Raw genomic sequence first — 42,534 nt, 5'->3', positions numbered from 1 at the left:
CCCGAACTCAGAAGTGAAACCTCTTAGCGCTGATGGTAGTGTGGGGTTACCCATGTGAGAGTAAGTCATCGCCAGCTCATTATTCGAAACACCCCCTGATATCTCAGGGGGTGTTTTTTTATGCGTGGAAAAAAGATAAAAGGGGGCGAAAATAAAGCGTTGGAAATCCAACGCTATAAATCGACCTAAAACGATAAAATTATTTTAACTGACGTCGTGCATGCTTTAATGCAGTTCTTAACCCTTCTTCTAAAGTTGGATGATAAAAGGGTTTATTTAAAATTTCATGAATGGTTCGTTCTTCTGAAATCATCCAAGCTAACATAAGCCAATGACTGCATAATTTGAATTGTGGGCGGGTATCCAACGAATATCATGGTCCATTCTGACCAAGGCTCACAGCACTGTAGTCGTGATTTTAGAGCGCTATTATTGATGAACAACTGCATCCAAAGCATGTCTAGACGAGGCCTTGCGCAGTATATTGCTCATGGGATAATGCAGTAACAGAAAGCTTCTTTCACACATTTAAAGGTCATGTGGTACATGGCAGTGTATTTTTGACCCGAAAAGAAGCCAATGTTGTCTTGTTTGACTATATTGAGATTTACTACAATCGAGTGAGAAGGCACTCTGCAAATGGTTGGTTAAGCCCAGAAGCCTTTGAGCAGAAATATTTTAAGAATTTAGAGGGATAGGTTGTCCACGATACTGCCTGGGATCATTATTTGGCTACCTTTATCGGGTAAATTTTATATTTAAAATATCAATATCCTAAATATTCGATTAAAAAAAACCTGCTTAAAAAGCAGGTCATAGATTTAGAGAAATGAAGTCAATTAAGCAAAAATATTACATGCTGCAGATGCCAAAATCCATAGAATCACCACTGCAACTACTGGCTCTACAATTTTTGACCAAGTCGGTACTTGTACTTCAGTTGTTACGTCTTCTTGTGTATGTTGTTGATTAACCATTTGATTGAACTCCTTCATTGATGCTTCTAATGATATCTCTTCTTGCAGATTTGGTTTAGAACCAAGGAGCTCTGTTAGGTTGTTTGTTGACCAAACCCAATCATCCGCTTGACCAGAAAGGTGTTCAATTTGGCCGTTGAGTAATTCTTGAATGCTTTGTGGTGAGTGTGAGCCGGTATCATGAAGTTGCTTTAATTCATTTAATTGTAAATGAAAAATTTCAGTTGTTAGGTGTTCAAGTTCAGAGCGCTCTAATATTGATGCATTCGATGGATTGGTGGTCAGATGGCGTGAAACTTCTTGAATATAGAGTTCATCAGGATGAGTAATTTCTTGATAAACCTTTTGAGCATTATTGCGGAGCTGATGAATCAATTCACCTAAGGTTAAAGCATTAATTTCACGTAAATGTTGTCGTTTTTCTTCACGATTTAAATGACTTAAAAGCGTAGGCTTTTGAGATTCTATTTGTTCGACAAAATATTGTACTAAATCAAAAGCCATTATTCGCTTCCTTATTCTTTAATCGAGCAACCTTAAACCCGGTTTTTTCTTCGGTTGCTCTTGTTGTTCTTGGTCGTTTGATTTTAAAGCATTTTGATCATTCTGAATACCTTCATATTCTTGAGGATCGAAGAACATTCCTTGACCATTTTCACGTGCATAGATGCCTAGAACAGCAGAAAAGGGGATATAGAGGTTTTGCGAAACGCCACCAAAGCGTGCAGAGAAAGTAATCGTCTCATTACTCATGTGTAGCGCATGCGTTGCATGAGGTGCGATATTCAGGACAATTTGGCCATCTTGAATATATTGAACTGGCACCATCGTACCATTCTGTGTCGCATCGACAAGTAGGTAGGGGGTAAGTTGGTTTTCACAAATCCATTCATAAAGTGCCCGTGTTAAGTATGGACGTGTTGGAGTGAATTGTAGTTCCTGTTCAGACATAATGCTTACTCGAATATTTATGGGAAATTAATTTTTTGCTAAAAGCTCGCTATAGCGATTTTTTTCCTGCAATGTCATCGATTTGATAAATGCAGGACGGCTAAAGATGCGTTGGCAATAGAGAAATATAGGGCGGCATTGCTGTTTGGGAAGCTCAATCCCCATGGCTTTTAGGCGCAGAAATACAGGTGCGAGCATACAGTCTAACATGCTAAATTGTTCAGACATAAAATAAGGATAATGCTGAAACAAGGGGGTTAGTGAAATGAGTGTATCACGTAATTGTTTTTGTGCTTTTTGTTTGGCTTTTTCATCGAGGGTATCGGGATGGCGAAGCATAATATCGGCAAGTCTTAACCAATCTTGTTCGAAGCGCCATACATATTGACGTTGCTCTGCACGAGGCATGGGTGCATCTGCATACAGTTTATTTTGACGATATCGGTCATCCAGATATTCGGCAATAATACTGCTTTTATAGAGTTTTAGGCCATTTTCAATCATCATCGGAAGTTGATTGTAGGGATTTAAACTTGCAAGATCTTCGTCTTCATCATCAGCAATAATTAAATTATGTTTGATTTGCTTCTCTGCAAGTACATAGCGTATCCAGTGTGAGCGAAAGTCATCCGCATGACTGTAAAGCGTAATCCCTTGAAGAGGTGCATTTTCGACTGACATAATCCGAGACGATGAGAAATGAATAAGATAGGATACTAAAATTAGACAGTAAAATCACGGGGACTTTAGCAATATCAATGCAGCTACAGTGAAAATTACAGTTTTGTTTTATTTGATTTTATCTGATAGCTTTTCATGTCATTCATTTACCTGATCGTCACCGCATGATGACCATTGCACTTGTACAAAAATTATTATTTTTAGCTGCTGTTATTTTTATGGGCATTGGCTTTTATACGGCACTCGCTGGAGGTTATGCCTCTGATTATGGAGCAGAGGATGATAGCCTAGAACAAAAAAGCAAAATGACCATCTGTACAATTACACTAACACTGTCGGTTATATGCTTAATTGCGAGTTTGAGTCTTTTTGTTTATCGGATCGTTATTCTATTTGCATCATCTTCATAAAAATTAAGACATAAAAAAACCTTGGCATAAGCCAAGGTTTTTTGTCCGATTCGGTAAACGAATTAACGTTTAGAGAATTGAGGACGTTTACGAGCTTTACGTAAACCAAGTTTCTTACGTTCAACTTCACGAGCATCACGAGTAACGAAACCAGCTTGACGAAGAGCAGGTTTAAGAGTTTCGTCAGAAGCAATCAATGCACGAGTAATACCGTGACGGATAGCGCCTGCTTGACCACCGATACCACCACCAGCAACAGTGATGTAAAGGTCATATTTCTCAGTAGCTTCTAAAAGCTCAAGTGGTTGGTTAACAACCATACGAGCAGTTTCACGACCGAAATATTGTTCTAAAGAACGGTTGTTGATTACGAGTTTACCAGTACCAGCTGATAGGAAAACACGTGCAGTTGCGGTCTTACGGCGACCTGTACCATAGTTAGTAGCCATGTGCTGTATCCCTTAGATGTCCAAAACTTGTGGCTGTTGAGCAGTATGTGGATGCTCAGTACCAGCGTACACTTTCATTTTCTTGATCATTGCATAACCAAGAGGACCTTTTGGCAACATGCCTTTTACAGCACGTTCGAAGATTTCTTCTGGTTTGTGAGCAACTAATTTTTCGAAATTAGTTTCACGAATACCACCAGGGAAACCAGTGTGGCGATAATATTTCTTATCAAGTGATTTTTTACCAGTCACTTGAACTTGCTCAGCATTGATAACAACGATGTAGTCACCAGTGTCAACGTGAGGAGTATAAGAAGTTTTGTGCTTACCGCGTAAACGACGAGCGATTTCAGTCGCAAGGCGACCTAAAGTTTTGCCAGAAGCATCAACAACGTACCAGTCGTGTTGAACTTCAGCTGGCTTAGCGCTGAGAGTTTTCATTAAACCACTACCTATTATAGTTGGTTTGGACTATGGAAGCTGTCCAAACAAAAGGAGACGCGATTCTATACGAATACGTGAAGAATCACAAATGAAAATATAAAATTTCAAGCGCTGTATTGTAGTATATTTCTTCAGCAATAAACAGCAGATAATCCAGAAATTATAAAAAAAGCGGGTGAATGTAAATCATGTCGAATTCTAATCTGTTAAAAACCACACCTGACCCCTTATTTTGGCGACATTGGTGGTATTTAATGGGCTTATGTAGCACCTTGATTTTAAGCCCAACTTTTTTGTATTTGGTGTCTTTGCATGGGGCGGATGGCGCAATCATCGTTTTGTTGATGATGCTCACTTTATTTTTCCTTAGTTATTTATTGGTTTATCTGTTGATTGGATTATTGCTTGTGGGTGGTATGTGTTTTTGGTTGATAACGAACTACCCGCAGCATGTACCGACCGTTCAGCGCGGCATTGTAATTCTTATTGCATTGATTTGGATCATTGGCATTTCAGGTTTTACTTTCGGTTTCATTCCATACAATGTCGCACAACGCGCTTATTTTTGAGTTTTAGTCCGATATTTTTAGTCAATAAAATTAGGTCTGTCATGTGCATCACACAGTATAATAATGCTATTGCACACACAGGATAAACCCATGCTGCCTTTATATATCACGAGCGGTGAACCCGCAGGTATAGGACCTGATATTTGTTTGAGCTTAGCCAATCGAATAGATGAAAGGCCAATTGTGGTTCTTATTGATAAAGATTTGCTGATCAAGCGTGCTCAACAGTTAAAGCTCGAAGTTGAACTGATTGACTATGTTGGGCAGGAGGTGTCGGCAGCTCAAGGTCAGCTTTATGTGGAACATGTACCTGTGACTAAACCAGTTATTGCAGGTCAGTTAGATGTGAATAATGCAGCCTATGTGTTGGAGCAATTACGGCGTTCTGCAGATTATGCGATGTCTGGCAAAAGTGTCGGTGTTGCCACAGCGCCTGTGCAAAAGTCGATTATTAATGATGCCGGTATCCATTTCAGCGGACATACGGAGTTTTATCAAGAATTTGCAGGCGTTGAGCGTGTCGTGATGATGCTTGCGACCAAAACGCTCCGTGTCGCATTGGCAACAACACATTTACCGCTTCGTGATGTTGCGGATGCCATTACTCAAGAACGTTTGCATCAAGTCATTGATATTTTAATTCATGATTTAAAAACCAAATTTAAAAAAGATCATCCGCATATTTTAGTCTGCGGTCTAAACCCACATGCGGGTGAAGATGGCTATTTGGGCATGGAGGAGATTGAAGTGATCAATCCGGTGCTAGAGCGTTATCGCGCTCAAGGGGTGAATATGAGCCTGAGCTTACCTGCTGATACCTTATTTACCCCTGAAAATTTAAAAGATGCCGATGCGGTTTTGGCGATGTATCACGATCAGGGCTTGCCTGTGTTAAAGTCGCAGGGCTTTGGCGAAGCCATCAATATCACTTTGGGCTTACCGTTTATTCGGACTTCAGTGGATCACGGCACAGCACTGTCACTGGCTGGAACTGGTCTTGCTAAAAGTTCGAGTTTACAGGTGGCGGTCGATTTAGCTTTAGAATTAGCACGTGCGAAAAATAACGAAACTTAATAATAAAGGTTTGAATTTTATATGAATAATAGTAAAAAATTATCAAGAATAAAACAGGAAAATAACAAGATGCTTAGGGCGAAATCGATCATTCGCCCATTTTTTGGGATTGCGTTAGCGTTGATGCTGTCAGCATGTTCAACGCTCGCTACAGATCATCATTCTTGTGACTTAAAAGTATTATCGCTGCAAATTCCAAAACAGACGGAAGGATTTATACGTTTTGCATCACCGGCTGCCGTGGATGGCTTTAAACATAATCAGCAAAAATTTAATCAAGCGCTGACCGCGATGCATAAAAAATATGCGAATCGTGGCGGTGCTGATAAAATGCTTCAAGATGGGCAGGCAATCAATGCTAATATTGATCTGCTTGTACAGCATCAAAATAGCCTGAATGCGCTATATGAATATCAAATTCTTGTAAGTGAAACCATTCCAGGTATTCAAGCTGAATATAACCTTCTGGCTGATATGATGGCTAGAGCAAACAATTCAGCAATGCAAGCGATTATTGCTAAAAATCAAGTCTTTATTTCGGGACGGCTGTTGGATTCTTTGCTGAATTTAACTGATGTGAATTCTATTCATCCAGACGATTTAGATGACTTTTTAGCAGATTTTGAAACTTTCAATATTTATTTGAAGGCTCAACTGAATGGTAATCCTGAACTGGGTGTAGAGCGCGTAAACAATGCTGAAATGCGCGAAAGTTTGCTCTCCATTCAGGCTGAAACTGAAGAAATGATGAAATCTGAAACAATGGCTTTGTTGAAACAAAAAGAGCCATTGCTCAGTGTAATTAAAGCGGCTCGGGATAATGTGACCAAGTCCGAAGAAATTTTTGCTCGCTTGAGTGAATTTGAATCAAGTCAGTAATCGTTGTAATAAACCTATGCGGAGAATTTTATGTATCAAATTAATGCCCTAAACCCAAAAGATGAAGGGCATCACACGCGTAAGCGGTTTGGACAGAATTTCTTACATGATCAACGTGTTATTGCCAAAATTGTACGTTCGGTAAATCCGCGTACTGGTGACAATATTGTCGAAATTGGTCCCGGTCTTGCTGCGCTTACATCGCCGTTAATTGGTGAATGTGATGCTCTAACTGTGGTTGAGCTGGATCGTGACTTAGCCGCAGGTTTGCCGGGCCGTGTGCCGCATCCTGAGCGCTTGACCATTGTTGAAACTGACGCGCTGAAATATGACTTTACCGAGCTGTTTGCCGAAGGCCGTCCACTGCGTGTGGTTGGTAACTTGCCGTATAACATCTCGACACCGTTGTTATTCCATCTCTTGGAATTCGGGGACAAAGTCAAAGACATGCACTTCATGTTGCAAAAAGAAGTTGTGGACCGTATTACCGCTTCACCGAATACTAAAGAATACGGCCGTTTATCGGTGATGATCCAATACTTCTGCAAACCGACATTTTTATTTGAAGTACCGCCGGGCTCATTTAATCCGCCGCCAAAAGTCACCTCTGCGGTATTCCGTTTAGAGCCTTATGCTGTTAAACCGATTGTGGCGAAAGATGAAAAAGCGCTAGCGCGTTTGGTTTCACATGTCTTTACTCAGCGCCGTAAGACCTTGCGTAATAGCTTAAAAGGCATGCTGGTTGAAGATGGTTTTGAAAATGCTGGGGTTGATCCAATGGCGCGTCCAGAAACCCTAACACTTGCAGAATTTGTCGCATTAGCAGATCAAATGGTGGCTTAAATAATTATGACTCGCACTATTCGCTATAACTATGTCATTGGTGATGTTCAAGGTTGTTTTGAAGCATTAAAAGCTTTACTGAAAGAGATCGAGTTTGATGCAGACCAAGATTTTATATGGTTTGCCGGTGATCTCGTCGCACGGGGTGAAAACTCGGTAGGCGCTTTGCGGTTCATCAAAAAATTAGTGGATAGTGAAGTTGCGGCGACGGTACTGGGCAATCATGATCTGACTTTGCTGGCATGCGCTCGCGGTATTAAGGATATCAATCCTAAAGACAATATCGATGATGTGATTCACGCTTTAGAAAGTGATGATTTGATTGATTGGTTACGCAAGCAGCCGCTGTGTCTATTTCCGAATGAGCAAACCATTTTGACTCATGCGGGTATTCCTTTGAATTGGACTGCGCAGCAAACCACAGACTTGGCAAAGGAAGTGGAAGCGGTGATTGGTCATGACGACTTTGATGTGGCCGATGCGTTTCTTCAAGTGATGTACGGTAAAGAGCCGAACCTATGGTCGGATGATTTGTCTGGTCATGCGCGCTTACGCTGTATTACCAACTATTTGACCCGCATGCGCTTAACCGATGCAGAAGGTCGATTAGAGTTCAGTTTTAAAGATTCACTCGATGACCCTATGCCGAAGGGTTTTCAACCATGGTTTGAGTTTGAGTCACAAGCAGCTCAGACCCATCAAATTCTGTTTGGTCATTGGGCGGCTTTGCAAGGAAAAAGCATTTCAGCAAAAATCCAAAATGTGGATGGCGGATGTGTTTGGGGCAATCAGTTGATGGCCTATCGTTTAGAAGATCAGCGCATGTTTGCGGTCGATAATCCTGTAATGTAAGTATTTAAAAATAAAAAAGCCGCATTCGTGCGGCTTTTTTATTGGTGTGTGGATTAGTCTAAACGAATCCAAGTTTGGTTACGACCCAAGACTGAAACGCCAATACTTGCACGGATCGAAATACGTTTTCCTGTGCTGTTTAAGCGGACTTTAGCATCATAAACTTTGCCAGAAAGAGGGTCGATAATACGACCTTTTTCATAATTATTCGTATTATTAATTTGCTTTAAACCTTTAACAATTTCCATGCCGAGAATCGGTTGGTTGGTATAAGGCGCAGGGCACTTATTACAGTTTTTTTGCGGTGTATAGCCCGGACGTGGTGTAATTTTAATAATTTTACCGGTATAGGTATTATTTGATTCTTTGTGAATCGAAATAATTGCTTTTGCAGCTCCTGTTTTATCGTCAATTTGTTGCCATGTGCCAGCAATGTCATTTGCAAATGCAACATTCATCATACCCAATGTACATAGGCTGAATAATATTTTTTTAAACATGATCGCTTGTCCCCGAGAAGCATGATTTATGAGCACGTATGTTAGAAAGTTTATGAGAATAGTCAACTTTAATTTAAAAATAATTTGAAGATATTCGGAATAAGAAAAACCGCCATGTCGGCGGTTTTTTTACTTATTTGAGGTTACTCTTGGCGAATCCAAGTTTGGCTACGACCAAGTGCAGAAACACCCATATAACCCCGTAAAGTTAGGCGTTTCCCACTGGCATTTAAACGGATTTTTGTGTCGTAAACTTTGCCTGAAAGAGGGTCAATAATACGGCCTTTGTCGTAGTTATTAGTGCCTTCAATATGTTTTAAACCTGTTAAGATATCAAGGCCTAAGATTGGCTTGTTTTTGTAGGGTGCAGGGCAGTTTACGCAGGTGTCGCGTGGTGTATAGCCCGGACGCGGCGTCACTTTGATGATTTTACCCACGAATGTGCCATTACTTTCTTTACGGATTTCAATAATGGCTTTTTGTGAACCTGTTTTATCATCAATTTGTTGCCAAGTTCCTGAAAGGTCTTGAGCAAAAGCTGAACCACTCATTACAGCAGCTAAGAATAAGAGGCTCACTTTTAATTTTTTCATCAGATATTCCCTGTAGGTGGTTCACCTATATCAAATCAATTAACTGAATAAATTCAAAATTTATTCAGCGCGAATCCATGTCTGTGTACGACCAATCGCGGAAATCCCCAGATATCCACGTAAATGTAAGCGCTTACCATTGGCAGAAATTTTGCCTTTTAAGCTGTAAATTTTGCCTGCTAAAGGATCAATAATTTTTCCTTGAGAGTAGGTATTTTCACTTTCAAGTTTCAGCCCCTTAAATACATCCATCCCTAAAATAGGCTGGTTGGTATAAGGTGCAGGGCAATTCACACATTTTTCCTTTGGTGTATAACCCGGACGTGGCGTCACTTTTACAATTTTGCCGGTATAGGTGTCTTTGGCATCTTTTCGAATTTCGATCAGTGCTTTAGGCGAACCAGTTTTATCGTCAATTTGTTGCCAAGTCCCTGTAAGATCTTGAGCATAGAGTGCGGAGCTTGTAACTACAGCACCGAATAATGCAGCCCATTTCAAACTTTTTTCGATCATATTAATAATCCTTTATCAATACACTTTGTGAGGGTTTATTGATCATACTAGGTAATATTTAAACTTAGAGCAACTACTCTAAGCATAAATATTTACATTTTATTCGGGAAAGTTGACATGTTGCACAAAAGTGCCTTTACCAAAAATGTAACATCCACAGCACATCGTTCAATGTGTTGTGGTGTACCCTAGAATTTATATTAAGTTTATTTTTTATACAAAACAATCATTTAAAAGTGATTGCTCAGTCACATATTTTGTAGATAGAGTATGAAAGTTGGCAACCAGATTGCTGTGAATACTGCATTTACCGCCATGCCAAATGCCGCATAGCGCCCAGCAATGCTGCCGCGTTGCCAAGCTTGAGCTGTGCCAATCGCATGTGCAGCAAGTCCTAAGGCGAGTCCTGATGCACGTTCATCATGAATATTTTTGAGTATGATGGGTGAAAATGCTGCGCCAATCACCCCTGATAAAATCACAATCAAAATTACCAAAGGAATCGGGGAATGCAGCAGCGTCGCAATGTTGATGGCAATTGGGGTGGTCACTGCCCGTGTAGCAAAAGCCATAATGGTTGGATCTGACAAATGCAGCAAATAAGCCAGCCCCATAGGGAGGGCAACGGCACTGATACTGGCAAAGACTAAAATCCCGCCCACGGCTTTTAAAGGTAAATCATCGTAGCGCATCGCTGCTAAAGGAATGGCCAAGGCCACTGTGACATAGCCGAGTAAGTTATTGAACAGTGGATTCACCTGTGCCATATAACTTTCATAGGAAATGCCAAAAAGATAGAGCATACCAATGACGAAAAACATCCCAATCACAATCACGGGGATTTGCGGTAATTTTTTATTAATAGGTTTTGCGACAAGATAGGCGATCAAGGTAATGATGAATCCAGAGATGATTGAAAGCATGTTGATTCTCCTATAGCCATTTCTTAGACATTTTTGCGTAGACCCACAGCGGTATGAGGGTGCTGACAAAGAGAACAATCAAAAACATCGGAATTTCATCGCCTAAATGCATCATCATTAGCAATGAGCCCGCACTAATAGGTAGGAAGGCAAAGGCACTTTCTTTCATAATTTTATTATTGGTATCGACCAAACTGGCTGGAATTTTGTTGAATTTTCTCCAAAATGAAAGCACGATCAAGAGGCCAATCAAACCGACCAGATTGCCTAATTCTGGGTGATTGAATTGCTTCATGACCCAGACCGCGCCTTCACGGAAAATAATAATTAATGCAATAGTGCCTATCCAGGCTTTCCAGTCGATGCGCTTGATCCAGTCCATTTTTGTCTTTCGTTAAAATTATACTAATCAAGTTTTAACCGATTTAGTCTTTAATTTCAAATTCTTCAAGTGGACGTTGAAATTGTTGCGCACGCGTTCCCAAGATTTCTTCGATGGGTAAATGTGCCTGTTTAATCAGTTGTTCTAACTTATGTGGGGCAATGATGACGTGCAGAATCAAGTTGCCTTGTTCATCATAACTTTCATTTTGGATCACATTGAGCGCATACAGTTGTGTTCTTAATTTGCCATAAGCCGGTTTTAGACGAACTTCAAAGCTTTGAATCTGTCCCATTAAGCATTCTTGAACCGCTTGGCGTAATAAGGGTAGACCTTTACCACTATGTGCTGAGACATAAACACGTTCCGGCTGATGTGGCTTGCCATAGATGATTTTAGGATCTTCGCCACTGACATCAATTTTGTTATAAACGCGCAGAATCGGAACATCGACACCAATTTCTTTCAGTACTTTTTCGACAGCCTCGATTTGTTCCATCATGTCCGGACTGCTGGAGTCAATGACATGTAACAATAAGGTCGCCTCCAACGTTTCTTCTAAGGTGGCTTTAAACGACTCGACCAGTGAGTGCGATAAATTACGCACAAAACCTACAGTATCTGCGAGAACTAAGTTGCCGATGCCATCCCAATGTAGACGGCGTAAAGTTGGGTCAAGTGTCGCAAACAGTTGGTCTGCTGCATAGACATCACTTTTTGCTAAATTATTAAATAAGGTCGATTTACCAGCATTGGTATAACCCACCAATGACACGGTTGGAACAGCAGCTTTTTGACGTGCCACACGACCTTGCATACGTGTTTGGCGGACTTTCTCAAGTTTCGCTTTGAGTTGTCCCATACGGAGCTTGAGTAGCCGACGGTCAGTTTCCAGCAGCGTTTCACCCGGTCCACGTAGGCCGATCCCACCTTTTTGGCTATCGAGATCGCCACGACTACGAATCAGTCGTGAAGCCATATGTTGTAATTGGGCCAATTCAACTTGCAACTTACCTTCATAGGTACGTGCGCGTTGGGCAAAAATATCTAAAATTAATTCTGTACGATCGACCACACGACAACGCATGATGCGTTCAAGATTACGTGCTTGGGCAGGGGTGAGGGCATGGTCAAAGATGACCAATTCGGCTTCATGCTCTGCAACCACTTCGGCAATTTCTTCAGCTTTCCCTGAGCCAATAAATAATTTGGCATCAGGCTTGATACGCTGTGCATGCACATGTTGCAGAATATTGGCACCTGCAGATTGAGCAAGTAAGTGGAATTCTTCGGCATCAAGGTCTGCAAGCATTTGTACTGCCACACTGACTAAAATTACGCGTTCACCGCTCGCTTGATGTTGATTTAAATTTTCCACTCAGCACACACTCCTGTTTAAAGATTCATTTTAGGCGAAAATGCAGTGCGAGGGTTAATCTAAGTGAGGAATTAATGGCTAAGTTCTGTATGTCGTGCTATTCAATTAGAGAGAGCTTCGAAAGCTCAGCGCCAATAAGAAAAGCACACTCACATATATCAATGAAAAACAAGCAATGGCTTTAAACGCTTGCCATGAAGAAATAGGGGGATGGTCCGAATGTGAGTGATTCATAATTTATAACCTTTAAAACCGATATAAAAATCATATTTGATTTTTAAAAACGATTAAAATGGGAAAATATTATCTTCGACTTCGGTTTTTATGATCAATGCAAAAAAACTGTCTTCGGTATATGATGATGAAAATTTACGCCAAATTGTGGCACCGTGTCCTTTTAGTGAACCGTTTATGAATCAACCTCAAATCGTCAATACACCGCAAATTAATGTGTTTTCAAAATTTTATTTGTATTGTAAAAAAGTCGGTGCAGCAGCTGTTGCCGTGACGCAGGGTTTTTATTTGGTTTATCGTCATCAATTGTATAAAGACCCGAATAACCCGCAAAATACCCGCTATGTGCAGTATTTTTGTCGCAAGTTATGCAAAGTATTTAATCTTGAAGTCAAAGTGCATGGCGAAATTCCACGTCAACCAGCCCTTTGGGTAAGTAATCATATTTCATGGTTAGATGTGGCAGTTTTGGGTTCTGGCGCACGTGTTTTCTTTTTGGCGAAAGCTGAAATTGAAAAATGGCCGGTACTGGGTAATTTGGCGAAAGGCGGTGGCACCTTATTTATTAAGCGTGGTTCTGGCGACTCAATTAAAATTAAAGAACAAATTACGGGCTTCTTAAAACAAGATACGCCGGTACTCTTTTTCCCAGAAGCCACCACTTCAGATGGCAGCAAAATTAAAAAAATTCATGGTCGTATTTTAGGTGCGGCAATTGAAGCCGAACGTCCAGTCCAAATTTGCTTAATTTGCTATGTGAATCAGGACGGTGAACTCGATAATATTGCGCCCTATGTCGGAGACATTAGCTTTGATCGACATGTCAAAAATGTCTTAGAAATGCCGAAAGTCACAGCGCATCTGATGACATTGCCCGCAATTGATTCGGCAGGTCATACTGTTGACAGTCTGACACAAGAAGTGCAGCAAAAAATGAATCAGGGATTGGCAGAACTTCAAGCCAAAGTCCTTAAAGCGCCAGTTCCAGTTGATGCATAATGAATTAATGATACATGCTGCAAAGGGGATACCTTTGCAGCACAATCCTTACATAAAGCCTTCGAGCGGCAACCAAGAGATAAATTTCACCCCTGCTTTTTGCCACCACTTGATTTTCGGTTCACGTGGATAAATACGCGTTTGACCATTTGACAACTTAATTTTCCAATTGATCTGTTGGTCTGCATTGAGTACTAACTTATAGGCATATTTACTCAAATTTTCATCCATGGTGTAGTGGACTGCTTTGGCTAAGCGTGGGCTATTCAGTAATACCCCAATTTCAGTATTTAAATATGCTGAGCGAGGGTCAAAGTTAAATGAACCAATAAAAACTTGTTTTTCATCAATTGCCATCAGTTTGGCATGTAGGCTCGAACGGCTTAAGCCCTTCAGACTGACTTTAGCTTTTTCAGCGAGCTCTTTGGTATTGGTGTTGAGGTTTTCTGCATCAGGTCTAGAGAGAAATTCATAGAGTTGAACGTCGTGTTCCAAGAGATCTTGACGATATTTGCTATAAAAAGCATGAACCAATGGTACGTCATTGGCCTGGAATGAGTTGGTCAAGACTCTGACTTTTACGCCATCGGCACTGAGGTTTTTTAGGCGTTCAGCCCCTTTTTTTTCTGGGACAAAGTAGGCTGAAACGATATCGACACTTTGTTCAGGTTTATCTAAACGGTTGAGGAGCTGAAAGTTGAGGTGCTCTTCTTTTTTGGCTTTAGATTTGATTTTGCTCGGGGAATCTTTGACGACTTCGGCTTTGACCCAGTCAAATTGGATTTTATTGTTGAGCCAGTCATCAAAGGCATGTGAACGGTTAGCTAAGTCCAAATAATTGACCACAGTGGCTTCTTGGTTATAGTCATCGAGTTGTTGTTTGAGACTGTCAAAGCGCAAACTATAGTGGCGTGGATTGACCAATTGACGTACTGGAAAGGCATAATCATCATTCCAATATTCGTCAAAAGAATGGATGATTTCATCGGATGCCGCACCGACCAACATGACGTCGACATCGGAAAATTGATAATTATCACTGACGTTATAGTATTGGTTACTCATATTGCGACCACCAATCAATGCGATTTGATTGTCTGCAATAAAGCTTTTGTTGTGCATACGACGGTTGATGCGTTTTAGATCCAACACCATATCGACAGGGCGGAAATGTCGGAAGCGGTACGGGTTATACAGTTTGACATCAATATTGGTATGTTGGTCGAGTGCCATATAAATGCCTTCCATTTTTTTTGCATTATTGTCATCGACCAATAAACGAATTTTCACCCCACGATCTGCAGCTTTGATCATGGCATGTAGGGCCAAAGCACCAATTTTGTCGTTATCCCAAATATAGTATTGTAAATCTAAACTTTTTTCGGCCTTATTGATTAGCTCAATTCGAGCCGCTAAGGCTTCTAATGGGTCATACAGAACGTGGTAACCGGTTAAATTAGGATTTTGTTCACGTAGCGGCAGCACAATTTTCGCAAGGCTAGTATCGTCAGTGGGAGTATTAAAGGCATATTCCACAGGTTGAGTTTGCTGTTTAGGCAAGGTACTACATGCAGATAAAGTCAAAACAAGGCTACAACTCAGCAAAACCGCCTTAGTGTGGTTGTGTATGAAGGGCAAATTCTGCTGTTTCGGTGTAGCTGAGTTCATACTGTTAGACATACTAAAAAATTTGATTTGAGTATAAGTGTCAGCTGTGAAAAGATAAATATAGTGACCGAGTTTTCTCGTTAGGCAAATTGTAGAGCAAATGTATGTGGGAATTAGATTCCGTAGTGATGTATTTTTATATCGGGTTGGCTGTGCTGGGCGTTTGGGCAATATCCCAAGCTTGGTTAAGTCAGTCGCGCACGGAAACGATTCATCCGTTTAAAGCCTTCGTACATTTGTTGGCATTTTATCTCTCGTATTTACTTATTCCTTTATTCTTCTTTAGCTTTTATGCAGGCTGGAGTGGCTATTATTCACTACATGAAGCGATTTTTGTCGGTGCTGTTACGGGGCTTTTATGCTATGCCCGCTTTATCGAGCCGCACATGATTCAGGTGAAAAAATGCCAATATCAATTAAACGAAACACGACAATTATTAAAGCCAGTTCGCATTGCTTTAATTGGTGATTTACACATTGGTTTATTTTCAGGTCATGAACGTCAGTTAAAAATGATCGTCGATAAAATCAATGCGCAAAATCCTGATTTGGTCGTGGTTGCAGGGGATTGGACTTACGAGCCAGAAAATAAGTTAGCTGAAGAATTGGCTGTACTGAAAAAAATTATTGCTCCAATTTATTCGGTGAATGGTAATCATGATGAGCAATATCCCGGTCCGCCTATTCAAGCGCTGTTAAAACATGCATTAGAAAGTAATCATGTGGTGGATATCGAAGGGCAAGTGGTGGAATTTAATGAGTTTCGCTTATTAGGCGTTGGGGATTTGTGGGCAGGTAAAGCCGATATGCGCTATTTGCCAGAATTGCCACAAGATAAGCCTTGGATCATTTTGTCGCATAATCCAGATACCGTCGATATGGTACCTAAACTTCCGGGACGACCATTGATGTTGTCGGGTCATACACATGGTGGACAAGTGGAATTGCCATGGTTGACCGATTATGTAATGAAAAAAGTGTCGATTTTAGGTCATAAAAAAGGGCTATATCAGCATGACAATGCAGATGTCTTTGTCACTGTTGGTACGGGCATGGTTGGGGTACCTTTCCGTTTTCTTGTGCCACCGACCATTGATATTATCGAGTTGGTTTAATCAAAAACTACCGTTCATTATCGCTAAACGGTTTGGTGAATGTTCTTCTTGATGTAGAGCTACAGGCCTTGTTTGGTTAATAAAATTGAATCGTGCCATTCATTTGCTGTTTGAAATTAAGTGAATGACCGTGTCTTGCAACATAAGATGTGTATTGCTACTCAGTGGGATCTAAGCTGCATGCATGAATTTAATTATTTAAAATGCTGTCAACTACAGAGTATTCATCAGTTCATTGACTCAATTTGAGACATAAAAAAGCCAGCAATATGTGCTGGCTTTTTTATTATGTACAGATTAAACCTGATTATTCACATCATCATTTTTGGTTTCGCGAATCATTAAGAACGCGATCAATGAAAGGATTGATGCCGCAGTTAGGTAGTAACCTACTGCATATAAACCATAGCCAGTTGCAAGTTTAGTTGCGATCAGTGGTGCGAAAGATGCACCAAAAATACCTGCCATGTTAAAGGTTAAAGCTGAACCTGTGTAACGTACAGACGTTGGGAAGATTTCAGACAATACCGTACCAATTGGACCATAGGTTAAACCCATGATCGCAAGACCGATACATAGGAATAAGAACACCATCGCAGTACTGCCAGACTCAAGCATGCTTGAGAAGACTAAGCCAAACAATGCAGATACAACACATACCGCAATCGAAGTCGTTTTACGACCAAATTTTTCAGCAAATACAGCAGAAAGTGGAATGAAGGCAGCGAAACAAAGTGTGGCAACCAGTTGAAGTTTTAAAAATTCTTCACGTGTGTAACCAAGCTGGGTTGTACCCCATTGTAAAGCGAATACTGTGGTTAAGTAGAACACAACGAATGTACAAATCGCGGCAATCGTACCGAGAATTAACATCCCCCAGTGCTTAGTGATCACTTCTTTGAACGGAATATTTACTTCTTTTTGCTTATCCAAAACTTTTTGGAACGCTGGTGTTTCATGTAATTTTAAACGAATCCACAGACCAACAATAACCAATAGCGCACTTGCAATGAATGGAATACGCCAACCCCATTGCATAAACTCAGCTTCAGACATGAAGTGACCTAAGGTCAAGAATGAGCCTGTTGCAAGAATAAAGCCGATTGGCGCGCCCAATTGAGGGAACATACCATACCAAGCACGTTTGCCTTCTGGCGCATTTTCAGTTGCAAGCAGCACGGCACCTGACCATTCACCACCTAAACCCAGACCTTGACCTAAGCGACAAAGTGCAAGCATGAGCGGAGCAGCGATACCAATTTGAGCATAGGTTGGAAGCAAGCCGATACATACCGTTGAAATCCCCATGGTGAGGAGAGCGGCAACTAATGTGGCTTTACGACCGATACGGTCACCTAAATGGCCAAAGAATGTTGCACCAATCGGGCGAGCAATAAAGGCAATCGCAAACGTTGCTAAAGATTGAATTGTTGCGGTTGTTGGATCTGTACTTGCAGGGAAGAATAGATGCGGGAAGATAATTACAGCCGCAGTTGCATAGATGTAGAAATCGAAGAATTCGATTGTGGTACCTACAAGACTTGCTGTAAGTACGCGGAATTTTGAATTTGTTGGTTGCTGTTCAGTGGCAGCAGCACTTGAAGACGCCATGGTGGACCTTACACTTACTAAAAATAATTGAACTTAGTTTTAAAAGCGTAATCTTTTTAAAAAAGGCGTAATTTCTTAAAAAAATACGAAATACCAACTTACGAACTGCGGGATTAGGGTCACTAAAGAATGCAGTGTCAGTGGGTTATATCACGTAGAGATAAATCGACAGGAAATGTGATCCTGCACCTATCAATACAAAAATATGCCAGATAGCGTGTGTATATCTTACCTTTTTTAAGGCATAAAACAATGCACCGATTGTATAAGATAGCCCGCCAATGATCAGGTAGGTTAAAGCTTGATCAGATAAAAAGCGTTGCATATCATCTATTACCAGTACTGCAAGCCATCCCATCACCAAATAAGCAATCAACGAAATCTTTTGAAAACGATGAATGAAAATTAATTTGAATAGTGTTCCAATAGCGGCAATAACCCACAGTGCAATGAGTAAATAATGCGCTTTGGTGGTAGGCAGTGCGATTGCCAGAAACGGGGTGTAAGTACCTGCAATTAAATAATAGATTGCGGTATGGTCGAGCTTTTTGTACCAACCACGGCGCTCAGGAGACTCTGCGAAGTGATATAGACTCGAAGCCGAAAATAATAACAGCATACTGAATGCATACACCCAAAGTGCAAGCCATTGTCCAGTTGGAAGATATGATCCTTTTAAAATCAGTAGGATACCTGCGATGGCAGACAACGCTGCACCGAAAGCATGGGTATAGAAATTCAGTCTTTCTTCAGCTGGGTCATAAGCTAAAAGATGGGGAGCATTCATAACGTATCTTTTATAATAATTTAAATATACATATGTATAGTAATTCAATTTTGCTTTTGGTGTAAGAAGATTTAAAATTGTTTTGCAAATTTATCTAGGTTTATATTATGTCATCTTTGGCTTCTCCCTCTACGCAAGAGCAGCAATTTTTAGCAGCCTTTCAGCAAGCCATTGAAACACAGCGTTTTGATCGCATGATTTTGAGTCAGTATAAAGGTGAATTAGACCAATTAGAAAAAATGACCTTACGAGTCATTTCGCTGCAAGGTGAGTCATTTCTCAGCTGTTTATATCGTTACAAAACTCAAGATATCACCAAAAATTATCCAATCGCATCTGCATATCAACAAGTCGAAAGTTTATTGAGTTGTTGTAAGCAAGCCAACCTGATGACCTTGGATGAAGAAATTCAGCTTAAGAAAAATAAAAAGAAAGCCATGCTAAGCATCAGCAAAAAGCAGCCAACCTTAGGGAAAAATCCTACGGAGCAGCAAGGACATGATCGAGCGAAACACCGCTATGTCGATCAAAACAGTTATTTCTTACAGCTACTCGGTATTACGGATGCAAAAGCACAAATTATTCCGAGCATGGCACGTAAATGGAAACAAATTAATAAATTTGTAGAAATTTTTTCAGGTGCTTTAAGCCAGATCAAAGAAACCGATCAATCTCTGCATGTTGTAGATTTTGGTTCATGTAAAGGCTATCTGACTTTTGCATTATATGATTATTTAGCAAAACACCAGCAAGTGCCTAAAGTGACAGGGGTTGAGCTGAATCCGAAAATGGTGGAATTTTGCCAAAGCGTTGCACAGCAGTCGAATTTCAGCCAACTTGATTTTTTCCAAGGCGATGTTCGTACCTATGCGCCTGAGCGCTTAGATGTCATGATTGCGCTGCACGCCTGTGATGTGGCGACGGATTTTGCGATACATACCGGCATTCGATTAAATGCGCAAATGATCATGTGTGCGCCGTGTTGTCATAAAGAACTGCGTCCGCAATTGAAAGCGCCGCAAGTACTTGCACCGATGTTGCAATTTGGTATTCATGCAGGCCAGCAAGCAGAGATGCTTACTGACACGATTCGTGCACTTTTATTAAAAGCATATGGTTATGAAACCAAAGTCTTTGAATTTGTGGCACTTGAACATACCAGTAAAAATAAAATGATCTTGGCAACCAAACGTGCAGACTATGTCGAACCTGATCAAGCGGTATTGGCACAGATTCAAGCTTTAAAAGACATGTATGGCATTCAAAAGCATTCGTTAGAATTATTGTTAAATGATCAATGGGACCAGCAAGATATTGGCTGTAAATGCTAAAGGATGAAGGGATGCAGCAGTTAAATATTCAATTCGGTCCGTGGGAGCAACTGGCATCTGCAGCTCGATCGATACGTGAACAGGTCTTTATTTTAGAACAGCAGATATCGCCCGAAGATGAATGGGATGCAGAAGATGAGATTTCACTGCATTTTATTGTTCATGATGGGATGAAAGCTATTGCAACTGCACGTTTGTTGAAAAATAACAGTATAGGTCGTGTTGCTGTTTTAAAGGCTCATCGCGGTCAGGGGATTGGTAAAATCTTGATGCAAGCCATCATTCAACAAGCGACATTAGAGCAACGTGAATATTTAAAACTATCTTCACAAGTGCATGCTATCCCTTTTTATGCAGCGTTGGGTTTTGTTGTTGAAGGTGATGAATATTTAGATTGTGGTATTCCGCATCAAGATATGTATATGGCTTTGGCTTAAATACGTAAAATTGGACATCTATAAATAAAAAAACGCTTAATATTTTAAGCGTTTTTTTATATAGATGAGGTCAAAGCTTAGTGACCATGATCATTCGATGCAGTAGGTTCAGGGCTCATGTCATCCATATGTGCATGTTGTTCTTCGGTCATCTGCATATCTGCTGCAGTCGGTGCAGATGCTTCACGAGCTGCTTGATCAGCTTGCGCCTTTTTCAACGCTTCTTCTGACATCACAGGGGCATTTTTAAATGCATGCTGTTGAGTATTGTCTTTTTTCTGTTGGCTCGGCATATAGTCTGGTTCATTGGTCACAGCAAGCCAGAAAATACCCATGAATAGCGCACCTAAAATACAGAAGATAATCAGTGCTTTCCAGCCCCATGGTGATTTTTCAGGAGAAGTATGATCTGTCATAACAAGCTACTCAATCGGATAAAAAGAAATCAAAAAACTTGTTACTTTATAACATAAAACAGATGAGAGTTCGCGTAAAATCTAGACTTGTTTGCAAACACGCGACTGAGAAGGAAAATAAAAAGGAGCCGAAGCTCCTTTTGATGTGATTGAACAGCAAAATTTGCATGCTCAAAATGAATAATTAAATCTGCTCAGCTTTCGCCACTTTGTCTTTCAGCAATTGCGGTGCTTTGAAGCGTTCGCCATATTTTGCTTCTAGTGTATTGGCACGTAATAGCGCTTTTTCCAAACCATATTGGTTTAAAAATTGAAGTGCACCACCTGTCCAAGGGGCAAAACCAATCCCGAAGATTGATCCGACATTGCCATCGACAGTCGATTCCAAAACACCTTCTTCTAGGCAGCGTAAGGTATCGAGTGACTGTACAAACAGGAAGCGGTCAATCATTTCCTGTTCAGAAATAGCATTATCTTTCTGCCATTTGCTCAAGCCATCCCAGAGATGCTTTTTACCGCCTTCAGGGTATACATAAAAACCTGCGCCGGCAGCTTTACCTTTACGTCCGAACTCATGAATCATTGTCTGAATCACCTCATCCGCACCTGAACGTGGTAGGTCTTTGCCTTCGGTTTGTAGGGCTTTACGTGTCTCGGCCGCAACATGCTCAGAGAGTGTTAAAGACACTTCATCTTGAATCGCCAATGGACCTACAGGCATGCCGGCTTTCAGCGCAGCCATTTCAACGCGGGCAGGGTGCACGCCTTCAGCCAATAGACGTAAACCTTCTTGCACAAAGGTGCCAAAGACACGGCTAGTAAAGAAGCCACGACTGTCATTCACCACAATTGGTGTTTTACCAATTTGCTGTACATAGTCATAGGCTTTGGCTAAGGTTTCAGCCGAGGTGTTTTTACCTTTAATAATTTCGACCAATTGCATTTTGTCGACAGGACTAAAGAAATGCAGACCGATAAATTTAGCTTGATCTTGAGATGCATTGGCTAAACCTGAAATAGGCAAAGTAGAGGTATTGGATGCAAAAATGCCGCTATCTGCCAGATAGGTTTCTGTTTCTTGCGTCACTTTGGCTTTCAGTTCGACATTTTCAAACACAGCTTCAATGATCAAGTCACAGCCTTGTAGGTCGGCAGCATCTGCAGTGGCATGAATCAGTCCTAAAACTTGATCACGTTTTTCTGCACTTAAACGACCTTGAGATACTTTTTTATCTAGCAGTTTTTGGCTATAGGCTTTACCTTTTTCAGCTGCTTCAACAGAAACATCTTTGAGTACAACTGCAATGCCTTTTGATGCCGTGGCATAAGCGATGCCTGCACCCATCATGCCTGCGCCTAAAATGCCGACTTTAGTGGCTTGCCATTTCGCGACGTCTTTTGGACGGCTTGCACCTGACTTAATGGCGTTAAGACCATGCCAAAAGGTGCCGATCATGTTTTTAGAAATTTGACCAGTTGCAAGGTAAGTAAAATAACGTGATTCAATCGTGAGCGCCGTATCGACATCGACTTGAGCACCTTCAACCGCTGCTGACATAATGGCTTCAGGCGCAGGGTAACAGCCCTTGGTTTTGTCACGCAGCATAGCAGGGGCAATGGCGAGCATTTGCGCCACAGTTGGAGTCGATGGTGTGCCGCCCGGAATTTTATAGCCTTTTACATCATAGGGCTGCTGTGATTTTGGATTGGCTTTGACCCACGCAATGGCTTTGTCCATCAATTCTTCAAGGCTATCTGCAGTGTCTTGAATCAGCCCTAATGATTTGGCTTTTTCGACACCAATTTGTTTGCCTTCCATTAAGAGTGGAAATGCATTTTGCAGACCCAATAAACGTACCATACGGACGATACCGCCACCGCCCGGCAGTAAGCCTAAGGTCACTTCAGGTAAGCCAAATTTAGCCTTAGCATCATTAAGCGCAATACGATAATGACAGCCGAGTGCTAACTCCCAGCCACCGCCAAGCGCTGTGCCATTTAAAGCTGCCACAACTGGAATGCCACGGGTTTCGATATAACGCAGTTTAGCTTTCATCTCTTCAATCATATTGAAGAATTCAGTCGCATGTTCAGGTGTGGCTTGAATCAGTTCGTCTAAATCACCGCCTGCAAAGAAGGTTTTTTTGTTCGAGCGGAAAATAATCCCTGCAATATTTTCATCTGCTTGCAGTTTGTCTACCGTTTCAGCCAGTGCAGCACGGAAGTCTGCATTCATGGTGTTGGCAGATTGGTTTGGAGAATCTAAAGTTAAAATGACGATATTGTCGGCATTTTTTTCAAATTGAATTGCGCTCATTTTAGTCTCCTTATACCAACTCAATAATCGTTGCGATGCCCATACCGCCACCGACACACAAGGTCGCTAAACCGCGCTTTTTACCTTGGCGTTCTAGTTCATCCATCAGGGTTCCTAAAATCATGGCGCCTGTTGCACCCAGCGGATGTCCTAATGCAATTGCGCCGCCATTCACATTGACTTTGGCAGGGTCAACCTTGAGTTCGGTCATAAAACGCATCACCACTGCAGCAAAGGCTTCATTCACTTCAAACAGATCAATATCATCAATGGTTAGGCCAGCTTTGGCTAAGGCTTTACGTGCAGCAGGTGCAGGGCCAGTCAGCATAATCGTCGGGTCTGCGCCCACCAATGCAGTTGCAAGCACTTTGGCGCGCGGTTTCAGGCCTTGCTCTTTGACCGCTTTTTCAGAGGCAAGCAATACTACGGCAGCACCATCGACGATGCCCGATGAGTTCCCTGCATGGTGTACATGGTTGACTGCGCCGACTTCAGGATATTTTTGCAAGGCGATGGCATCAAAGCCCATTTGCCCCATCATGGCAAAACTTGGGTTGAGTTTGCCTAAGCCTTCTGCTGTGGTCGTTGGTTTAATAAATTCATCTTTGGCTAAAACAGTGATGCCTGCTTTGTCTTTAACTGGAACGACAGATTGGTCAAAGTAACCATTGGCTTGCGCTGCGGCGGCTTTTTGCTGAGAGTTGGCTGCAAAGGCATCCACATCTGCTCGGCTATAACCGTCAATGGTAGCAATTAAATCTGCCCCAATGCCTTGTGGTATAAAATCACAAGCCATATTGGTTTCAGGATCGAGCGCCCAAGGGCCGCCGTCACTGCCCATCGGCACACGAGACATCGACTCTACACCGCCTGCAACCACCAGATCTTCCCAGCCAGAACGCACCTTTTGTGCAGCCATATTTACGGCTTCCAAACCTGAGGCGCAAAAACGGTTGATTTGTACGCCTGCCACATCATTGTCCCATCCGGCCGCAATCGCTGCGGTTTTGGCAATGTCCGCACCTTGGTCACCAATGGGGGTCACGCAGCCCAGTACAATGTCGTCTACTGCAGCGGTGTCAAATTGATGTCGGTTTTGTAATTCGTTCAATAAACCGGTCAGTAGGCTAATCGGTTTAACGGCATGTAGTGAACCGTCTTTTTTTCCTTTGCCGCGCGGTGTGCGAATGGCATCAATGATGTAAGCCTCGCTCATAATCCTGTCCTTATGATCTATAAATTTTTATTGGTTTTTTGAGTGTACGGATTAATCAAGCCAGTGCAATGATGAGAACGGGTGAGTCGTTTGATATTTTTGGTCAACGCTTGCTGCTGAATAAGATAAAAATCAACCTGCATATTGATACCGAGGATCGGTTAAGATCAGTTGCTATCGATTCAGTACATATTGAAGATCTGCATGCATAAAAATGTGAAGCGAGTATTGAAAGGTCTGGCTTGGCTTGTTTTTGCAGGCTGCTTAGGTTTTGTATGCTTGATCGGTTTTTATATTTATATGATCTATGGCATTCATCCCGCAGATGAGGGGACGGGCGGTTTAGCCTGTGAGTATGATCGAAATGATCATGTGACCAAGGCAGAAATGTATCGGATACAGGATGGCAAACGCGTGATCACGCCCGTCGATCCATTGCTTTGTCAAAAACAACGTGCAGATTTTCCGAAATAAAAAAACCTGATCGAGATCAGGTTTTAGAGAATGCTATTTTTGAATATTGCTTAATGATAACCATGTAATTGGCGATATAGGCCTGGTGTTACACCGGTCCACTTTTTAAATGCACGGTGGAAAGTACTGGTTTCACTAAAGCCGACTTGCTGTGCAACATCTTCAAGCGTTAAGTCTGGATTAAGCAATAAGTGAATTGCAGCATCTCGACGTAAAGCATCTTTTACACCTTGGTAGCTCTTACCTTCAGCGGCTAAACGACGACGAAGTGTTTGTGGCGATAGATACAGCATTGACGCAACATCGTTCAAGGTTGGCATTTCTTCGCCAATTTGACTCTTCAGCACATCACGGATACGAGATGTTAATGAATTGGTATTTTTAAATTTAACCAATAACTGTGCAGGAGCCGCTTTTAAGAATTCTTCAAGCGTTTCTTCGTTTTGACGAATGGGTAAATCTAAATAATCCGCTGCAAATGTAATTTCAGTTCGTGGTGTATCAAACTGCATGACAGGTGCAAAAAACAAGGCATCATATTCGTCAGCATGTTCAGGACGTTCATAACCGAAGTGAACACGCTCTAAAGGCAGACGACGTTCAATCAACCAAGAAGCGAGACCATGCCAAATCATCAGCATACTTTCTGTAATGAAATGGTCTGGGTCCATAGATTTTGGAATTTGAGGAACTAAACGTGCTTCGTGCTTATCACGTTCTAGTGTCACCGACCATTCATCACCAAACAGTTTGTAGAACTGCGAAGACAATTCGAGTGCATCACCGAGGGTTTTTGCATGAATAATCAATTGGCACATAATGGCAAAAGTACCCAAGCGGCGCGGTTGAATATCAAAACCGACATGTTCGTCTTGGGTCACCATCCACAACATTTTAATAAAACGTGTGTATTGTTCAGGTGAAATACGGGCTTTGGGTTGGCGTAGAAGTTCAGCCTCAATGCCAACATGAGACAATAAAGTTTCGACATCCATGCCGAGACGTCTCACACCAGTTAAGGCTGCGTTGACGAAATGGATACTGATCGTATCACGACTCATGTTTAATCCTTCAGTCTCTTTAATGTTCACAAATGTTTGACCTAAATGACGCTAAAAAAAGAAATCATGGCAATTTACAACAGCGGTTTTGCCATTTTTACATGGTAAATTGCCGAAACTATCAAGGTAAATGGCTGAACATGACATTGTTTTAATCATTTTATATTTCTACCATGGATAAAAAATCTACACAATTAGAGAAAAATATCCATGGAAGCTGCTTTAAAAGGATTGAAAGTACTCGACTTTTCGATATTACTCCCAGGGCCATTTGCGACCTTGTATTTGGCTGACATGGGTGCGGAAGTTGTGCATATTGAGTCACCGACGCGTCCCGATCTAGTTCGTTTGATGCCACCTTATGCCAATGGGCAAGCCACAGCGCATAGTTATTTAAATCGCAATAAACAATCCATCGCATTAGATTTAAAAGATCCGAAAAGTATTGAATTGATCAAAGCCAAAATTTCAGATTTTGATGTCGTCGTAGAACAATTTCGTCCAGGTGTCATGCAACGCCTGGGTTTGGATTATGCAGATTTGGCCGAAATTAATCCGCGACTTATTTACTGCTCGATTACGGGTTATGGTCAAACTGGGCACTACAAAGACCGCGCAGGGCATGACATCAATTACTTGGCTTTATCAGGCATTTCAGGTCATAGCGGACGCCAAGATAGTGGCCCGCCACCGATGGGGATTCAAATCGCCGATGTCGCAGGCGGATCAATGCATGCAATTACTGGCATCTTAGCTGCGGTGATTGAGCGTTACCGTAGCGGTTTAGGGCAATATATTGATATTTCCATGACCGATTGTGCCGTCGCATTGAACAATATGGCTGCAGCTGGCGTATTGGCTGCCAATGCGGTAACCGCGGCAGAAACTGCACATCTGAATGGCGGAAGTTTCTATGACTATTATCGAACTCAAGATGGTCGTTATCTGTCTATAGGTGGTCTAGAGCCGCAGTTTTTACATGGATTGGCGCAAATTCTAGATTTACCCGCTTTAGCGACGCAAGGCATGTCATTTGATCCGCAAGACCAGACTGAAATTAAGCATGCAATTGCCCGAAAAATACTAACCAAAACATGGGCTGAGTGGAAAAAGATTTTTGCCTCTCAAGATGTCTGTGTGGAACCAGTTTTAAGTTTGGACGAAGCTCTAAATTCACAATTGGCCCAAGAGCGGCATTGGTGTGTTGAAGTTCCGCTACAAGAAGGCGACACAATGACACAAACTCAACTGGCATGTCCGATTAAATTTTCTAGATCAGCATTGATTTATACCCATGTGGGTAAAACTTTAGGTGCGGATAATTGGTTATGAATGGTATAAAAAAAGGTGATAAGTTAAACAATAAAACCTTTAAAATCTCTTAATTAGATAAACATCTATGTAAATATTGAGAGTTGTTAACAAAAAAATAAATAAATTATACAAATGTGAGAGTATTATATGAACTATTAACACAATTGGTATATAGGTCTCCAAATGAAAATAGCTGTGAGTAAACTTGGATCTTTATATCTTAGCCTCGGAATAATGCTTGCGGGTTCAGCAACCCAAGCGGCAACTGCTGCAGATGCTTTCAGTTCTGAAAGCCCATGGATGTTCGGTGATTGGAACGGTCAACGAACAGCGCTTCAACAGAAAGGTTACGATTTTAGTTTTAGTTATGGTGGCGAATTAGCTACTTTGTTAGATGCAAAGCATGCTTCAAGTCATGGCACTGAATATGCGGACCAATTCGCGATTGGGGCACATCTCGATTTAGAAAAAATTGCGGGTTGGAAAGATACCGAAGCGCAAATCAATATCACTGAACGTAATGGTCGTTCATTGTCTCAAACTTCAGATGCATTAAATGGTCATTTAAGTGCAACACAAGAAGTGTGGGGTCGTGGTCAAACTTGGCGTTTGACTGATTTTTGGATCAAGAAAAAATTCTTAGACCAAAAATTAGATATTAAAGTCGGTCGTTTCGGTGAAGGTGAAGATTTCAACAGCTTTGACTGTGACTTTCAAAACTTAGCACTTTGTGGCTCACAAGTGGGTAACTGGGTCGGTGACCAATGGTACAACTGGCCAGTCAGCCAATGGGCTGCTCGCGTGAAATATAACATTCAGCCTGAACTCTACGCACAAGTCGGGGTTTATGAATACAACCCTGAAAATCTAAAACGTGGTAAAGGTTGGAACTTGAGTACCGATGGTTCTAAGGGTGCGATTATTCCTGCTGAAGTAGTGTGGACTCCAAAAGTGGGGACACAAAAGCTACCGGGTGAATACCGTGCAGGTTACTACTACAGTAGCGCTGATGCCGATGTCATTGATAGCCCAATAAATGAAAAAGATCACCATCAAGGTGGTTGGATTGTGGCGAAACAACAACTGACAGTACACAAAGACGATGCCTCACGTGGTTTGAGTGGTTTTGTAAATGTCACAGTGCATGACTCAGACACCAATAATGTGAGTGATATGCAAAACATTGGCTTGGTCTACAAAGGTGCATTCGATGCACGTCCTCAGGATGAAATTGCGATTGGTTTGGGTCGTATCAGTATCAATGATGATGTGAATGATGCCAATATTGCCAATAACAGCGTTGATGCACGCGGTCTACAAAGTGAAGAGTATGACGCAGAAATTTACTACGGTATTCATGCAGCAAACTGGCTGACTATTCGTCCAAATATTCAATATATCCGTCACGTCGGTGCTTACAAAAATGGTGAGAATGCGTGGGTCGGCGGTATCAAATTTCAAACAGCATTTTAATTGATGTCAAATTAGAGTTCTTATAAAAGCAATTCGGTAATTCTGAGAAAAATTACGATATTTTCCCTTGAATTGTTTTTGTAACAACTTCTCTTTGCGACATAAAAACGGTGGTGTGTTGAATGTGTTTCACGCACCAAATACAACATTCGACAATAGAGGTGGTCAACATGAGCAACCCATCTACTGGAACTGGGATGCGAACTTTTACCGTCGTTGTGATGGCAATTTTCGCCTTAGTTCTATTGATTGGTGGTATCTGGCTGGCAGTCCTTGGCGGTTCTTGGTACTACATAATCGCCGGCCTGTTAATGCTGGCTTCAGCAATATACTTAAGAAAAATTCAAAACAGTTCTTTATACATTTATGCAGCGTTGATGCTGGGTACAGTGATTTGGGGACTTTGGGAAGCAGGTTCTGACTTTTGGGCACTTGCACCGCGTTTTGATATTTTAGGCTTATTGGGCCTTTGGTTACTGATTCCTGCCGTGACACGCGGCATGGAAAATGGCAAAACGGCGAAAATTGCATTATCAGGCACACTGGTGATTGCGATTATCGTAATGATCTATTCAATTTTTAATGATCCGCAAGAAATTAACGGTGAAATTAAAAATGCACAACCTCAAACTGCCAAAGCGATTGAGGGTATTGCTCCTGAAGATTGGCCTGCCTATGGTCGTACACAAGGTGGTGTACGTTATTCTCCACTTACCCAAATCAATAGCGACAACGTTAAAGATTTAGAAGTAGCATGGACTTTCCGTACAGGTGAGTTACCAACAGAAAATGACTCAGGTGAAACCACAAACCAAGTCACTCCGATTAAAGTCGGCAATGACATGTTTATGTGTACAACTCACCAACGTTTAATTGCACTTGATCCTGCGACAGGTAAACAAAAATGGGCATTCGATCCTAAACTTAAAGCGGACAATACCTATCAACATTTAACATGTCGTGGTGTGTCTTATTTTGACGCTGCAAATACCACTCAGTTTGCAAAAAGCTTAGAGAACAAACGCTCGACTTCAACTGAATGTCCGCGCAAAGTGATCTTGCCTGTAAATGATGGTCGTTTGGTTGCAGTCAATGCTGACACAGGTAAAGCATGTAGTGATTTTGGTCATAACGGCGAAGTCGATCTACAAAAAGATATGCCTTATCCGTATCCGGGCGGTTATATCCCAACTTCACCTCCAGTGGTTACTGGCACAACCATTGTGATTGGCGGTTCAACAACTGATAACTTCTCGACTAAAGAGCCATCTGGTGTCATCCGTGGTTATGATGTTAATACTGGTGAATTATTATGGATCTTTGATACGGGTGCACAAGACCCGAATGCTATGCCTGGCGAAGGAAAAACCTTCTCTGTTGCTTCTCCAAACGCATGGGCACCTTTAGCATATGATGAAAAATTAGATATCGTCTATGTTCCAACAGGTGTGGGTACTCCGGATATCTTCGGTGGTCACCGTACGCCTTTAGATGAACGTTATGCAAACTCAATGCTTGCGATTAATGCATCGACTGGTAAATTGATTTGGAACTTCCAAACCACACATCATGATTTGTGGGATATGGATGTACCATCACAACCTTCATTGGCAGATATCAAAGATAAATCAGGTAATACTGTTCCTGCGATCTATGTCTTAACCAAAACAGGTAATGCATTCGTCCTTGACCGTCGTACTGGTAAAGCGATTGTGCCAATCACCGAAAAAGCGGTTCCACAAACTGTAAAACGTGGTCCACAAACTAAAGGTGAGCATTATTCTGCAACTCAACCGTTCTCTGATTTTGATTTAGCACCAAAAGATAAATTGACTGATAAACAAATGTGGGGTGCCACTATGTTTGACCAGTTGATGTGTCGTGTGTATTTCAAATCATTAAACTACGACGGTATTTATACACCACCTTCTGAAAATGGCACATTGGTATTCCCAGGTAACCTTGGGGTATTCGAATGGGGTGGTATGTCGGTGAACCAAGACCGTCAAGTTGCTGTGATGAACCCAATTGGCTTGCCATTTGTCACTAAGTTGATTCCTACAGATCCAAACCGTGAGCAAACTGCGAAAGGTGCGGGTACTGAACAAGGCGTGCAACCGATGTATGGCGTGCCTTATGGTGTGGAAATCAAAGCTTTCTTGTCACCACTTGGCTTACCTTGTAAACAACCTTCATGGGGCTTTACTGCAGGTGTAGATTTAAATACACATGAAGTAGTCTGGAAAAAACGTATAGGTACAATTCGTGACAGTTTACCGAAATTGTTCCAATTACCTGCTGTGAAAATTGGTGTACCGGGTCTTGGTGGATCAATCTCGACTGCTGGTAATGTCATGTTTGTAGGCGCAACACAAGATAACTATATCCGTGCAATCAATGTAACGAATGGTGATACTTTGTGGGAAGGTCGTCTACCCGCAGGTGGTCAAGCGACTCCAATGACTTATGAAGCAAATGGTAAACAATATGTTGTGATCATGGCTGGTGGTCATGGTTCATTTGGTACAAAACTTGGTGATTACCTTGTTGCGTATGCTTTGCCAGATAAAAAATAAGTGATTTTACATCGCTAAGTAAAAAGCCCGATTTATCGGGCTTTTTATTGGCTGGAATTCTTTATGTAAATTTATGCTAAGTAATGGAAAAATAATTCAATATATTAATAAATAAAAGATAAATGATCGAATTCCGCTATATCAGTGAAATTGCGACAGTCTTATCAATAAAATCGCTATTAAATATGTAAAAAACGCATTTTCTTGATAGATAAAATCTCGTTATGCTGTGCATTGTTATAATAGAAATTACTAGCTGTACGCCATGTATTTATATACTGATTTTGACCAGCAACTGGTTAATGAACGTGTTGCACAGTTCCGTGATCAAACGGAACGTTATTTAGCAGGTAAATTGACGGAAGATGAATACCGTCCACTGCGTCTTCAAAACGGCCTTTATGTACAACGTTATGCACCGATGCTACGTATTGCAGTACCTTATGGCCTGATGAATTCTAAACAATTACGTAAAATTGCGTCATTGGCTCAGGACTATGACCGTGGTTATGCGCACGTATCTACTCGTCAAAACATTCAGTTTAACTGGCCTGCACTAGAAAATGTGCCTGATATGTTACAAGAGCTCGCATCTGTTCAAATGCATGCGATTCAAACTTCGGGTAACTGTATTCGTAACACAACTACTGACCAATATGCAGGTGTGGTTGCGGGTGAAATTGCTGACCCACGCCCAACGTGTGAATTGATTCGTCAATGGTCAACTTTCCACCCAGAATTCGCTTTCTTGCCACGTAAGTTCAAGATTGCAGTTTCAGCACTGGAAGAAACTGATCGTGCGGCAACGTCTTTCCATGATATCGGTGTGTATATCGTGAAAAATGAAGCAGGCGAGATTGGCTATAAAATCAAAGTTGGTGGTGGTTTAGGCCGTACACCAGTGATTGGTAGCTTTATTCGTGACTTCTTGCCACGTGAAGATTTGATTGCTTATTTAGAAGCGGTACTTCGTGTATACAACTTACACGGTCGTCGTGATAACAAATATAAAGCGCGTATCAAAATTTTGGTGAAAGCATTAACACCAGAAGTATTTGCAGAGAAAGTGGAAGCTGAATTTGCACATACCATCAAAACGTTAAAAATTGATGCTGATACCTTGGCGAAAATGGATGAGAACTTCACACCATTTGATTACCAAGATTATGCAGATGAAGACTTCGCAGAGCAATTTGCCGCAGAGCCGAAATTTAAACAATGGTTCAACATCAACACCAATGCACATAAAGTCAAAGGTTATCGCATCGTTACGATTTCTTTGAAACGTGCGGGTATTGCACCGGGCGATATGACCGTTGAAGAAATGAACCTAATTGCTGACTTGGCTGATAAATATACCTTTGGTGAGTTCCGTACCACACATGAGCAAAATATTGCGCTTGTAGATGTACCGCAAAAAGATTTGTTTGATCTATGGAAGATCCTTGATCAACACAATCTTGCACGTGCGCATATCGGTTTCTTAACCGACATCATTTGCTGCCCTGGTGGTGATTTCTGTTCATTGGCGAACGCGAAATCGATTCCAATTTCTGAAGCCATTACACGTCGTTTTGATGACTTAGACACCATTTACAATTTAGGTAAATTGGATCTAAACATCTCTGGCTGTATGAATGCGTGTGGTCACCATCATGTTGGTAACATCGGTATTTTAGGTGTAGATAAAAAGGGTGCTGAGTTCTATCAAATCACTTTGGGTGGTAATGCCGACCATGATGCATCAATTGGTGACATCTTAGGCCCATCATTTGCAGCTGAAGTTGTACCTGACATCATCGAAGAGATCTTAAATACTTATCTAGACCTTCGTGCTGAAGGCGAAGAGTTTATTGATACTTACCGCCGTGTTGGCATCCAACCATTTAAGGAGCGTGCATATGCTTAATACAGCACTACAAGTCCTCTCTAAAGATGGCTCGATTGCAGACAATACTTACCAAGTCATTGGTGAAGATGGTGTGTTGCCACAAGGTGACGTGGTTTTAACAGTTGAGCAGTTAGATCAACTTGCGAATGTGTCTGGTAAAAAAGCACTTTTCGTAACGGTGGATGCTTCACCTGAAACCAATGAATTCCCGCTTGATCAGTTAGATGCAATCTTTATCGAGTTTGCTGGTTTTAACGATGGTCGTGGCTATTCATTTGCTGCGTTGTTACGTCGCCAAGGTTTTCAAGGCGAGCTACGTGCAACAGGTGATGTATTCAAAGATGTGTTGAACTACATGAAGCGTTCAGGTTTCGATACTTTTGTAGTGAAAGAAGGTAAAGATATTGCTGAAGCTGCTGCTGGCTTAGGTGATTTTACCAATCCATACCAAGCTTCAACTGCTGTGCCGCAAGCGCATTATCAAACAGGTGCTTAAGTACGTTGATTGATAAAAAAAGCCTCCTTTGGGAGGCTTTTTTATTTATCGAAATACTTTTAATGAGTGATTATTCGTTTTTAAACTGGCAAGACCATCCATTTAATACCGAACTGATCGGTAAATGCGCCATACAGCGCACCCCAAAAGGTCTTTTCGAGAGGCATTTCTATAGAGCCACCTTTGGACAATGCATCAAACAGTCGTTTGGCTTCAGCTTGTTCACTGCTTTCTAAATTAATCGAAATATAGTGATTGCTGCCTACGGTAAAGGGTTGATTGGTTTGTGCACAAAATTGTTCGCTGACATCTGAGGCCATCAGCACGGTAAATTCATTGATTGGCAAGGAAATATGCATAATCTTTTGCTGTTCTGCATCAGACAGTGAAATGCCATCCTCAGCAGGCATATCGCCATAACGCATCACATTGAGGAATTCTCCACCAAGTACAGAGCGATAAAAATTAAAGGCTGCTTCGGTATTGCCTTGAAAATTCAAGTAGTGATTGAGCTGCATAATGGTCATCCATTTTTTATTATGTCGACATTTATTTTAAGAGCCTTTGCTGACCTGTATGTGAACAATTTATGTCTAAAATGTAAGCATAAAAAATCCCTCTTACAGAGGGATTTTTCAGTCTCCCTCCTTTATTAAAGGAGGGGTTAGGGGAGGATTAAAGAATATTCCCTCTAAATCGCCCTTTGCGAAAGGAGTCTACAGAGCATTAAAGCAATTCAATCGCCACAGCAGTCGCTTCACCGCCACCAATACACAGCGCAGCAATACCACGCTTACCACCAGTACGTTTTAATGCATGGATCAGCGTTAGGATAATGCGTGAACCTGTAGAACCAACTGGATGTCCAAGCGCACAAGCACCACCGTTGATATTTACTTTTTCAGCATCTAATTTAAATTCATCAATTGGGCACATCGTGACCATAGCAAAGGCTTCATTGATTTCCCATAAATCGACATCAGCAACATTCCAACCCGATTTATCTAGAACTTTTTGAATTGCGCCCACAGGTGCAATGGTAAATTCTGAAGGATGCTGTGAATTTGATGCATAAGCCACAATTTTCGCGAGCGGATTTAAACCTTTTGCTGAAGCTAGATCTGCTGATGTTAAAACTAAAGCAGATGCACCATCAGAAATAGAACTGGCATTGGCAGCGGTAATCGTTCCATCTTTAGCAAAAGCAGGGCGCAGTGTTGGAATTTTTTCGATATTAGCGTTAAAAGGCTGTTCATCTTTATCGATAATCACATCGCCTTTACGACTCGAAACAGTGACAGGCACGATTTCGTCAGCAAAATAACCCTCAGTAATTGCAGTTTGAGCACGTTTAAGCGAGCGAATGGCGAAGTCATCCATTTGTTCACGTGTATAGCCTTTTGTGTTTGCCATATCCTGCGCAAAAGACCCCATGAGTCGGCCCGTTTCTGCATCTTCTAGGCCATCTAAGAACATATGATCTTTAACGTCACCGTGGCCCATACGGTAGCCAGCTCGTGCTTTGGTCAAAACATAAGGGGCATTGGTCATTGACTCCATACCACCTGCAACCACGACTTGAGCCGAACCTGCCTTAATCATATCTGCCGCTTGCATCACGGCCTTCATACCTGAACCACACAGCTTGTTGATGGTTACGGCACCAGTTGAATCTGGAAGACCGGCTTTACGCATCGCTTGACGGGCAGGACCTTGTTTCAGGCCAGCCGGAAGCACACAGCCCATAATGACTTCTTCAACATCTGTCGGTTGTAAACCCGCGCGTTCGATGGCTGCTTTAATCGTAACTGCGCCTAATTCTGGTGCAGTGACAGCGGCTAAACTCCCTTGAAAACCACCCATTGCTGTACGGGTACCATTCACGATGACGATATCAGTCATTACATGTCTCCATTTTCTTATACATTAATTTTTGAATACGTCAGCAGTATAAGTAAAATTGAACAGGAATAAAGCAAATTTAAAAGGCTGCTTTGGACTCACCGGTTCTCAAATTAGCAACTGGTTGGGTTTTCAAATCGTAAATGTCCCATTCGACTTAAGACTGCTCGGATCGGTTGAAGCGTTGATTTCGAACAGTAGTAGAAACTACCATTTGAACCATTGGGTAAACCGGAGCTAGCCTGAAAGGTTAGGCTCGGAATGTGTAAAGTCCCACGCCAAGACAGATCGCCATATTTTAAATTGAGTTTATCTTGCAGCAATATTTTTTCATTTGCGTCGACTTGGCGGTTTTTATTACTGTCAATAAATATAATCAGACCACTGTTCCAGTTGTTAGGTTGGCAAAGTTTAAAGTCAAGACTAGGACAAATCACAATATTGGAATGATAAATAGTGGCCTGAGCTCGTGCGAATGCATTGTGATTTTGAATAGTCGATTTGATGTTATTCGCTTCTCGCTGCGCCATTAAATTGTTGAAATGTGGTAAAGCTATCGTCACGATAATGACCATAATCGCAATTGAGACCAAAAGTTCAAATAACGTAAAGCCGGTTTCTTTATTGTAAAGCATTGATTTAATCCAAAATTTAATATTATTTTTATATGTCTAATGTTATATGTGTTTTTAATGGCGATATTAATTTTGAGTATAGAATTTTATTACTCAATTTTAGATAAAGCTGTTAAAATGAAAATAGCAAGTGACAATAGGCGATTCACTGCTCAAAATTGAGTAAAAATTTACCGAATTACAACGGAAATTGTAAGTAATTTTGTCAATAATTTACTTGATTAGATTAATCAAGCACTTGGAAAAAGAATAAAGTGTTTGTATGATTCAGCGTAAATAGCTTAAAAAAAAACTGGGGTATAAGAAAGCCTATCTCAGGATAGCCAATTTTTCGGCTTGAGCTTGAACAACAATTGTTATCTCTGGAGGATAAATCCATGAAAATGAGTCGTATTGCATTAGCAATGCTCGTAGCTGCTCCTTTAGCAGCTGCAAACGCAGGCGTAACTGTTACTCCATTAATGCTTGGTTACACTTTCCAAGATTCTCAACACAACAACAGCCGTGGTAACTTAACTGAAAGTCCTGAGCTACAAGATGACTTGTTTGTTGGTGCAGCACTTGGTGTTGAATTAACTCCATGGTTAGGTTTCGAAGCTGAATATAACCAAGTTAAAGGTGATGTAGACGTTGATTTCGGCGAATACAAACAAACTCAAATCAACGGTAACTTCTATGCTACTTCTGATTTGATCACTAAAAACTATGACAGCAAAGTTAAGCCATATGTATTGTTGGGTGCTGGTCACTACAAATACAAATTTGACGAAGCTGCTGCTCGTGGTTTAGCTCCATCTGCACAAGCTCGTGGTACTACTGAAGAAGGTACTTTGGGTAATGCTGGTTTAGGTGCTTTCTGGCGCTTAAACGATGCTTTATCTCTACGTACTGAAGCTCGTGCTACTTACAACATCGATGAAGATTTCTGGAACTACACAGCTTTAGCTGGTCTTAACGTAGTTCTTGGCGGTCACTTGAAACCTGCTGCTCCTGTAGTTGAAGTTGCTCCAGTTGCTCCAGTTGCTCCAGTTGCTCCAGCTCCTCAAGAGTTGACTGAAGATCTTAACATGGAACTTCGTGTGTTCTTTGATACAAACAAATCTAACATCAAAGATCAATACAAACCTGAAATCGCTAAAGTTGCTGAAAAATTAGGTGAATACCCTAATGCTACAGCTAACATCGAAGGTCACACAGATAACACTGGTCCACGTGCTCTAAACGAACGTTTATCACTAGCTCGTGCTAACTCTGTTAAATCTTCACTTGTTAACGAATACAACGTTGACCCAGCTCGTTTATCTACTCAAGGTTTCGCGTGGGATCAACCAATCGCTGACAACAACACTAAAGAAGGTCGTGCTATGAACCGTCGCGTATTCGCTACGATTTCTGGTAGCCGTACTGTAGTGGCTCAACCTGGTCAAGCTCAATAATTCGAGTTTAACTTCGGTTAGAAAAAAGCGGCTCTTTTGAGTCGCTTTTTTTTGTTAAAAATTTAAAAAAGGAGATTTAAATTTGGCTAAATGGCACTAACGCAAAAGCGTTGTTTACTTCTAAATAATCGTTGGATGTAAAAGGATTTATCTATTCATGTGGTAATTAAGCATGTAAAAATTCAAACTATTGTATATTAATTAATCATCTGTTTGCCTAAGAGATTTAATTGAACATAACCAGGTTGTATTTTTATTTTTTATAAAAGCAATAAAAAACAATTATTTATATTTGTATTATCTACAATTTATAAAAAATGAATATTTATATTTTTCATTAAAAAAATATTATCATCGAGATTCATGATGCAGTTAAGAATTATTCTAAATATAGTAATGATTCTTATTCAAATAAAACTAATCTTGAAATGATGAATAATTTTGCAAAAACACACTTAGTCCGTGCGATTTCAATCGCGATCTTAGGGGTGGGTACATCTGCAGCAGTGAATGCAGCAGAGCGAACCGTGCTTGAAACAATTGAAGTTGAGGTGCCAGCCGAAAAGCAGCTTGCAAATGGAAAATTGAAAGCGTAGACAGACCTTGGTGCACTGGGAAATAAAAAAATTGTTGATACGCCATTTAGCGTTGCTGCATATAGTGAAAAGTTAATTGAAGAACAGCAGGCTAGGACAGTTGGTGAAGTTTTAAAAAATGATGCGAGTATCCGTATTACCACCAACCAAGGTCATATAAACGAAAACTTTAATATTCGTGGCTTTGACATCAATCACGATGACATTGCACTCAATGGTATCTATGGTATGGCGCCTTATGGACGCGTACCGACTGAATTTTTAGATTCGGTTACTGTATTGAAAGGCCCAAATGCTTTAGTTGCTGGGATGTCACCAGCAGGTGGAGTGGGTGGTGTTGTCATTGCCAAAACTAAGCGTGCAGATCAGCAGAAGACCCAAGTTTCAGCGTCAATGGAAGACGGTGGCTTTTATCAATCAGGCTTTGATGTTTCACGTCGCTTTGGTGCTGAAAAAGAGTTTGGCTTACGTGTGAATGGTGCCTATGGTCAAGGTGAGCACATCATAGAAGGCATGGATGATAAACATGCTTCAGGTGCAATTGATGCTGATTATACAACAGATAAATTGAAACTGAATTTTGATGCGTATGCTGTACGTGATGATCGTAATGGTGGGTCACCTGCAATGGCCGCGTTCGGCGTGAAAGATGCACATGGTCATATCTATAATGGCGTACTTGATGCGCCTAAAGGCGATACCAATTATTTTAGTAATTTAGAAGGTCATACAGATAGTGAGTTTGTAGGATTAAGTGGTGAATATGCATTCACGCCTGATTTAAATGTGTATGCGGGTGTAGGGTATATTGAAAAGGCCTATAGCGGACACATTTTTGGTACGCGTCTTATCGTAGGGCAAGCTGATGGTCATGCTACTTCACAGTACTATCGTACAGGGTCATCTGAGTCGATTACATCAGCCAATACAGGTTTCCAATATAAGTTTAATACAGGTGCTGTAAAACATGCTGTAAATGTTCGAGCTGATTATTTGACCAAAGAAACAGATCAGCATGTTGCGGCAACACAAGAGAAAATTAATTCAACTAATTTGTATGATCCTGATAAGACTGTAGGAATGCCTTCTGCGTACCCAGTGGTTAAACCGAATTTAGATAATAAATATACTAGCTATACGGTATCTGATCAGATTTCAATGTTGGATGATAAGTTACAATTTATTGTTGGTGCACGTTATCAAGATATCGACACCAAGAATTTACAGAAAAAAACAGGCTATCAAGACGATAAAATATCCCCAAGCTTAGGTATTGTGGTTAAACCATTTGGTGAGAATATTTCTATTTATGTAAACTATGTTGAAGGTCTTTCTGAAGGTGTAACGGTGAATAACGTTGCAGATGCCAACAATAATGTCACCTTTGCGCCATTCCAAACCAAACAATATGAATTGGGTGCTAAATATCAAACAGGTAGTTGGTTAAATACATTTGCACTGTATCAAATTGAAAAACCATCGACGATGTCTTCTGATTATTCTGATGGAAATACAGGTAGTAGTGTTAATCAAATCACAACAGATGATGCAGAAACACGTTCACGTGGCGTCGAGTGGGTATTTTCTGGGGAGATTTATACTGGACTAAATCTGATGGGTAGCTTGGCTTATATTGACGCTGAATATACCAAAGCAGCGGTGAAAAGTGGCGTAACCAATCAAGGTAATACGGTGTATGGTATTCCTGACTTTACTGCTACACTCGGCTTGGATTATGCAGTGCCGTATGTGGATGGTTTGAATGTTAATGCGCGTGCAAACTACGTGAGTGAACAGTACTTAAATGAAACCAATACACTTAAACTGCCAGACTATACAATTTTAGATTTAGGTGCGCGTTATAAAACCAATTTGGGTGGTGTAAATACTACATTCTTAGCCAATGTTGATAACGTGACTGATGAGCAATATTGGGAAGGTACATTCAACTCAGGTTATGCCTTAGTGGGTGGTCCACGTACCTATAAAGTTGGCTTAACATTCGACTTTTAAATAACCAATACACGTCAATTCAAAAAGCCACCTATTTAAGGTGGCTTTTTTTCAAACTAATTGAGCAAGTTATTAGCTTAATGAATGTCTAATTTAGGGAATATATTGCTTCACCACACCATCATCCAGCAGCTGCTGAAAATGCTCAACAAGACTGGTTTCAATATTGCGGTAGCTGATGCCTAGCTCGGACTTACTTTTGTCGGCATTGAAGTAGATTGGAAAACCCATATTCAGCTCAACAAAAGACTTGGAAAAACCTGCCAGCGGGCCAAACAATTTAAATGCGGCTTTAGGCAACTGGTTGCGCGGGAAGGGGAATTTTGGACCAAAGTGCTGGCGCAGAATTTTGCCCATTTCCAGCAGGCTGAGCGTGCCGCCGCTGATAATATAACGGCCTTTTGCATTTGGGTTAAAGGCTGCTTGCAAGTGTGCATCCGCAACATCACGGACATCTACAATGCCATTCCACATCGGCGGTACACCTGCGAGGGTCATACCGTTAGCAAACTGCTCAAGCACTTCAACGCTGCCAGACTTGGTCATCGCAGTTAGTGAAGGGCCAAGAACCAGCGCTGGGTTGACACAAACCAGTTCCCAGCGGTTTTGTGCTTTTTGCATATCCCAAGCTTTGCGCTCCGCCATGACTTTTGAATATGGATAGGGCTGATGGGTTTCAGAGCTGGTGGTGTTCCAGTGAGACTCATCAAATTGGTTATTTGCTGTTTGCTTAATGTCGATCGCATCGCCATAAGTTGAAGCAATACTGGATGTCACCACCACGCGTTTTACAGATTCTGTTTGGTTGACGCTGTTTAATACATTTTCTGTGCCTATTACCGCAGGCTCAATAATATCTTTTACTGCATCTTTATAGTTGGTCACTACAAAAGGGGATGCCATATGGATCACAATTTCACAGCCTTGCATGGCTTCATCAAAGGCATGCGGTGTAAGTAAATTGGCTTCAAACAGTTTGAATGTGCCAGTACTTTGGTTTGCGATATTCTCTAAGTGAGCAAAGCTTTTTTTCTTATTCAGATCGCGTACGGTGGCGTGAACTGTATGTCCTTGTTCAAGCAGATTTTTAATGACCCAGCTGGCAATATAGCCTGTGGCGCCTGTAACGAGTATCGGTGTTGTCTTGGTATTCATGTTCTTCAACTTTAATTGACGCATTTTTTATCATATTGAGAATATTTAGTTTTGTCTTTGATTAATTTGAAAAAATATATTTTTATTATTGAGTTTAATGTGCTCTAAATTCAGCAGAAATCTCATGAGAGCGCTACAAAAGTGATTTTTTATTGATCTTAAAAATGCTCAGATGGGATGAGTGTTGGATAGATGCATATTCTTATGATTATGGGCGCAAAATCTCATAAATAAATGGACAAAGAGTCATATCTAACTTGTGAGCTTTAATTTAAAGCCTAGATCTTAGGTCTAGGCTTCATTCATTTCGTATAACAGCCATTATGTTAAATGGAGGAGATCTGACATAATTCTTGGCTTCAGTTAACTTTCTAAAAATCTTATGACTACACTTAATATCGAAAAGAAAGCAAATCCCCTTTTAAGTGATGAGGCTCAAGAATTGTTGTGTTTTGCAACAATTAGTGAATCTAAATCTTGGAAAGATGTTCTCAATTTGTATTTAGAAATTAAAGCAAAAAATGCTCCTAAGAAAGTGTTAATGCTTTTAGAAGATATAGGACAGTGTGAATATACGTCTATGCATGCTTCGATGGGAGATGGACTTTATTTTGATACATCGGAAATTATTGAAGAGGGTGAAGATGAAGATATAAGCTATGACAACACCCTGCCATTTCAGGTTAAGTATCATATTGATCAATTATTAAGATCTGAAAATAAGGTGAATATTCATGATCTACATGGAAAATTTAATTATAGTGATCAAGACCTATCTGTTTTATTAAAAATTAATGAGCAGCCTGAAAAAATTTTAGATGAAGTTATTCAAATTAAATTAGGGTGTGTTGACATTTACAGCCGATAAATTGAGCTAAAGAGGCAACCATATAAATATACAAGCTAAAGCAACAGCGCTTTGATAGTTACGTTTTAGCTTATCGTATCTTGTGGCAATTCCTC

The 42,534-nt window shown here is 41.0% G+C and carries 39 protein-coding genes and 5 pseudogenes; 20 read left to right on the top strand and 24 right to left on the bottom strand.

Annotated features, from left to right (window positions below; genetic code table 11):
• Nucleotides 1–199: 199 nt before the first annotated feature.
• A pseudogene (locus FTT88_RS17365) lies at nucleotides 200–325 on the bottom strand (hypothetical protein); the annotation flags it as partial.
• A gap of 32 nt (nucleotides 326–357) precedes the next feature.
• Between FTT88_RS17365 and FTT88_RS11685 the strand changes: the two are divergent.
• Nucleotides 358–698: pseudogene (locus tag FTT88_RS11685) on the top strand (IS3 family transposase); the annotation flags it as partial.
• A 141-nt stretch (nucleotides 699–839) separates the two neighbouring features.
• Here the strand turns inward: FTT88_RS11685 and FTT88_RS11680 are convergent.
• The 3 genes from FTT88_RS11680 to FTT88_RS11670 are packed head-to-tail and all read right to left on the bottom strand — an operon-like array spanning nucleotide 840 to nucleotide 2,609.
• Nucleotides 840–1,481 (bottom strand): hypothetical protein, encoded by a 642-nt coding sequence (locus FTT88_RS11680; protein WP_180005137.1) that lies wholly within the window; start codon nucleotides 1,479–1,481, stop codon nucleotides 840–842.
• A gap of 18 nt (nucleotides 1,482–1,499) precedes the next feature.
• On the bottom strand, nucleotides 1,500–1,928 hold the full coding sequence (locus tag FTT88_RS11675) for a ClpXP protease specificity-enhancing factor (RefSeq protein WP_180005136.1): 429 nt from the start codon (nucleotides 1,926–1,928) through the stop codon (nucleotides 1,500–1,502).
• A 27-nt stretch (nucleotides 1,929–1,955) separates the two neighbouring features.
• Entirely contained in the window at nucleotides 1,956–2,609 is a 654-nt protein-coding gene (locus FTT88_RS11670) for a glutathione S-transferase N-terminal domain-containing protein (RefSeq protein ID WP_180005135.1), read from the bottom strand.
• A gap of 164 nt (nucleotides 2,610–2,773) precedes the next feature.
• Between FTT88_RS11670 and FTT88_RS11665 the strand changes: the two genes are divergently transcribed.
• Nucleotides 2,774–3,019, top strand: a complete 246-nt coding sequence (locus tag FTT88_RS11665) for a hypothetical protein (protein WP_180005134.1) — start codon at nucleotides 2,774–2,776, stop codon at nucleotides 3,017–3,019.
• Nucleotides 3,020–3,081: 62 nt separating this feature from the next.
• On the opposite strand, the gene rpsI is transcribed toward FTT88_RS11665, so the two are convergent.
• Nucleotides 3,082–3,468 carry a 30S ribosomal protein S9 gene (gene rpsI, locus FTT88_RS11660; protein WP_078190115.1) on the bottom strand — a complete coding sequence of 129 codons (387 nt, stop codon included), beginning with the start codon at nucleotides 3,466–3,468 and terminating at the stop codon, nucleotides 3,082–3,084.
• A 12-nt stretch (nucleotides 3,469–3,480) separates the two neighbouring features.
• Nucleotides 3,481–3,909, bottom strand: coding sequence for a 50S ribosomal protein L13 (gene rplM, locus FTT88_RS11655; protein WP_004722943.1), 429 nt, complete (start codon nucleotides 3,907–3,909; stop codon nucleotides 3,481–3,483).
• A gap of 191 nt (nucleotides 3,910–4,100) precedes the next feature.
• Here rplM and FTT88_RS11650 point away from each other — a divergent pair, with 191 nt between their 5' ends.
• The 5 genes from FTT88_RS11650 to FTT88_RS11630 all read left to right on the top strand — a co-directional run bounded on the left by FTT88_RS11650 (nucleotide 4,101) and on the right by FTT88_RS11630 (nucleotide 8,129).
• Entirely contained in the window at nucleotides 4,101–4,481 is a 381-nt protein-coding gene (locus tag FTT88_RS11650; protein ID WP_180005133.1) for a hypothetical protein, read from the top strand.
• A gap of 90 nt (nucleotides 4,482–4,571) precedes the next feature.
• Nucleotides 4,572–5,555 (top strand): 4-hydroxythreonine-4-phosphate dehydrogenase PdxA, encoded by a 984-nt coding sequence (pdxA, locus tag FTT88_RS11645; protein ID WP_180005132.1) that lies wholly within the window; start codon nucleotides 4,572–4,574, stop codon nucleotides 5,553–5,555.
• A 69-nt stretch (nucleotides 5,556–5,624) separates the two neighbouring features.
• The gene (locus FTT88_RS11640) at nucleotides 5,625–6,434 is read left to right on the top strand and encodes a pilus assembly protein PilJ (protein WP_180005131.1); all 810 of its coding nucleotides are present in this window, start codon (nucleotides 5,625–5,627) and stop codon (nucleotides 6,432–6,434) included.
• 30 nt (nucleotides 6,435–6,464) lie between these two features.
• Nucleotides 6,465–7,277: a 16S rRNA (adenine(1518)-N(6)/adenine(1519)-N(6))-dimethyltransferase RsmA gene (gene rsmA, locus FTT88_RS11635; protein WP_078190111.1), complete on the top strand. Its 813-nt coding sequence runs from the start codon at nucleotides 6,465–6,467 to the stop codon at nucleotides 7,275–7,277.
• Nucleotides 7,278–7,283: 6 nt separating this feature from the next.
• Nucleotides 7,284–8,129 carry a symmetrical bis(5'-nucleosyl)-tetraphosphatase gene (locus tag FTT88_RS11630; protein ID WP_180005130.1) on the top strand — a complete coding sequence of 282 codons (846 nt, stop codon included), beginning with the start codon at nucleotides 7,284–7,286 and terminating at the stop codon, nucleotides 8,127–8,129.
• Between the two features lie 53 nt (nucleotides 8,130–8,182).
• On the opposite strand, the gene FTT88_RS11625 is transcribed toward FTT88_RS11630, so the two are convergent.
• From FTT88_RS11625 to hflX, 6 genes are all read right to left on the bottom strand, one after another.
• A complete protein-coding gene (locus tag FTT88_RS11625) occupies nucleotides 8,183–8,629 on the bottom strand; it encodes a DUF2147 domain-containing protein (RefSeq protein WP_180005129.1) in 447 nt (148 codons plus the stop codon).
• Nucleotides 8,630–8,772: 143 nt separating this feature from the next.
• Nucleotides 8,773–9,222 (bottom strand): DUF2147 domain-containing protein, encoded by a 450-nt coding sequence (locus FTT88_RS11620; RefSeq protein ID WP_168379558.1) that lies wholly within the window; start codon nucleotides 9,220–9,222, stop codon nucleotides 8,773–8,775.
• Nucleotides 9,223–9,282: 60 nt separating this feature from the next.
• Nucleotides 9,283–9,735, bottom strand: coding sequence for a DUF2147 domain-containing protein (locus FTT88_RS11615; protein WP_111884999.1), 453 nt, complete (start codon nucleotides 9,733–9,735; stop codon nucleotides 9,283–9,285).
• A 248-nt stretch (nucleotides 9,736–9,983) separates the two neighbouring features.
• Nucleotides 9,984–10,658, bottom strand: coding sequence for an LrgB family protein (locus FTT88_RS11610; RefSeq protein WP_078190106.1), 675 nt, complete (start codon nucleotides 10,656–10,658; stop codon nucleotides 9,984–9,986).
• A gap of 10 nt (nucleotides 10,659–10,668) precedes the next feature.
• The gene (locus FTT88_RS11605) at nucleotides 10,669–11,040 is read right to left on the bottom strand and encodes a hypothetical protein (RefSeq protein ID WP_180005128.1); all 372 of its coding nucleotides are present in this window, start codon (nucleotides 11,038–11,040) and stop codon (nucleotides 10,669–10,671) included.
• A 43-nt stretch (nucleotides 11,041–11,083) separates the two neighbouring features.
• A complete protein-coding gene (hflX, locus tag FTT88_RS11600) occupies nucleotides 11,084–12,418 on the bottom strand; it encodes a ribosome rescue GTPase HflX (protein WP_078190104.1) in 1,335 nt (444 codons plus the stop codon).
• 411 nt (nucleotides 12,419–12,829) lie between these two features.
• Here hflX and FTT88_RS11595 point away from each other — a divergent pair, with 411 nt between their 5' ends.
• Complete coding sequence (locus FTT88_RS11595; RefSeq protein ID WP_180005139.1) at nucleotides 12,830–13,651, top strand: 1-acyl-sn-glycerol-3-phosphate acyltransferase; 822 nt, start codon at nucleotides 12,830–12,832, stop codon at nucleotides 13,649–13,651.
• 48 nt (nucleotides 13,652–13,699) lie between these two features.
• On the opposite strand, the gene FTT88_RS11590 is transcribed toward FTT88_RS11595, so the two are convergent.
• On the bottom strand, nucleotides 13,700–15,319 hold the full coding sequence (locus FTT88_RS11590) for a phospholipase D family protein (RefSeq protein ID WP_257222637.1): 1,620 nt from the start codon (nucleotides 15,317–15,319) through the stop codon (nucleotides 13,700–13,702).
• Nucleotides 15,320–15,423: 104 nt separating this feature from the next.
• Between FTT88_RS11590 and FTT88_RS11585 the strand changes: the two genes are divergently transcribed.
• Complete coding sequence (locus FTT88_RS11585; protein WP_180005126.1) at nucleotides 15,424–16,434, top strand: metallophosphoesterase; 1,011 nt, start codon at nucleotides 15,424–15,426, stop codon at nucleotides 16,432–16,434.
• Nucleotides 16,435–16,731: 297 nt separating this feature from the next.
• Here FTT88_RS11585 and FTT88_RS11580 read toward each other — a convergent pair whose 3' ends face one another.
• Nucleotides 16,732–18,045 carry an MFS transporter gene (locus FTT88_RS11580; protein WP_078194265.1) on the bottom strand — a complete coding sequence of 438 codons (1,314 nt, stop codon included), beginning with the start codon at nucleotides 18,043–18,045 and terminating at the stop codon, nucleotides 16,732–16,734.
• A 145-nt stretch (nucleotides 18,046–18,190) separates the two neighbouring features.
• Complete coding sequence (locus tag FTT88_RS11575; RefSeq protein ID WP_180005125.1) at nucleotides 18,191–18,832, bottom strand: hemolysin III family protein; 642 nt, start codon at nucleotides 18,830–18,832, stop codon at nucleotides 18,191–18,193.
• A 107-nt stretch (nucleotides 18,833–18,939) separates the two neighbouring features.
• Between FTT88_RS11575 and FTT88_RS11570 the strand changes: the two genes are divergently transcribed.
• Both FTT88_RS11570 and FTT88_RS11565 read left to right on the top strand, forming a co-directional pair.
• Nucleotides 18,940–20,163: an SAM-dependent methyltransferase gene (locus tag FTT88_RS11570; protein ID WP_180005124.1), complete on the top strand. Its 1,224-nt coding sequence runs from the start codon at nucleotides 18,940–18,942 to the stop codon at nucleotides 20,161–20,163.
• Between the two features lie 11 nt (nucleotides 20,164–20,174).
• Nucleotides 20,175–20,600, top strand: a complete 426-nt coding sequence (locus tag FTT88_RS11565) for a GNAT family N-acetyltransferase (protein ID WP_252725871.1) — start codon at nucleotides 20,175–20,177, stop codon at nucleotides 20,598–20,600.
• A gap of 77 nt (nucleotides 20,601–20,677) precedes the next feature.
• Here FTT88_RS11565 and FTT88_RS11560 read toward each other — a convergent pair whose 3' ends face one another.
• From FTT88_RS11560 to FTT88_RS11550, 3 genes are all read right to left on the bottom strand, one after another.
• Entirely contained in the window at nucleotides 20,678–21,016 is a 339-nt protein-coding gene (locus FTT88_RS11560; RefSeq protein ID WP_078194261.1) for a hypothetical protein, read from the bottom strand.
• A gap of 184 nt (nucleotides 21,017–21,200) precedes the next feature.
• Complete coding sequence (locus FTT88_RS11555; RefSeq protein ID WP_180005123.1) at nucleotides 21,201–23,333, bottom strand: 3-hydroxyacyl-CoA dehydrogenase NAD-binding domain-containing protein; 2,133 nt, start codon at nucleotides 23,331–23,333, stop codon at nucleotides 21,201–21,203.
• Between the two features lie 10 nt (nucleotides 23,334–23,343).
• Nucleotides 23,344–24,549: an acetyl-CoA C-acetyltransferase gene (locus tag FTT88_RS11550; protein WP_180005122.1), complete on the bottom strand. Its 1,206-nt coding sequence runs from the start codon at nucleotides 24,547–24,549 to the stop codon at nucleotides 23,344–23,346.
• Nucleotides 24,550–24,753: 204 nt separating this feature from the next.
• Here FTT88_RS11550 and FTT88_RS11545 point away from each other — a divergent pair, with 204 nt between their 5' ends.
• A complete protein-coding gene (locus FTT88_RS11545) occupies nucleotides 24,754–25,023 on the top strand; it encodes a hypothetical protein (protein ID WP_180005121.1) in 270 nt (89 codons plus the stop codon).
• Nucleotides 25,024–25,073: 50 nt separating this feature from the next.
• On the opposite strand, the gene FTT88_RS11540 is transcribed toward FTT88_RS11545, so the two are convergent.
• Nucleotides 25,074–26,084: an AraC family transcriptional regulator gene (locus FTT88_RS11540; protein WP_180005120.1), complete on the bottom strand. Its 1,011-nt coding sequence runs from the start codon at nucleotides 26,082–26,084 to the stop codon at nucleotides 25,074–25,076.
• A gap of 210 nt (nucleotides 26,085–26,294) precedes the next feature.
• Here FTT88_RS11540 and FTT88_RS11535 point away from each other — a divergent pair, with 210 nt between their 5' ends.
• The 5 genes from FTT88_RS11535 (at nucleotide 26,295) to FTT88_RS11515 (ending at nucleotide 33,834) form a co-directional block, all read left to right on the top strand.
• Nucleotides 26,295–27,416: a CaiB/BaiF CoA-transferase family protein gene (locus FTT88_RS11535; RefSeq protein ID WP_180005119.1), complete on the top strand. Its 1,122-nt coding sequence runs from the start codon at nucleotides 26,295–26,297 to the stop codon at nucleotides 27,414–27,416.
• Nucleotides 27,417–27,632: 216 nt separating this feature from the next.
• Nucleotides 27,633–28,871, top strand: a complete 1,239-nt coding sequence (locus tag FTT88_RS11530; protein WP_257223104.1) for a carbohydrate porin — start codon at nucleotides 27,633–27,635, stop codon at nucleotides 28,869–28,871.
• Nucleotides 28,872–29,041: 170 nt separating this feature from the next.
• On the top strand, nucleotides 29,042–31,447 hold the full coding sequence (locus FTT88_RS11525; protein ID WP_180005117.1) for a glucose/quinate/shikimate family membrane-bound PQQ-dependent dehydrogenase: 2,406 nt from the start codon (nucleotides 29,042–29,044) through the stop codon (nucleotides 31,445–31,447).
• Between the two features lie 265 nt (nucleotides 31,448–31,712).
• Nucleotides 31,713–33,356 carry a nitrite/sulfite reductase gene (locus FTT88_RS11520; RefSeq protein WP_078194255.1) on the top strand — a complete coding sequence of 548 codons (1,644 nt, stop codon included), beginning with the start codon at nucleotides 31,713–31,715 and terminating at the stop codon, nucleotides 33,354–33,356.
• The gene (locus FTT88_RS11515) at nucleotides 33,349–33,834 is read left to right on the top strand and encodes a DUF934 domain-containing protein (RefSeq protein ID WP_168379542.1); all 486 of its coding nucleotides are present in this window, start codon (nucleotides 33,349–33,351) and stop codon (nucleotides 33,832–33,834) included. Before FTT88_RS11520 ends, FTT88_RS11515 begins: the two co-directional genes overlap by 8 nt.
• Nucleotides 33,835–33,914: 80 nt before the next feature.
• On the opposite strand, the gene FTT88_RS11510 is transcribed toward FTT88_RS11515, so the two are convergent.
• From FTT88_RS11510 to FTT88_RS11500, 3 genes are all read right to left on the bottom strand, one after another.
• Nucleotides 33,915–34,352: a VOC family protein gene (locus FTT88_RS11510; RefSeq protein ID WP_180005116.1), complete on the bottom strand. Its 438-nt coding sequence runs from the start codon at nucleotides 34,350–34,352 to the stop codon at nucleotides 33,915–33,917.
• 208 nt (nucleotides 34,353–34,560) lie between these two features.
• Entirely contained in the window at nucleotides 34,561–35,736 is a 1,176-nt protein-coding gene (locus FTT88_RS11505; RefSeq protein WP_180005115.1) for an acetyl-CoA C-acyltransferase, read from the bottom strand.
• Between the two features lie 113 nt (nucleotides 35,737–35,849).
• Nucleotides 35,850–36,371 carry a GspH/FimT family pseudopilin gene (locus FTT88_RS11500; protein WP_180005114.1) on the bottom strand — a complete coding sequence of 174 codons (522 nt, stop codon included), beginning with the start codon at nucleotides 36,369–36,371 and terminating at the stop codon, nucleotides 35,850–35,852.
• A 377-nt stretch (nucleotides 36,372–36,748) separates the two neighbouring features.
• Here FTT88_RS11500 and omp38 point away from each other — a divergent pair, with 377 nt between their 5' ends.
• Together omp38 and FTT88_RS11490 are read left to right on the top strand one after the other, a co-directional pair.
• Entirely contained in the window at nucleotides 36,749–37,807 is a 1,059-nt protein-coding gene (gene omp38 / locus FTT88_RS11495) for an outer membrane protein Omp38 (RefSeq protein ID WP_180005113.1), read from the top strand.
• Between the two features lie 431 nt (nucleotides 37,808–38,238).
• A pseudogene (locus FTT88_RS11490) lies at nucleotides 38,239–40,416 on the top strand (TonB-dependent receptor).
• A gap of 93 nt (nucleotides 40,417–40,509) precedes the next feature.
• On the opposite strand, the gene FTT88_RS11485 reads toward FTT88_RS11490, so the two are convergent.
• Complete coding sequence (locus FTT88_RS11485) at nucleotides 40,510–41,595, bottom strand: SDR family oxidoreductase (protein ID WP_373683928.1); 1,086 nt, start codon at nucleotides 41,593–41,595, stop codon at nucleotides 40,510–40,512.
• A gap of 358 nt (nucleotides 41,596–41,953) precedes the next feature.
• On the opposite strand from FTT88_RS11485, the pseudogene FTT88_RS11480 reads away from it, so the two are divergent.
• Nucleotides 41,954–42,412: pseudogene (locus tag FTT88_RS11480) on the top strand (hypothetical protein); the annotation flags it as partial.
• A gap of 33 nt (nucleotides 42,413–42,445) precedes the next feature.
• Here FTT88_RS11480 and FTT88_RS11475 read toward each other — a convergent pair.
• Nucleotides 42,446–42,534 (bottom strand): annotated as a pseudogene (locus tag FTT88_RS11475) (IS5/IS1182 family transposase); the annotation flags it as partial.

It is taken from the genome of Acinetobacter sp. YH01024 (assembly GCF_013420195.1).
In the GTDB taxonomy this organism is placed as follows: Bacteria; Pseudomonadota; Gammaproteobacteria; order Pseudomonadales; family Moraxellaceae; genus Acinetobacter; species Acinetobacter amyesii.
This window is presented reverse-complemented; position numbering and strand designations above follow the sequence as displayed.

Excerpts from the sequence above, each read along its gene's own strand:
- FTT88_RS11680 (WP_180005137.1), bottom strand. The coding sequence starts at position 1,481 with ATGGCTTTTGATTTAGTACAATATTTTGTCGAACAAATAGAATCTCAA.
- FTT88_RS11675 (WP_180005136.1), bottom strand. The coding sequence starts at position 1,928 with ATGTCTGAACAGGAACTACAATTCACTCCAACACGTCCATACTTAACA.
- FTT88_RS11670 (WP_180005135.1), bottom strand. The coding sequence starts at position 2,609 with ATGTCAGTCGAAAATGCACCTCTTCAAGGGATTACGCTTTACAGTCAT.
- FTT88_RS11665 (WP_180005134.1), top strand. The coding sequence starts at position 2,774 with ATGATGACCATTGCACTTGTACAAAAATTATTATTTTTAGCTGCTGTT.
- rpsI (WP_078190115.1), bottom strand. The coding sequence starts at position 3,468 with ATGGCTACTAACTATGGTACAGGTCGCCGTAAGACCGCAACTGCACGT.
- rplM (WP_004722943.1), bottom strand. The coding sequence starts at position 3,909 with ATGAAAACTCTCAGCGCTAAGCCAGCTGAAGTTCAACACGACTGGTAC.
- FTT88_RS11650 (WP_180005133.1), top strand. The coding sequence starts at position 4,101 with ATGTCGAATTCTAATCTGTTAAAAACCACACCTGACCCCTTATTTTGG.
- pdxA (WP_180005132.1), top strand. The coding sequence starts at position 4,572 with ATGCTGCCTTTATATATCACGAGCGGTGAACCCGCAGGTATAGGACCT.
- FTT88_RS11640 (WP_180005131.1), top strand. The coding sequence starts at position 5,625 with ATGCTTAGGGCGAAATCGATCATTCGCCCATTTTTTGGGATTGCGTTA.
- rsmA (WP_078190111.1), top strand. The coding sequence starts at position 6,465 with ATGTATCAAATTAATGCCCTAAACCCAAAAGATGAAGGGCATCACACG.
- FTT88_RS11630 (WP_180005130.1), top strand. The coding sequence starts at position 7,284 with ATGACTCGCACTATTCGCTATAACTATGTCATTGGTGATGTTCAAGGT.
- FTT88_RS11625 (WP_180005129.1), bottom strand. The coding sequence starts at position 8,629 with ATGTTTAAAAAAATATTATTCAGCCTATGTACATTGGGTATGATGAAT.
- FTT88_RS11620 (WP_168379558.1), bottom strand. The coding sequence starts at position 9,222 with ATGAAAAAATTAAAAGTGAGCCTCTTATTCTTAGCTGCTGTAATGAGT.
- FTT88_RS11615 (WP_111884999.1), bottom strand. The coding sequence starts at position 9,735 with ATGATCGAAAAAAGTTTGAAATGGGCTGCATTATTCGGTGCTGTAGTT.
- FTT88_RS11610 (WP_078190106.1), bottom strand. The coding sequence starts at position 10,658 with ATGCTTTCAATCATCTCTGGATTCATCATTACCTTGATCGCCTATCTT.
- FTT88_RS11605 (WP_180005128.1), bottom strand. The coding sequence starts at position 11,040 with ATGGACTGGATCAAGCGCATCGACTGGAAAGCCTGGATAGGCACTATT.
- FTT88_RS11595 (WP_180005139.1), top strand. The coding sequence starts at position 12,830 with ATGAATCAACCTCAAATCGTCAATACACCGCAAATTAATGTGTTTTCA.
- FTT88_RS11590 (WP_257222637.1), bottom strand. The coding sequence starts at position 15,319 with ATGAACTCAGCTACACCGAAACAGCAGAATTTGCCCTTCATACACAAC.
- FTT88_RS11585 (WP_180005126.1), top strand. The coding sequence starts at position 15,424 with ATGTGGGAATTAGATTCCGTAGTGATGTATTTTTATATCGGGTTGGCT.
- FTT88_RS11580 (WP_078194265.1), bottom strand. The coding sequence starts at position 18,045 with ATGGCGTCTTCAAGTGCTGCTGCCACTGAACAGCAACCAACAAATTCA.
- FTT88_RS11575 (WP_180005125.1), bottom strand. The coding sequence starts at position 18,832 with ATGAATGCTCCCCATCTTTTAGCTTATGACCCAGCTGAAGAAAGACTG.
- FTT88_RS11570 (WP_180005124.1), top strand. The coding sequence starts at position 18,940 with ATGTCATCTTTGGCTTCTCCCTCTACGCAAGAGCAGCAATTTTTAGCA.
- FTT88_RS11565 (WP_252725871.1), top strand. The coding sequence starts at position 20,175 with ATGCAGCAGTTAAATATTCAATTCGGTCCGTGGGAGCAACTGGCATCT.
- FTT88_RS11560 (WP_078194261.1), bottom strand. The coding sequence starts at position 21,016 with ATGACAGATCATACTTCTCCTGAAAAATCACCATGGGGCTGGAAAGCA.
- FTT88_RS11555 (WP_180005123.1), bottom strand. The coding sequence starts at position 23,333 with ATGAGCGCAATTCAATTTGAAAAAAATGCCGACAATATCGTCATTTTA.
- FTT88_RS11550 (WP_180005122.1), bottom strand. The coding sequence starts at position 24,549 with ATGAGCGAGGCTTACATCATTGATGCCATTCGCACACCGCGCGGCAAA.
- FTT88_RS11545 (WP_180005121.1), top strand. The coding sequence starts at position 24,754 with ATGCATAAAAATGTGAAGCGAGTATTGAAAGGTCTGGCTTGGCTTGTT.
- FTT88_RS11540 (WP_180005120.1), bottom strand. The coding sequence starts at position 26,084 with ATGAGTCGTGATACGATCAGTATCCATTTCGTCAACGCAGCCTTAACT.
- FTT88_RS11535 (WP_180005119.1), top strand. The coding sequence starts at position 26,295 with ATGGAAGCTGCTTTAAAAGGATTGAAAGTACTCGACTTTTCGATATTA.
- FTT88_RS11530 (WP_257223104.1), top strand. The coding sequence starts at position 27,633 with ATGCTTGCGGGTTCAGCAACCCAAGCGGCAACTGCTGCAGATGCTTTC.
- FTT88_RS11525 (WP_180005117.1), top strand. The coding sequence starts at position 29,042 with ATGAGCAACCCATCTACTGGAACTGGGATGCGAACTTTTACCGTCGTT.
- FTT88_RS11520 (WP_078194255.1), top strand. The coding sequence starts at position 31,713 with ATGTATTTATATACTGATTTTGACCAGCAACTGGTTAATGAACGTGTT.
- FTT88_RS11515 (WP_168379542.1), top strand. The coding sequence starts at position 33,349 with ATGCTTAATACAGCACTACAAGTCCTCTCTAAAGATGGCTCGATTGCA.
- FTT88_RS11510 (WP_180005116.1), bottom strand. The coding sequence starts at position 34,352 with ATGCAGCTCAATCACTACTTGAATTTTCAAGGCAATACCGAAGCAGCC.
- FTT88_RS11505 (WP_180005115.1), bottom strand. The coding sequence starts at position 35,736 with ATGACTGATATCGTCATCGTGAATGGTACCCGTACAGCAATGGGTGGT.
- FTT88_RS11500 (WP_180005114.1), bottom strand. The coding sequence starts at position 36,371 with ATGCTTTACAATAAAGAAACCGGCTTTACGTTATTTGAACTTTTGGTC.
- omp38 (WP_180005113.1), top strand. The coding sequence starts at position 36,749 with ATGAAAATGAGTCGTATTGCATTAGCAATGCTCGTAGCTGCTCCTTTA.
- FTT88_RS11485 (WP_373683928.1), bottom strand. The coding sequence starts at position 41,595 with ATGCGTCAATTAAAGTTGAAGAACATGAATACCAAGACAACACCGATA.